Annotated in this window: 51 protein-coding genes and 1 tRNA gene; 27 read left to right on the top strand and 25 right to left on the bottom strand. The window is 67.4% G+C overall.

What is annotated here, in order from left to right:
- Positions 1-64: 64 nt before the first annotated feature.
- Positions 65-421, bottom strand: coding sequence for an arsenate reductase (locus tag VFY73_RS03405; RefSeq protein WP_329716506.1), 357 nt, complete (start codon positions 419-421; stop codon positions 65-67).
- Entirely contained in the window at positions 418-930 is a 513-nt protein-coding gene (locus VFY73_RS03400; RefSeq protein ID WP_329716505.1) for a hypothetical protein, read from the bottom strand. Before VFY73_RS03400 ends, VFY73_RS03405 begins: the two co-directional genes overlap by 4 nt.
- A 127-nt stretch (positions 931-1,057) precedes the next feature.
- Here VFY73_RS03400 and metG point away from each other — a divergent pair, with 127 nt between their 5' ends.
- From metG to VFY73_RS03380, 4 genes are all read left to right on the top strand, one after another.
- Positions 1,058-3,133, top strand: a complete 2,076-nt coding sequence (metG, locus tag VFY73_RS03395) for a methionine--tRNA ligase (protein ID WP_329716504.1) — start codon at positions 1,058-1,060, stop codon at positions 3,131-3,133.
- Positions 3,134-3,280: 147 nt separating this feature from the next.
- Positions 3,281-4,978, top strand: a complete 1,698-nt coding sequence (locus VFY73_RS03390) for a SulP family inorganic anion transporter (protein ID WP_329716503.1) — start codon at positions 3,281-3,283, stop codon at positions 4,976-4,978.
- Between the two features lie 37 nt (positions 4,979-5,015).
- Positions 5,016-5,219 carry a DUF3460 family protein gene (locus tag VFY73_RS03385; RefSeq protein ID WP_329716502.1) on the top strand — a complete coding sequence of 68 codons (204 nt, stop codon included), beginning with the start codon at positions 5,016-5,018 and terminating at the stop codon, positions 5,217-5,219.
- An 11-nt stretch (positions 5,220-5,230) separates the two neighbouring features.
- A complete protein-coding gene (locus tag VFY73_RS03380; RefSeq protein WP_329716526.1) occupies positions 5,231-6,076 on the top strand; it encodes a ScpA family protein in 846 nt (281 codons plus the stop codon).
- Between the two features lie 86 nt (positions 6,077-6,162).
- Here VFY73_RS03380 and VFY73_RS03375 read toward each other — a convergent pair whose 3' ends face one another.
- The 4 genes from VFY73_RS03375 to VFY73_RS03360 all read right to left on the bottom strand — a co-directional run bounded on the left by VFY73_RS03375 (position 6,163) and on the right by VFY73_RS03360 (position 9,240).
- Positions 6,163-7,263, bottom strand: coding sequence for a hypothetical protein (locus VFY73_RS03375; RefSeq protein ID WP_329716501.1), 1,101 nt, complete (start codon positions 7,261-7,263; stop codon positions 6,163-6,165).
- Positions 7,264-7,441: 178 nt separating this feature from the next.
- On the bottom strand, positions 7,442-8,125 hold the full coding sequence (locus tag VFY73_RS03370) for a response regulator transcription factor (protein WP_329716500.1): 684 nt from the start codon (positions 8,123-8,125) through the stop codon (positions 7,442-7,444).
- A 42-nt stretch (positions 8,126-8,167) separates the two neighbouring features.
- On the bottom strand, positions 8,168-8,623 hold the full coding sequence (locus tag VFY73_RS03365) for a MaoC family dehydratase (protein ID WP_329716499.1): 456 nt from the start codon (positions 8,621-8,623) through the stop codon (positions 8,168-8,170).
- The gene (locus VFY73_RS03360; RefSeq protein WP_329716498.1) at positions 8,620-9,240 is read right to left on the bottom strand and encodes a ParA family protein; all 621 of its coding nucleotides are present in this window, start codon (positions 9,238-9,240) and stop codon (positions 8,620-8,622) included. The genes VFY73_RS03365 and VFY73_RS03360 overlap by 4 nt, the downstream gene beginning before the upstream one ends.
- Before the next feature lie 152 nt (positions 9,241-9,392).
- Here VFY73_RS03360 and VFY73_RS03355 point away from each other — a divergent pair, with 152 nt between their 5' ends.
- On the top strand, positions 9,393-10,022 hold the full coding sequence (locus tag VFY73_RS03355; RefSeq protein ID WP_329716497.1) for an NAD(P)H-dependent oxidoreductase: 630 nt from the start codon (positions 9,393-9,395) through the stop codon (positions 10,020-10,022).
- Positions 10,023-10,034: 12 nt separating this feature from the next.
- Complete coding sequence (gene kefC / locus VFY73_RS03350; RefSeq protein WP_329716496.1) at positions 10,035-11,900, top strand: glutathione-regulated potassium-efflux system protein KefC; 1,866 nt, start codon at positions 10,035-10,037, stop codon at positions 11,898-11,900.
- A gap of 53 nt (positions 11,901-11,953) precedes the next feature.
- On the opposite strand, the gene VFY73_RS03345 is transcribed toward kefC, so the two are convergent.
- Both VFY73_RS03345 and VFY73_RS03340 read right to left on the bottom strand, forming a co-directional pair.
- A complete protein-coding gene (locus VFY73_RS03345; protein ID WP_329716495.1) occupies positions 11,954-12,625 on the bottom strand; it encodes a hypothetical protein in 672 nt (223 codons plus the stop codon).
- A 227-nt stretch (positions 12,626-12,852) separates the two neighbouring features.
- A complete protein-coding gene (locus VFY73_RS03340) occupies positions 12,853-13,431 on the bottom strand; it encodes a malonic semialdehyde reductase (RefSeq protein ID WP_329716494.1) in 579 nt (192 codons plus the stop codon).
- A 37-nt stretch (positions 13,432-13,468) separates the two neighbouring features.
- Here VFY73_RS03340 and VFY73_RS03335 point away from each other — a divergent pair, with 37 nt between their 5' ends.
- Both VFY73_RS03335 and VFY73_RS03330 read left to right on the top strand, forming a co-directional pair.
- Positions 13,469-13,903 (top strand): DUF1841 family protein, encoded by a 435-nt coding sequence (locus VFY73_RS03335; RefSeq protein WP_329716493.1) that lies wholly within the window; start codon positions 13,469-13,471, stop codon positions 13,901-13,903.
- A gap of 185 nt (positions 13,904-14,088) precedes the next feature.
- Complete coding sequence (locus VFY73_RS03330) at positions 14,089-14,499, top strand: hypothetical protein (RefSeq protein ID WP_329716492.1); 411 nt, start codon at positions 14,089-14,091, stop codon at positions 14,497-14,499.
- A 100-nt stretch (positions 14,500-14,599) separates the two neighbouring features.
- Here the strand turns inward: VFY73_RS03330 and VFY73_RS03325 are convergent, their stop codons facing one another.
- The 3 genes from VFY73_RS03325 to VFY73_RS03315 all read right to left on the bottom strand — a co-directional run bounded on the left by VFY73_RS03325 (position 14,600) and on the right by VFY73_RS03315 (position 18,411).
- Positions 14,600-16,180, bottom strand: coding sequence for an ABC transporter substrate-binding protein (locus tag VFY73_RS03325; protein ID WP_329716491.1), 1,581 nt, complete (start codon positions 16,178-16,180; stop codon positions 14,600-14,602).
- A 116-nt stretch (positions 16,181-16,296) separates the two neighbouring features.
- Positions 16,297-17,580, bottom strand: coding sequence for an HD-GYP domain-containing protein (locus VFY73_RS03320; RefSeq protein ID WP_329716490.1), 1,284 nt, complete (start codon positions 17,578-17,580; stop codon positions 16,297-16,299).
- A gap of 159 nt (positions 17,581-17,739) precedes the next feature.
- On the bottom strand, positions 17,740-18,411 hold the full coding sequence (locus tag VFY73_RS03315) for a c-type cytochrome (protein ID WP_329716489.1): 672 nt from the start codon (positions 18,409-18,411) through the stop codon (positions 17,740-17,742).
- Positions 18,412-18,493: 82 nt separating this feature from the next.
- Here VFY73_RS03315 and VFY73_RS03310 point away from each other — a divergent pair, with 82 nt between their 5' ends.
- From VFY73_RS03310 to VFY73_RS03295, 4 genes are all read left to right on the top strand, one after another.
- Positions 18,494-19,336 (top strand): MoxR family ATPase, encoded by an 843-nt coding sequence (locus VFY73_RS03310; RefSeq protein WP_329716488.1) that lies wholly within the window; start codon positions 18,494-18,496, stop codon positions 19,334-19,336.
- Positions 19,337-19,548: 212 nt separating this feature from the next.
- Positions 19,549-20,142: a GNAT family protein gene (locus VFY73_RS03305; protein ID WP_329716487.1), complete on the top strand. Its 594-nt coding sequence runs from the start codon at positions 19,549-19,551 to the stop codon at positions 20,140-20,142.
- Between the two features lie 122 nt (positions 20,143-20,264).
- Positions 20,265-21,074 carry a hypothetical protein gene (locus VFY73_RS03300; RefSeq protein ID WP_329716486.1) on the top strand — a complete coding sequence of 270 codons (810 nt, stop codon included), beginning with the start codon at positions 20,265-20,267 and terminating at the stop codon, positions 21,072-21,074.
- A 39-nt stretch (positions 21,075-21,113) separates the two neighbouring features.
- Positions 21,114-22,133 carry a hypothetical protein gene (locus tag VFY73_RS03295; RefSeq protein ID WP_329716485.1) on the top strand — a complete coding sequence of 340 codons (1,020 nt, stop codon included), beginning with the start codon at positions 21,114-21,116 and terminating at the stop codon, positions 22,131-22,133.
- A gap of 24 nt (positions 22,134-22,157) precedes the next feature.
- Here VFY73_RS03295 and VFY73_RS03290 read toward each other — a convergent pair whose 3' ends face one another.
- The 5 genes from VFY73_RS03290 to VFY73_RS03270 are packed head-to-tail and all read right to left on the bottom strand — an operon-like array spanning position 22,158 to position 25,774.
- A complete protein-coding gene (locus VFY73_RS03290) occupies positions 22,158-22,904 on the bottom strand; it encodes an ABC transporter ATP-binding protein (protein ID WP_329716484.1) in 747 nt (248 codons plus the stop codon).
- Entirely contained in the window at positions 22,894-23,697 is an 804-nt protein-coding gene (locus tag VFY73_RS03285) for an ABC transporter permease (RefSeq protein ID WP_329716483.1), read from the bottom strand. Before VFY73_RS03285 ends, VFY73_RS03290 begins: the two co-directional genes overlap by 11 nt.
- Positions 23,698-23,733: 36 nt before the next feature.
- Positions 23,734-24,156 (bottom strand): hypothetical protein, encoded by a 423-nt coding sequence (locus VFY73_RS03280; RefSeq protein WP_329716482.1) that lies wholly within the window; start codon positions 24,154-24,156, stop codon positions 23,734-23,736.
- Between the two features lie 2 nt (positions 24,157-24,158).
- On the bottom strand, positions 24,159-24,752 hold the full coding sequence (locus VFY73_RS03275) for an SCO family protein (RefSeq protein WP_329716481.1): 594 nt from the start codon (positions 24,750-24,752) through the stop codon (positions 24,159-24,161).
- The gene (locus tag VFY73_RS03270) at positions 24,749-25,774 is read right to left on the bottom strand and encodes an ABC transporter substrate-binding protein (RefSeq protein ID WP_329716480.1); all 1,026 of its coding nucleotides are present in this window, start codon (positions 25,772-25,774) and stop codon (positions 24,749-24,751) included. Before VFY73_RS03270 ends, VFY73_RS03275 begins: the two co-directional genes overlap by 4 nt.
- Before the next feature lie 130 nt (positions 25,775-25,904).
- On the opposite strand from VFY73_RS03270, the gene VFY73_RS03265 reads away from it, so the two are divergent.
- On the top strand, positions 25,905-28,001 hold the full coding sequence (locus VFY73_RS03265; protein ID WP_329716479.1) for a S9 family peptidase: 2,097 nt from the start codon (positions 25,905-25,907) through the stop codon (positions 27,999-28,001).
- Between the two features lie 131 nt (positions 28,002-28,132).
- Here VFY73_RS03265 and VFY73_RS03260 read toward each other — a convergent pair whose 3' ends face one another.
- From VFY73_RS03260 to VFY73_RS03245, 4 genes are all read right to left on the bottom strand, one after another.
- On the bottom strand, positions 28,133-30,148 hold the full coding sequence (locus VFY73_RS03260; protein ID WP_414654380.1) for an acyl CoA:acetate/3-ketoacid CoA transferase: 2,016 nt from the start codon (positions 30,146-30,148) through the stop codon (positions 28,133-28,135).
- Between the two features lie 96 nt (positions 30,149-30,244).
- A complete protein-coding gene (locus VFY73_RS03255; RefSeq protein ID WP_329716478.1) occupies positions 30,245-31,027 on the bottom strand; it encodes a 3-hydroxybutyrate dehydrogenase in 783 nt (260 codons plus the stop codon).
- A 404-nt stretch (positions 31,028-31,431) separates the two neighbouring features.
- Positions 31,432-32,886 carry a sigma-54 interaction domain-containing protein gene (locus VFY73_RS03250; protein WP_329716477.1) on the bottom strand — a complete coding sequence of 485 codons (1,455 nt, stop codon included), beginning with the start codon at positions 32,884-32,886 and terminating at the stop codon, positions 31,432-31,434.
- Between the two features lie 503 nt (positions 32,887-33,389).
- On the bottom strand, positions 33,390-34,604 hold the full coding sequence (locus VFY73_RS03245) for a GGDEF domain-containing protein (protein WP_329716476.1): 1,215 nt from the start codon (positions 34,602-34,604) through the stop codon (positions 33,390-33,392).
- 174 nt (positions 34,605-34,778) lie between these two features.
- On the opposite strand from VFY73_RS03245, the gene VFY73_RS03240 reads away from it, so the two are divergent.
- From VFY73_RS03240 to VFY73_RS03200, 9 genes are all read left to right on the top strand, one after another.
- Positions 34,779-35,948 (top strand): hypothetical protein, encoded by a 1,170-nt coding sequence (locus tag VFY73_RS03240; protein WP_329716475.1) that lies wholly within the window; start codon positions 34,779-34,781, stop codon positions 35,946-35,948.
- Positions 35,945-37,921 carry an autotransporter assembly complex protein TamA gene (locus tag VFY73_RS03235; RefSeq protein ID WP_329716474.1) on the top strand — a complete coding sequence of 659 codons (1,977 nt, stop codon included), beginning with the start codon at positions 35,945-35,947 and terminating at the stop codon, positions 37,919-37,921. Before VFY73_RS03240 ends, VFY73_RS03235 begins: the two co-directional genes overlap by 4 nt.
- A gap of 15 nt (positions 37,922-37,936) precedes the next feature.
- Positions 37,937-42,271 (top strand): translocation/assembly module TamB domain-containing protein, encoded by a 4,335-nt coding sequence (locus VFY73_RS03230; protein WP_329716473.1) that lies wholly within the window; start codon positions 37,937-37,939, stop codon positions 42,269-42,271.
- Between the two features lie 96 nt (positions 42,272-42,367).
- On the top strand, positions 42,368-42,571 hold the full coding sequence (locus VFY73_RS03225; RefSeq protein ID WP_329716472.1) for a hypothetical protein: 204 nt from the start codon (positions 42,368-42,370) through the stop codon (positions 42,569-42,571).
- The gene (locus VFY73_RS03220; RefSeq protein ID WP_329716471.1) at positions 42,568-42,843 is read left to right on the top strand and encodes a helix-hairpin-helix domain-containing protein; all 276 of its coding nucleotides are present in this window, start codon (positions 42,568-42,570) and stop codon (positions 42,841-42,843) included. Before VFY73_RS03225 ends, VFY73_RS03220 begins: the two co-directional genes overlap by 4 nt.
- Positions 42,844-42,967: 124 nt before the next feature.
- Positions 42,968-45,217, top strand: coding sequence for a M6 family metalloprotease domain-containing protein (locus VFY73_RS03215; protein WP_329716470.1), 2,250 nt, complete (start codon positions 42,968-42,970; stop codon positions 45,215-45,217).
- Positions 45,218-45,267: 50 nt separating this feature from the next.
- Positions 45,268-45,825: a YgjP-like metallopeptidase domain-containing protein gene (locus VFY73_RS03210; RefSeq protein ID WP_329716469.1), complete on the top strand. Its 558-nt coding sequence runs from the start codon at positions 45,268-45,270 to the stop codon at positions 45,823-45,825.
- A 165-nt stretch (positions 45,826-45,990) separates the two neighbouring features.
- On the top strand, positions 45,991-46,197 hold the full coding sequence (locus VFY73_RS03205; protein ID WP_329716468.1) for a hypothetical protein: 207 nt from the start codon (positions 45,991-45,993) through the stop codon (positions 46,195-46,197).
- A gap of 112 nt (positions 46,198-46,309) precedes the next feature.
- Positions 46,310-47,050, top strand: a complete 741-nt coding sequence (locus VFY73_RS03200; protein WP_329716467.1) for a CAP domain-containing protein — start codon at positions 46,310-46,312, stop codon at positions 47,048-47,050.
- A 320-nt stretch (positions 47,051-47,370) separates the two neighbouring features.
- Here the strand turns inward: VFY73_RS03200 and VFY73_RS03195 are convergent, their stop codons facing one another.
- Positions 47,371-47,976, bottom strand: coding sequence for an NUDIX domain-containing protein (locus VFY73_RS03195; RefSeq protein WP_329716466.1), 606 nt, complete (start codon positions 47,974-47,976; stop codon positions 47,371-47,373).
- A gap of 88 nt (positions 47,977-48,064) precedes the next feature.
- Here VFY73_RS03195 and VFY73_RS03190 point away from each other — a divergent pair, with 88 nt between their 5' ends.
- The gene (locus tag VFY73_RS03190) at positions 48,065-48,823 is read left to right on the top strand and encodes a DeoR/GlpR family DNA-binding transcription regulator (RefSeq protein ID WP_329716465.1); all 759 of its coding nucleotides are present in this window, start codon (positions 48,065-48,067) and stop codon (positions 48,821-48,823) included.
- Here the strand turns inward: VFY73_RS03190 and VFY73_RS03185 are convergent.
- From VFY73_RS03185 to VFY73_RS03175, 3 genes are read right to left on the bottom strand one after another with little or no spacing between them, the layout of a single operon-like run.
- Positions 48,820-49,497 carry a dienelactone hydrolase family protein gene (locus tag VFY73_RS03185; RefSeq protein WP_329716464.1) on the bottom strand — a complete coding sequence of 226 codons (678 nt, stop codon included), beginning with the start codon at positions 49,495-49,497 and terminating at the stop codon, positions 48,820-48,822. The two genes, VFY73_RS03190 and VFY73_RS03185, sit on opposite strands and share 4 nt — an antisense overlap.
- Positions 49,498-49,507: 10 nt before the next feature.
- Positions 49,508-50,863 (bottom strand): erythromycin esterase family protein, encoded by a 1,356-nt coding sequence (locus tag VFY73_RS03180; RefSeq protein WP_329716463.1) that lies wholly within the window; start codon positions 50,861-50,863, stop codon positions 49,508-49,510.
- A gap of 5 nt (positions 50,864-50,868) precedes the next feature.
- Positions 50,869-51,531: a phosphoribosyltransferase gene (locus VFY73_RS03175; RefSeq protein WP_329716462.1), complete on the bottom strand. Its 663-nt coding sequence runs from the start codon at positions 51,529-51,531 to the stop codon at positions 50,869-50,871.
- A 254-nt stretch (positions 51,532-51,785) separates the two neighbouring features.
- Between VFY73_RS03175 and VFY73_RS03170 the strand changes: the two genes are divergently transcribed.
- Positions 51,786-51,860 (top strand) — tRNA-Arg (locus tag VFY73_RS03170).
- 56 nt (positions 51,861-51,916) lie between these two features.
- Here the strand turns inward: VFY73_RS03170 and VFY73_RS03165 are convergent.
- Entirely contained in the window at positions 51,917-53,560 is a 1,644-nt protein-coding gene (locus VFY73_RS03165; RefSeq protein ID WP_329716461.1) for an iron ABC transporter permease, read from the bottom strand.
- Between the two features lie 89 nt (positions 53,561-53,649).
- On the opposite strand from VFY73_RS03165, the gene VFY73_RS03160 reads away from it, so the two are divergent.
- From VFY73_RS03160 to VFY73_RS03150, 3 genes are all read left to right on the top strand, one after another.
- Positions 53,650-54,729, top strand: coding sequence for an ABC transporter ATP-binding protein (locus VFY73_RS03160; protein WP_329716460.1), 1,080 nt, complete (start codon positions 53,650-53,652; stop codon positions 54,727-54,729).
- 193 nt (positions 54,730-54,922) lie between these two features.
- Positions 54,923-56,359, top strand: coding sequence for a S41 family peptidase (locus VFY73_RS03155; protein WP_329716459.1), 1,437 nt, complete (start codon positions 54,923-54,925; stop codon positions 56,357-56,359).
- A gap of 277 nt (positions 56,360-56,636) precedes the next feature.
- A partial coding sequence (locus VFY73_RS03150; RefSeq protein ID WP_329716458.1) for a HesA/MoeB/ThiF family protein occupies positions 56,637-56,888 on the top strand: 252 nt, incomplete at its 3' end.

The following is a 56,888-nucleotide window of genomic DNA, read 5'->3' as shown; positions in this document are numbered from 1 at the left end:
TGCCCTGAAAAGAACGGGCACTCAGGCGCTGCGCGATGTCACAAATTGAGCCCAGCCGGCTCGCTCAACCGGTCAGCCGCGCGGCCCAAGTCTCTGGGGAAAACCCGACCGTGATGGCACCGTCGGGCCATTCGACCACCGGCCGTTTGATCACGCTGGTCTGCTCGTGCATCAGACTCCCAGCGCTGGCGGCGTCGACGACTCGGCCCTGGATGGCGGCATCGAGCTTGCGCCAGGTGGTGCCCTGGCGGTTCAGCAGCTTTTCCCAGCCGACGGCATCGCTCCAGCGCTGCAGGTCGGCCTCACTGGCGCCGGCCTTCTTGAAATCAATGAAGTCATGCGGGACACCCTGGTCGGCCAGCCAGGCGCGGGCGCGCTTGACGGTGTCGCAGTTCGGGATGCCGTGCAGGCGCAATGTCATCGGAATTCGTCTTTCTCGTTCACTTCACAAATCGGGTCGGGCCCGTAGCCCGCATCTCGCACGACGCCGTTCGGCTCCACCGTCACCATGAACCACTGGCAGAACGGTGTTTCATAACGCCAAGTCCACACGGTAGCGCCGCGCCAGATGCCGAACTGTTTGGCGGGCCGGCCGAGTCTGTAGCGCAATTGGTCAGCCGTCATCCCGGGCACGACCTGGTTGAAGATGTCTTCGCGCAACACCTGCTCCCAGTGCTGGACGCGCCCTGCCGCATCGAGGTCGACCATGAAGGTGTGCTTGGCGAACGGGCCACGCGCGTATTCGAGCCGCTCGCCGCCCTCGGGTCGAGGGTAGCGACCGGTGGGTGGGCCCATCTGGTCCTGGACTTGGCTGGCCGTGGCGCCAGTGGGCAGTTGACCCGGCCCGTAGCCCGCGCAGCCGGTCAGGTTGATCGCCCCAACAGCAGCGATCAACGCGCCGATCCTCAGCGGCAAAGGCATCATCTTCATCATGAAACCGGCGCGGGTGGCCGCGCTTTGTTGCAGTGCGAAAACGGCCCGCCCAATCTATCACCGCGCCTAGAATCAAGGTTTCCTTTTCGCGCCGACCCCACCCGCGCCGCTGGTTCACCGCACCATGACCCGCAAGCTCTTCGTCACCACCGCCCTGCCCTACGCCAATGCGCCGTTCCACATCGGGCACATGATGGAGTACATCCAGGCGGACATCTGGGTGCGGTTCCAGCGCATGCGCGGCGCCGAGGTGCACTTCGTCTGTGCCGATGACACGCACGGTGCGCCGATCATGATTGCCGCCGAAAAGGCCGGCAAGACACCGCAGGCCTACGTGGCCGAGGTGGCCGCAGGTCGCGCCAGGTACCTCGACGGTTTCCACATCGCCTTCGACAACTGGCACTCGACCGACGCGCCGGAGAACCACGCGCTGGCGAAAGAGGTCTACCTCGCGCTGCGCAAGAACGAGCTCATCGACGTGAAGACGATCGAGCAGTTCTTCGACCCCGAGAAGGGCATGTTCCTGCCCGACCGCTTCATCAAGGGCGAATGCCCGAAGTGCGGCACGAAAGACCAGTACGGCGACAACTGCGAGAACTGCGGCGCGGTCTACACGCCGATCGAGCTGAAGAACCCGTATTCGGCCCTGTCCGGCGCGACGCCGGTCATCAAGAGCAGCGAGCACTATTTCTTCCGCCTGTCCGACCCGCGCTGCGTCGAATTCCTGCAAGGCTGGATGAACGAGCCGGGCCGGCTGCAGCCCGAAGTGCTGAACAAGATCAAGGAATGGTTCGTCACCGACGACACCGGCAAAACGGCCCTCGGCGACTGGGACATCTCGCGCGACGCGCCGTACTTCGGCATCGAGATCCCCGATGCGCCGGGCAAATATTTCTACGTCTGGCTCGACGCACCGATCGGCTACCTCGCCTCCTTGTCCAACTATTGCAGCAAAAAAGGGTTGAGCCTGGGCACGCTGCTGGCCGACCCGGCGTTGGAGCAGGTGCACTTCATCGGCAAGGACATCACCACCTTCCACACGCTGTTCTGGCCGGCGATGCTGCACTTCTCGGGACGCAAGGTGCCTGACCACGTGTTCGTGCACGGTTTCATCACCGTCAACGGCGGCGAGAAGATGAGCAAGAGCCGCGGCACCGGCATCTCGCCGCTGAAGTACCTCGAACTCGGGTTGCACCCAGAGTGGCTGCGCTACTACATCGCCGCCAAGCTGAACGCCCGCGTCGAGGACATCGACTTCAACCCCGAAGATTTTTCGGCTCGCGTCAACTCCGACCTGGTCGGCAAGTACATCAACATCGCCAGCCGCGCCGCAGGTTTCCTGGCCAAGCGCTTTGGCGGCACGCTGTCGGGCGACCTGGGCGTCGAAGGTTCGAGCCTGCTCGAAACCCTGCGCGCCCACCGCAGCGCGATCGAGCAGCTGTACGAAGAGCGCGAATACGGCAAGGCGCTGCGCGAGATCATGGCGCTGGCCGACAAGGTCAACGAGTACGTCGACGCGCACAAGCCGTGGGAACTGGCCAAGAGCGCCGACAACGCGGCGGCGCTGCATGACGTGTGCAGCACCTGCATCGAGGCCTTCCGGCTGCTGACGATCTACCTGAAGCCGGTGCTGCCGGCGCTGGCGGCCAACGTCGAGGCCTTCCTGCACGTCGAGCCGATGACCTTCACCGACACAGCACGGCCGCTGGGCGCCCACACGATCGGCAGTTACCAGCACCTGCTGCAGCGGGTCGATGAAAAGAAGCTCGAAGCGTTGTTCGAGGCACCGCCGACGGCCGAGGCCTCGGCGGCCCTGCCCGGCGGTGAAGCCATCGCAGAAGAAATCAAGATCGACACCTTCGCTGCGGTCGACCTGCGCATCGCGAAAATCGTCAACGCCGAACACGTCGAAGGCTCGGACAAGCTGCTGCGCCTGACGCTCGATGTCGGCGAGGGCACCGACCCGCAGGGGCGTCCGATCTATCGCAATGTGTTCTCGGGCATCAAGAGTTCTTACCAGCCCGAAGACCTGATCGGCAAGCTGACGGTGATGGTGGCCAACCTGGCACCGCGCAAGATGAAGTTCGGCCTGTCCGAAGGCATGGTCCTGGCCGCCAGCCATGCGGACGAAAAAGCCAACCCGGGCGTCTTCGTGCTCGAGCCCTTTGCCGGCGCGCAACCGGGCATGCGGGTGCGCTGATGCGGCCCGCACGGCAGGCCAGCGCCGAGCGACCACGCTCTCTGGTGCTGGGCTTGTCGCCACGCCGCCGCTTCATGGCGCGCGTTCACCACTGCGGTCCTCCGGGGCGGCGCCTTGCCGCCGCGCCCCTTGCCTCCTGGAGGACCCATGACATTGCCCGTCTCGCTGCACCGGTTCCGCCCCCGCCTCGTTGACGCACTGGCGACGTACGACCGCCGCCAATTCGGCGCCGATCTGGGCGCGGGGCTGACGGTAGGCGTGGTCGCGTTGCCGCTGGCGATGGCGTTTGCGATCGCCTCCGGCGTCAAGCCCGAGCAAGGCCTGTTCACGGCCATCATCGCCGGCTTCCTGATCTCGGCACTCGGCGGCTCCAGCGTACAGATCGGCGGTCCGGCCGGCGCCTTCATCGTCGTCGTCTACGGCATCGTCGAGCGCTACGGCCTTGCCAACCTGCTGATCGCCACATCACTCGCCGGAGTGCTGCTGCTGGTGATGGGTTGGCTGCGCTTGGGGGCGCTGGTGCGCTACATCCCGGTCAGCATCGTGATCGGCTTCACCAATGGCATTGCCGTGCTGATCGGGCTATCGCAGCTGAAGGACTTGCTCGGATTGCAGATCGACAAGCTGCCCGCCGACTTCTTCATCCAGATCGGCGTGCTGGCCCGGCATCTGGACAGCTTCAACCCCTGGGCCTTCGCGCTCGGGCTGGCCAGCCTGGCCCTGGTCGTGCTCTGGCCCAAGAGCTACAAGATGCCCGTCGCACCGGTCGGCGCGCTGCAAAAGTGGAGCCGCCATGCGGCGCAGGTGCCCGGCACCGTGGTGGCACTGGTCGGCGCGACGCTGGTGGCCCAGCTGTTCGCGCTGCCGGTCGATACGATCGGCACCCGCTTCGGCGGCATCCCGCAAACACTGCCGGCCTTTGCGCTGCCGACGCTGGACTGGGCGACCGCGAAGCAGCTGGTGATCCCGACCGTGACGATCGCGCTGCTCGGGGCGATCGAGTCGTTGCTGTGCGCGCGCGTGGCCGACAACCTGACCGAACTGCCCCGCCACGACCCGAACCAGGAGCTGATGGCCCAGGGGCTGGCCAACCTCATCGCACCGTTCTTCGGTGGCATTCCCGCCACCGGCACGGTCGCCCGCACGGTCACCAATGTGCGCGCCGGCGCTGCAAGCCCGGTGGCCGGCATCGTGCATGCGTTCACGCTGCTGGTCATCATGCTGGTCGCGGCGCCGTTGGCGCTGCATGTGCCGCTGGCGGCGCTGGCCGGCATCCTGCTCTTCGTCGCCTGGAACATGGGCGAATGGCGCGAATTCGCGCGCCTGCGGCACTTTCTGTTGCCCTACCGCGTGGTGCTGGTCGGCACCTTCGTGCTGACGGTCGTGTTCGACCTGACGGTGGCCGTCGAGATGGGGTTGCTGGCCGCCTGTGCGTTCTTCATCTACCGCATGAGTTCGCTGTTTCGCGTCACGCCGCACGCCAGCGGCGAGTTGCAACCCGGGGTGCAGGTGTTCGAACTGTTCGGCGCGTTGTTCTTCGGTGCGGTGGGCAAGATCGAGTCGTTGCCCGGCCAGATCCCGCCCGGTACCCGCGCCGTCGTGCTCGAGATGCACCGGCTGATTTCGATGGACACCTCGGGACTGGATGCGTTGTCACAGCTTCACGTGGCGCTCAAGCGGCGCGGCGTCGCGTTGGTGCTGGCCAACGTCAACGAACAACCGATGGGCCTGTTGCGGCGTTCCGGCTTCGAAGCGGTGCTCGGTGCCGAGAACATCGTGCCGACCGTGGCCGATGTCCCTTTGGCCGTCGGCCCGGCAGCCGGCGCCGGTGACCCACCCGGCTAAAATGCTCGCTTCGCCCGCGCCTTCACCCCTGCCTGCCATGCCGCTGTTCTGGAAACCCTACAAGTCCGACGTCTCCCAGTTCATCGACGAGCTGAAGGCCAAGCGCCCGACCCTCGAAGCCGAGCAGCGCGCCGGCCGCGCCTTGCTGTGGGACCGTGCGCAGGACCGTGAAGCCCAGGCCGAATTCAGCGCCGCCCGCATCCCCCAGCAGCCGTACGTCTACCAGACCCAACCGAAGTGAACGGCGCGGCCATCGCGCCGGATGCGGATTTGCCGCCGCCGTCAGCGCCCGAGGTGGATCTGCCCCAGGTGGTGGACGGCATTGCCGTCGCACGCCTGTACGGCGAGCCGCTGTTTGCACTGCCGACCGACCTGTACATCCCGCCCGACGCGCTGGAGGTTTTTCTCGAAGCCTTCCAGGGCCCGCTGGACCTGCTGCTGTACCTGATCCGCAAGCAGAACTTCAACATTCTCGACATCCCGATGGCGGATGTCACGCGCCAGTACCTGCGCTACGTCGACCAGATCCGCAAGCAGAACCTGGAACTGGCGGCAGACTACCTCTTGATGGCCGCGATGCTGATCGAGATCAAGTCGCGCATGCTGCTGCCGCCGAAGAAGACCGACGACGGCGCCGAACCCGAAGACCCGCGCGCCGAGCTGGTGCGCCGGCTGCTCGAGTACGAACAGATGAAGCTGGCCGCCGCACGGCTGGACGCGCTGCCGCAGCTGGGCCGCGATTTCCTGCGCGCCCAGGTCACGGTCGAACAGTCGCTGGCGCCGCGTTTCCCCGATGTGTCGGTGGACGAATTGCGCGACGCCTGGGCCGACATCATCAAGCGCGCCAAGCTGCACCAGCACCACAAGATCTCGCGCGAGCAGCTCTCGGTGCGCGAGTACATGAGCGTCGTGCTCAAGCGCCTGCAGGGCCAGCGCTTCGTCGAGTTCCAGGACCTGTTCGACGTCACCCGCGGCGCCCCGGTGATGGTGGTCACCTTCATCGCGATGCTCGAGCTGGCGCGGGAGCGCCTGCTTGAGTTGACCCAGGCCGAGGCCTTTGCGCCCATTTACGTGCGGTTGGCGTACACGCCAACCTGACGTGTCGTCAGGCGGAGGCGACCTAACCGCATTGCCCTCACCCGCCACACACCTGCAATAGCATGTGGGCGGGCTCGCTCAGAGCTTCACAGCGGCGTCAGGCGGAAGGCCGCGGTCTTGTACCCCGTGTCGGTCTTCTCGCCAAAGGCAGTAATTTCGCCACGGTCGTTGATGCCAGTCGCGCGCTGCAATGACCACGACACCCCCTGCGCGTCGACGCAGCCATTGGGAATCAGGGTGTTCAGGTCCAACGGTTTGCGTCCCACGGCCAGCCAGAGCGTTGGGATGTCGCCGGAGAAATTCTTGTCGAACGAGGAACCGACCATCTTGCCGTCTGCATTGATGGCCCCGACGATGCCGAAGGGATGTCCCGGCAGTGTCCCCAAGTCGTGGATCACGCCTTCCTTCCAGGCCACCGGGCGCGGCGCGAAATCGTGCTTGGCGCTGCTGAAACCAATCACGATGCCATCACGGTTGATCCGCGAAGCGTGAGACCGTACATGGTCGGGCAAAGTACCCAGGTCGGTGATGCCCTTCGCATCCCATTGGACAGCGCGGTAGTCGCCATTCTTTGGACCGCTGCGGCCCACAATCACGCCGCTGTCGTTGATTCCGTTCGCAGAGCTTTCGTCGGTTTCGGCCAAGCCTCCCAAGTCGGTGACGGCGCCGTCCTTCCAGAGCGTGGCGTGCGCCGTGAAATCGCCCAGCTTGACCTGGCTCGAGCCCACCGCATGGCCTGCCTGGTTGATATCAGAGCCGTTGGAAAAGCCATCCGGACCGACCAGCGCGTCCATGTAAATGCGCGTGTTGCCAGACCACACGACCACCTTCCCCGGTCCGCTGTGGCGATAGCGGGTGCCAACCACCTGACCGGCGTCATTGATGGCGCTGCCGTCGATCAAGGCAGGGTCTCTGGGAAGCAGCGGAACAATCCGCCCGTCGCGCTTCCATACCACGGCGCCGTTGGATTTGTCCGCCGCGTAAGTGGCTCGGCCAAGAATTTCGCCGCGGTTGTTGATGTCGCTCGCCACAGTCGATGGCGAAGGGCTGTTGTCCTGCAAGACTTGGCAGGTGTAGGTCGGGGCCCCCTGGGCGCCGAGGTGCAGCGCCAGCAAGCCTGCTAGCGCCAGCGCCTGAGAAATGGGCGTGAGATCACGGGCGAACGGGCGCTCGGAAGGTTGTGACAAGCTTGTCTCCGGTGTCGTTTTCGTGGATGGTCACTGTAGGCCGACAACCCTCAATACACAACACTAACTCGTTATTTTTACGTCACAAATCATTGCTGACACGGCCATGCTATTCGAGGCGCCACACCGGGTCGCGGACGCCTTCACCTTGGCGCCGACGCCGACGGCATCGAGCCTTTCAGCGCCCCCCGCGCCGCTTCTGGGTCATCTGCCCCACCGCCAGCACCGCTTGCGTGCGTGAGCTGACGCCCAATGCGCGCAGCACGGCCTGCACGTGGTCCTTGATGGTCTCGACCGACAGGCCGAGGCGGCGGGCGATGTCTTTGTTGGACTTGCCCTGCAGCAGCAGTGTCAGCACGTCGGCCTGACGCGGCGTGATGCCCAGCTCTTCGAACGACGGCAGGCTTTCGGCCACTGCCGGCGCCGTGTGGAATGCGGCCGGCGCGGGCTCGTCGGCGTCGCGCACAGGGTTGACGGTCATCGTCGGCACATAGATGCCGCCGGCCATCACCAGGCGCAGCGCGTCGGCCAGGTCTTCGGTGGTCATGCGCTTGGGCAGGAAACCCATCGCGCCGAGGTCGATCGCCTGGATCACGTCGCTCGCGCGGTCGGACGAGCTGAGCACCACCACCGACAGGTCGGGGTCGGTCTGCCGCACCTCGGTCAGCAACTCGAAGCCGTTGGCGTCGCCGAGCTGCAAATCGAGCAGCATCAGGTCGTGGTCTTGCTGCACGCGCAGCGTGAAGCGGGCCTCTTTCGCGTTGGACACGGCGTTGACCACCACGCCGGGGCTCAGGTTCTCGATCATGGCCTTGAGTGCGGACAGGATCAGGGGGTGGTCATCGACCAGCAGGACTTTCATCAAGGCTCGTGGCGCTGTGTGTCGCAGCCGCGATCGTAGCCGTCAAACGAATCGGCGGGTCAATGACTCTGCCACGCACACTGGTTTGCTGGCGCCTTCGCGCTCGATCGTCGCCTCGACCAGCAGCTGCGCACCACCATCGATCGGCTCGTAGGCGAGCAGCTTGAACTGCGCGCGCAGCCGGCTGTCCACCGGCACCGGCGCCGGGAAGCGCACTTTGTTCAGGCCGTAGTTCAGACCCATGCGCGTGTCATTCACCACGAAGCCGTGGTCGAAGAACCAGGGCAGCAGTGACAGTGTCAGGAACCCATGGGCCACGGTGACGCCAAACGGGCCGGTGGCGGCGCGCACCGGGTCGACATGGATCCACTGGTGGTCACCGGTCGCCTCGGCAAAACGGTCGATGCGTGCCTGGTCGACGGTGATCCAGTCGCTGACGCCCAAGACCTCGCCCACGCGGCCGGCCAGATCGGCCAGGTGCGCGATCTGCGTCGTCATGCGGCCACCCAGGCCAGCAGCGGCTCCCACTGCGCCAGGTCACGCTCCACCCGGCTGGGCGCCACGTCCCACAACGTCAGTCCATGGGCAGCGAGGTGCACGTAGTTCTGCGTGTCGCGGATGGTCGCCACCATCGGTGCCGGCAGCGTGGCCACGTACTCCTGCAGCCGTTCTTGCGCGATGGTGTGGTCTTTCACCCGCATGCCGACCAGGCCGATGCGGATGCGCGCCGCGCGCGGGTGGCCACGCAGCTCGGCCAGGAAGGCGTGGGTGGCCTGGATGTCGAACAGGCTGGGCTGCAGCGGCACCAGCATCAGGTCGGCCAGGTTCAGCAAGGCCTTCAGCTTCTTGTCATGCAGGCCCGCTGGCGTGTCGACCACGACGTGGGTGGTGCCCTTGGGCGGCCGCACCTGACCGGTGTCTTCGCGGATTTCCCAGTTGGTGATGACCGGCGCCGCCGGTGGCCGCAAGGCCAGCCATTGGCGCGAGGACTGCTGGCGATCGAGGTCGCCCAGCATCACCGCATGGCCCTGGCGCGCCAACGCCCCGGCCAGGTTGGTGGCCAGCGTGCTCTTGCCCACGCCCCCTTTGGGATTTGCGATCGCGATCACCGGCATGCGCTCTCGTCTCCTGTTGTGGCCGGGCCGACCCGGGCTTCGCAACCCGGGCTCCAGATTCGAAGGTATGGTAACGGCCAGCCCGCTGGCCCCTGCCCCGGATGAACCCCGGCGGCCCTGCCGGCTCTCCTCGCCCTCTTCCGGCCTGCCCCATGCCCCCACCTGAACCTGCTGCGTCCGAGATCGTCGTGCTGGCGGCTCACCCGCGGCTGGAGCACTCTCGCATCAACCGCGCCCTGCTCCAGACCGCCCACGCCTTGCCGCCCGGTCGCGCCCAGGTGCGCGACCTGTACCGCCTGTACCCGGACTACCTGATCGACGTCGACGCCGAGCGCGCGCTGCTCGCACAGGCCAAGCTGGTCGTCTGGCAGTTTCCCTTTCATTGGTACGGCATGCCCGCGCTGCTGAAGCTGTGGCTGGACGAGGTGTTCGGCTTCGGTTGGGCCTATGGCCCGGGCGGCAATGCGCTGCGCGGCAAGGACCTGTGGCTGGTGGTCAGCACCGGCGGCGGCGAAGACGCCTACCACCCCAGCGGCCACAACCGCCACTTCATCGACGCCTTCTGGCCGCCGGCCGAACAGACCGCCGCGCTCGCCGGCATGCGTTTTCTGCCGCCGCTGGTGCTGCACGCGGCGCACCGGGTCGACGACGACACCGTGCGGGCCCACGCCGCGATGTACGCCGAGCGCCTGGCTCGCTACCCCCAATGGCCCGAATTGGCCGAGCTGGAGGTCGACACCTCGTGCTTCGTGCCCGCCACCGACCGCCCCGAAGAAGATTGAAGGCCCGCCGCGATGGAAGAAGTACACACGACGAGCTGGCTGCTGACCAGCCTGGTCTACCTGGGCGCTGCGGTGCTGGCGGTGCCGCTGGCCCGGCTGGCCGGGCTGGGCTCGATCATCGGCTACCTGGCCGCCGGCATCGTGATCGGCCCGTGGGGCCTGAAGCTGGTGACCGACGCGCAGGCGATGCTGCATTTCGCCGAGTTCGGCGTCGTGCTGATGCTGTTCCTGGTCGGGCTGGAACTGGAGCCGCGCCGGCTGTGGGCGCTGCGCCGGCCGATCTTCGGCTGGGGCGCTGTGCAGACGCTCGGCTCGGCCGCGCTGATGTGCGGTGCTGCGATGGCGCTCGGAGCCGACTGGCGGCTCGCGCTGGTCGCTTCGCTGGGGCTGGCCTTGTCGTCCACCGCCATCGGCCTGAGCGTGCTGGCCGAGCGCAACCTGATGTCGACCACCTCCGGCCAGAGCGTGCTCAGCGTCGCGCTGTTCCAGGACATCGCGGCGATCCCGATCCTCGCGCTGGTGCCCTTGCTGGCGGTGGGCGGCGGCAACGGCGAGGGTGGCGGCTGGGCCGGCGCGTTGAAGGCGGTCGCGGTGATCGCCGCCATCGTGTTGGGTGGCCGGCTGCTGCTGCGCCCCGCATTGCGCTGGATCGCGCAAAGCAAGACGCCCGAGATCTTCACCGCCGCATCGCTGCTGTTGGTGGTGGCCACCGCCGCGCTGATGCAGGCAGTGGGCCTGTCGATGGCGCTGGGCGCCTTTCTCGCCGGCGTGCTGCTGGCAGAAAGCGAGTACCGCCGGGAGCTGGAAACCGACCTCGAGCCCTTCAAGGGCCTGCTGCTGGGGTTGTTCTTCATCGCGGTCGGCATGAGCATCGACTTCGGCGCCGTCTGGGCGCACCCGGCCTGGGTGGCCGGCTTGGTCGTCGCCTTCCTGCTGCTGAAGGTGCTGGTGCTGGCGGCGATGGCACGGTGGATGCCGATCCCGCCGGTCGAGCGGCCGGTGTTCGTGATCCTGCTGGCGCAGGGCGGTGAGTTCGGCTTCGTCGTCTTCCAGGCCGCCGCGCACGCCGGCGTGATCGAGGCCCAGACCTCGTCGCTGCTGGTGGCGGCGGTGGCCTTGTCGATGCTGCTGACGCCGCTGCTGCTGGTGGGCGCCGACCGCTGGTGCGCGAGCCGAGCTTCCGGCCGGCCCGCCGACCGGGGCCTGGCCCCGATCTCCGAGGCGCAGGACGCGCCGATCATCATCGCCGGCTTCGGCCGCTACGGGCAGATCGTCGGTCGGCTGCTGTTCGCCAACGGGCTGCGTGCGACCGTGCTGGAGCACTCGGCGGAGCAGGTCGAAAGCCTGCGCAAATGGGGCTGGCGCGTCTACTACGGCGACGCGACACGGCTGGACCTGCTGCGCGTGGCCGGCGCCGGCAGCGCCAAGGTGCTGGTGGTGGCAATCGACGACATCGAGCAAAGCCTGGCGGTGGTCGACCTCGCACAGGCCCATTTCCCGAACCTGACGCTGGTGGTGCGGGCACGCAATGCCCAGCACTGGTACGACCTGCACAAGCGCGGCGTCACGCACATCGAGCGCGAGACCTTCGATTCGGCCTTGATGTCGGGGCGCAGCGTGCTCGAATCGCTGGGCTTCGAGCCGCACCAAGCGCGCACGCTGGCGCTGAAGTTTCGTCGCCACAGCATCGAACAGCTGCATGCGTTGGCGCCGCACCGCGGCGACCAAGCCCGGCTGATGGCGATGGCCAAGGCGGGCCGGCAACAGCTGGAAGAGATGTTTGCGCAAGACCGCGCCCACCGCGCCGAACACCCCGCCGGCAAGGGCTGGCATGCAGAGGACGATGTTCAATCCCCCCAAACGACACCGCCGCGCTGAGCACAGCGCGGCGGTGAGTGTCGGAGGCGGAGAGCAGCGTCCGCCCCGCGTCTTTAGTTGACCGGCTCGGGTGCAGGCTGCGGCACCACGGGTGACGGGGTGGGCACCGGCAACGGCGGCTGTGGCGAGGTATCCGGCAGCGGCTGCGGCGTCTGGTCAGACGGGAGCGGGCTGGGGGTCGGGGTCGGCACCGGGCCCGGGGTGGGGGTCGGCTCGGGCTGCGGGGCGCGCAGGCTCGCATCGGCCGCGGGCGGCACGGCCGGCGTGCGAGGAGCGACGGTGGCGGGTGCCGGACGCGGCGACGGGGCGGGCGGTGGTGTCTCTGCACGTGGCTTCGCGACCGGCGTTGTCTCAGGCGCCGCCGCCGGGGCGGGCTCGGGCGGCGCGGCTTCGACGGCCGCGCTTGCCGATGCATCAGGCAGCGGTGCAATCGCAGGTGCCTCCTCGATGAGCGCCTCCGACGCCTGACCTTGCGCCAAGGTGGTGTCGCTGTCGTTTTGCTTGAACTGGTAGTTCATGCCCACGATCAGCGCGGCGACGGCCACACCTATCACGACAGCCGGCACGAAGCGCTTGCCGCTGGACGGCGCTTCCCACTGTTGGGCAGCCGTGGAAGGGGCACCACTGGACGCCGATGGCGGCTGCCACAAAGACGCTTCAACCGAAGCGTCCACATCCGGCTGGGTGGGGGAATAGCTGGTCGGGGGGTAGGTGGTCTTTTCCATGGCCCTCAGCTTGACGCGATGGCCGGCAGCGCACCATGGGACATCAGCCGCACTGCTTGTCGGCCTCGTCCTACAGATTCAGTTACAAATCGTCATCGGCGTAAGTGATTGACGCTCGTGGTCCAAGCCTGCGTCCCGCCCGGCAAGGCAGCGACTTGCGCCGACCGAAGCCGGCGCCGGCGCCGAAGCCGTTGGAAAACCAGGGGCGGTGATCACCCGCGATGGCGTCAAGCCAACGAGCAAGCCTCGTCGAACGCCAGCCGCGGGTCGCGCGGGTGCAGACGGCTCGCATCACCATGACCCAGCGTGCAGATCACGATGCTGCGCTTGGGTGTACTCGGCCAGAAGGCGGCATCGACCGCGCCGCCGTCAAAGCCGCCCATCGGGCCTGCGTCCAGCCCCAGCGCGCGGGCGGCGATGATGAAGTAGCCGACCTGGATGTGCGCATTGTGGATCGCCGCGTCGGTGGTCTTGGCCGGATTGCCGGCGTACCACGATGGCGCATCGGCACTCGGGAACAGGCGCGGCAGCTTCTCGGGGAACGCGAGGTCGGTGCCGAGGATCGCCGTGACAGGTGCAGCGCGGACCTTGGCCTGGTTGCTGCCCGGGTCCATGCAAGGCACCAGCCTGTCCCTCGCCTCGGCCGTTCGCACGAAGACGATGCGCAGCGGCGTGCAGTTACCCGAGGTCGGGCCGAACTTCATCAGCTCGTAGATCGCTTGCAGCGTCGCGTCAGGCACCTCGGCCGGCAGATAGCCCCGTGCGGTGCGGGCTTCGGTGAACAAGGCTTCGGTGGTGACCTGCATGATGCATGGGATAGACAACGACAGCGACAATTGTCGAATGTTCCAACCCTCCCAGCACGACGTGCGGCGATTCTTCTGCGAAGTCGCCGCGAAGCAGAAACAGCGCGCGCCCTTGGCCGCCATCGAAGTGCTGGCCGGTGGCTGGATCGACGAGCATCCCGAATACGCCGCCGACCTCGCCGACGTCGACGCGGCGCTGGCCGCCAGCTACACCGTCGAAGGCGGCAAGACCAACCCGTTCCTGCACCTGGCGATGCACCTGACGATCAGCGAGCAGGTCTCGATCGACCAGCCGCGTGGCATCCGCCAGGCCATCGAGCTGCTCGCCGCCAAGCGCAACTCGCTGCACGATGCGCACCACGAGGTGATGGAGTGCCTGGGCGAGATGATCTGGGAATCGCAACGCAGCGGCCGCCCACCCGACGGCTTCGCGTACCTCGACCGGGTGCGTCAGCGCGCGACCCGGGATTGACGCCGGCATCCGAGCGAGACCGGCCCTGACCCTGGCTCACCCGCTGAGCGAGTACCCCCCCAACTTGGGGATGACTTTTGGGGATGCCGTTTGACGGCAAACTTACCTATGCTCACGACTGCCCAGATCGGGCCGGGGTTCGTGCAGTGCGTGCCCCGTCAATCAAAACGAAACGAGCACAACGCATGAAGCAAGTGAAGATCGCCGCCCTGGCCCTGGCCACCGTGTTCGGCGCGCCGACCGTGATGGCCCAGGAATGCCTGCAAGACCAGTACGGCAACCAGTACAACATCACCGTCGACCCGGTGAACAAGTCCATCACCGGCGTGGCCACCGTCGTGCAACGCAACAACGAGCTGTGGACGCTCAGCGGCAGCTACGCCACCAACAAGACCGGCACCAAGCGCAAAGAGCAGCAGCTGACGATGACGGATTCGACCAACACCAACCAGCTGTACATGCTGCGCGGCGTCTACCCGAATTTCGCCTGGTACTACAACGGCTCGTACGGCGCCCAAGAAGCCACCTGGGTGGCCTGCGGTACCCCTGTGACGGCCAAGGCGGCCAACGCCCAAGGGCGTCAAGGCGTTCGCTGATCGCTGATCGCTAGGCCCGCATCACAGCGGGCCTGAAAACTCGACGGGCCGGCCGCTTGCGCGACCGGCCCGTTCTTCTTGGGTCACCGGGTCTGCCTGCTCACTTGATGCTGACCCATTTGAGCTCCATCCAGTTGTCGGGCCGGTGCACGACACTGACATTCTTGCGCGCCGCCCAAGGAATGAACTGGCGGTGCAGCGGGATGTGATGAACCTGCTCGTTATGGCGCAGCATGGCCTTCTTGATCAACGCCTTGCGCTTCTCGACGTCGGGTTCCTTGCTGGAGGCCGCGACGATCGCATCCAGCTCGTCGTCCTTGAAGTTGCCACGGTTGTATTCGCCGATGCCCTTCTCGCCCCGGTTGCGGTAGATCGACGTGAAGGTGACGTCAGCGTCGGTGATCGAGCCACCCCAGCCGAGCATGTACATCGACACGTCGAGCTTCTCCTGCTTCGGGAAGTAGGTCGCCTTGGGCATCGTGTTGACACGCACCTTGACCTTGATCTTGTCCCACATGCCGGCCAGCGCAACGCAGATCTTCTCGTCGTTGATGTAGCGGTCGTTCGGGCAGTCCAGCGTCACCTCGAAACCATCGGCGTAGCCGGCCTCGGCCATCAGCTTGCGCGCGGCAGCCAGATCGAACGGCAAGCGCTTCTCGACCTCGGGGTCGTTGAAGCTTCCCAGCGGGGACGGCATCACCGCGCCGGTCGGCGTGGCCTGGTTCTTCATCAGCTTGGACTTGATCGACTCGATGTCGACCGCCTGGTACAGCGCCTTGCGCACGCGCACATCCTTGAACGGGTTCTTGCCCTTCACGCTGCTGTACAGCAGTTCGTCACGCCCCTGGTCGAGGCCGATGAAGAGGACGCGGTTCTCGGGCCCGTCGATGACCTTCACGCCATCGGTGTTGCGCAGCCGCTCCAGGTCGTTCGACGGTGGATCGAGGATGAAATCGACTTCACCCGAGATCAGCGCGGCCACACGGGTCGGGTCGCTCTTGATCGGTGTGTAGACGACCTCCTGCACGTTGCCCTCGATACTGCCCCAGTAGTTCGGGTTGCGCTTGAGCACCGTCTTCACATCGGGCGCGCGCGAAACCAGCATCCACGGCCCGGTGCCGTTGGCGTGCAGCACGGCGTAGGTCTCTTCCTTGTTGCTGAAGTCCTGTGGCTTGGTGACCTTGTGCTGCTCGCACCAGGACTTGCTCATGATGTAGACGGTGTTCAGGTGCTCCAAAAAAATCGGGTCGAACTGCGTCAGGTTGAATTCGACCGTGTAGTCGTCGATCTTCTTCGGCTCACCCAGCGCATTGGCGTAGTGGGCGATCTGGGATGTCTTTTCCTTTGCCCGGTTGACCGAGAAGACGACATCGTCGGCCGTGAAGGGTTGGCCTTCGTGGAACTTGACGCCCTTGCGCAGCTTGAAGGTCCACTTCAGCGGGCCGTCCTGCTTCCACTCGGTGGCCAGCGACGGCACGATCTTCAATTGCTTGTCGCGGGCGACGAGAAATTCGTAGAACTGCCCGTTCATCGCATTGGTGAACAACTCGTTCTGCGACACCGGGTCGAGTGTCTGCACATCGCCGCGGCTGGCCCAGCGAAAGGTCTGGGCCTGGGCGGCGCCGACAGTGCCGGCGGCAAAGGCGAGCGCCAGCAGCGCCGCAGCAAGGGTACGTGGCATGGTTCGGTTCTCCTCGAGCCCCTCGGAGGCGGGGGCAACCGGCGCAGTGTAGGCAACGCCCAAGCCGGTGCAAGCACGGGGATTTCCCCGGCCACTCGACACAGCGCCTCTGCCGGTCAGCCGCGCTTGGGCGCCAATTCGCCGGCCCACAGCTCGTCGAGCTGCGGAAAGCCCCACGCCTTCGGGTCTTCGCGCGAGACGATCTTGTCGTTCGAGCGGGCCAGGTCCAGCTCCTGCAACGACACCGGCATGTTCGACTTGGTCGAAAAGAAGACCTTGATGCGCGGTGCCGCCAGGCTCTGAAGGTTCTGCTCGATCACCACGCCCAGCCGGCCGGACTGCAGCTTGACCAGCGAGCCGACCGGGTAGATGCCGACTCCCTTCACGAAGGCCTTGAACACCACCGGGTCGAAGTGTCCCTTCCAGGAGGCCATGGCGGCGATCGACGAAGCCGGGTCCCAGCCGGTCTTGTACGGACGGTCCGAGGTGATGGCGTCGTAGACGTCGCACACCGCCCCCATGCGCGCGAACTGGCTGATGCGCTCGGGCGGCAAGCCGTTCGGGTAGCCGGCACCATCCATGCGCTCATGGTGGTTCAGACACACGTCGAGCGCCGTCTCGGGAGCGCCGCGGCCTTCGACCAACAGTTCGTGCCCCCGCAGCGGGTGGGTCTTCATCAACGTGTACTCGGCGTCGGTCAGCTTACCCGGCTTGTTCAGGATATCGAGCGGCATCGCGGCCTTGCCCAGATCGTGCATCAAGCCAGCCAGGCCGACGTCGCGGCACGCAGCGGGTGACAGCCCGAGCTCGCGCCCCAGCGTGATCATCAGCGCGCACACCGCCACCGAGTGCAGGTAGGTGTAGTCGTCCTGCGTCTTCAACCGGGCCAGGCTGACCAGCGCCGCCGGGTTGCGGAACACCGAATCGGCAATGTCGTTGACCAGCGGCAGGCATTGCTCGGCGTCGGCAGCGCGGCCCAGCCGCGCCTCGGTGAACATCGATTTGACCTGCGCGTGCGCCTGCCGGCACAACGCGGCCGCTTGCTTCAGCTCGTCCTGCAGCGTGCGGCTGGGCACCGGGGGCCAGGTCACCGCGCTGCGGCTGGGGCCGCCTGACGATGTCGGCAGCGGGGGGGCGGCAGGCTGTGGGGGCGATGCCGGGGCCGCCACCGGGGCGGCAGGCGGCTGCGCGGCACTGGCGGCGCCTTCCGGCGCCACATCCAGGCCTTTGCCAATGTCGATCCACACCCCCGCCACACCGCTGGTGCGCAGCTTGGCCACGTCCGCCGGATCGCGGATGACGAAGCTGGTCTTCCAGAATGGGTGGTCGATCCACGGCCCATCCAGTGCATGCAGATGCATGCCCACGCGGACCTGATCGACGGGGATCTTCTTGAGCATGGCCGACGACTTCATGTACGCGCAACAGCCAACAACGCGCGCACCATCCTCTCATTTCGGACTATCGGCAGCGAGGCCGCACACTGAAGGGGTAAAAGAAAAGCCGCTGGAACAGCGGCTTTTCTTGGGCGCCCCGACCTCGGGCAATACCAGGAACGTTCAGCGGAACTTGGCGTGCGACACGGTCTTCAGCTCGCCCGGCAGGCCTGACAGGAACTTCGCAATCTGCTCGACCTCGCTGTCCTTCAGCGGCTTGGCCATCGCGCCCATCGTCGCGTTGGCGCGGCCGACCATGTGCTTGCCTTCGGTCTGGTAGGCGCGCAACGACACCGTCAGGTAGTCGGCGTACTGACCCGCCAGGCGCGGGTTGGCCGGGTCGGTGGTGTTGTTGAAGTTGGTGCCGTGGCAGGTCACGCAGACAGCCAGACGCTCCTTCAGGTGGGCCGGAATCTCGGCCTGGGCCGGCGCCGTGGCGGCGGCATCCTTGCCGTCGGCTTCGTAATAAGCGGCCAGGTCGGCGATGTCCTGGTCGGTCAGCGAGCCTGCGATGGCGCGCATCGACGGGTGCAGGCGATCGCCCTTGCGATAGCCCTCGAGTGCGGCCGCGATGTACTTGCCGCTCTGGCCCGAGATCTTCGGCACCCGGTAGATCTGCGGGAAGCTGGCCTGGTAACCCTCGATGCCGTGGCAGCCGATGCACATGGCATTCTTCTTCTCGCCGGCCTTGGCGTCGCCCTTGACGCCTTGCGCCTGGGCCAGGGTGGCGGTGGCGACGAGGGCCACGCAGAGGGTAATTGCCTTGATGTTCTTCATCGCCTGAGTCGAGGTCATTCGAGCGGATCAAGGATTATAGGGGCGCGCCTATACTGTTCCGGCCACCCCCACCCTCCCCGGCGCACCCGCCATCTTTCCCATGAAATTCGAAGGCACCGACAAGTACGTCGCCACCCCGGACCTGATGCTGGCGGTCAACGCCGCGATGACGCTCAAGCGCCCACTGCTGGTCAAGGGCGAGCCGGGCACCGGCAAGACCATGCTGGCCGAAGAAGCGGCCTCGGCGCTGGGGCTGCCACTGCTGGAATGGCATATCAAGAGCACCACCAAAGCGCACCAGGGCCTGTACGAGTACGACGCGGTCAGTCGCCTGCGCGACAGCCAACTGGGCGACGAGCGCGTCAAGGATATTCACAACTACATCGTCAAGGGCGTGCTGTGGCAGGCCTTCACATCGGACGAGCCGGTGGCATTGCTGATCGACGAGATCGACAAGGCCGACATCGAATTCCCGAACGATCTGTTGCGAGAACTCGACCGGATGGAGTTCCACGTCTACGAGACGCGCAACACCGTGCGGGCCAAGCATCGGCCGCTGGTGTTCATCACCTCGAACAACGAGAAGGAGCTGCCGGACGCATTCTTGCGCCGCTGCTTCTTCCACTACATCAAGTTCCCGGACGCCGAGACGATGGGCAAGATCGTCGATGTGCACTTCCCGAACCTGAAGAAGGACCTGCTGGCCGCCGCGTTGAAGAGTTTTTACGACGTGCGCAACCTGCCGGGGCTGAAGAAGAAGCCGTCGACCTCCGAACTGCTGGACTGGCTGAAGCTGCTGGTGGCCGAGGACATCCCGGTCGAGGCCTTGCGCAGCCAGGACGACAAGGTCTCGCTGCCACCGCTGGTGGGCGCGCTGTTGAAGAACGAGCAGGACGTGACGTTGTTCGAGAAGCTGGTGTTCATGCAGCGAAATAATCGTTGACCCCCACGCCCCCTTCCGGGGGCGCTACCTTGCAGGCCGCGCCGGGCCAGAGGCCCGGCCCCTTGCCAGCCACGAACAGTCCTCAGGACTGTTCATGTCCGGGCAAGGCCCCCCGAGGGGGCTCGCGCAGCGGACCGGCAAAGCCGGATCCGCGCACGCCACTTGGAGGGGGCGGCGCTGCGCGCGCCCCGTCAAGCCACTTTGCGATTGACATGATCAACGTTCAACCGGTCACACTCGAGCGCGCTCCTGTACGTCTCGTTCCACTCGCTCTCGAACATGAAGAAGGGCTAAAGGCCGCTGCGGCCGATGGTGAGTTGTGGAACTTGCGCATCACCTCGGTGCCGGAGCCGGCGCAGACGCGCAGCTACATCGAGCAGGCGCTGTCGCACCGAGAAGCGGGACATCGCTTCCCGTTTGCAGTGCTCGATTCGGCCACCGGCCGGGTGCTGGGCTGCACCAGCTACCACGACATCGTGCCGGCGCTCGACCGGCTGGAGATAGGCTGGACCTGGTATGCGCAGAGCGTGCAGCGCAGCGCAGTCAACACCACTGCCAAGTTGCTGTTGCTGCAGCACGCGTTCGACACGCTCGGCACCAAGCTGGTCGGCTGGCGCACCGACAACTACAACTTCGCGTCGCAGCGTGCGATCGAGCGGCTGGGCGCGAAGAAGGACGGCGTGCTGCGCCACCACGCACTGCGCCGCGACGGCACGGTACGCGACACGGTGATGTACAGCCTGGCCGCCGGTGAATGGCCCGAGGTGCGTGCGCACCTGGAGTGGCAGCTGGCACGACCGCGCTGACAAGCCCCGCGCAGGCAACGGCGTCCGGTCGGCGCCGTAATGGGGCGTAATGGCTCGGCAGGCGATTGTTTCCTAGAGTGGCGCACGGCTTTCGATGGCCGCCACTGTTCAAGGAGACTTTCATGCTGCCGTTCCTGTCGAGCATCATTTCCGCTGCCCTGCCCGTCGCCAAAATCGCCGCCCAGGTCTTGCCACAAATCCTGGGAGGCGACGAGAGGTCGCGGCGCGCCGACGCCGATGCCCCCCCGCCCGTGCCACCGATCAGCAACACGTTGATCGACTTCGTCGGCGACGAGCGCCAGCAAAAGGTCTTTGCCGCCAACAACACCACCCGCACGCTGGCCGTCACGTTCCAGAACAACGTTGAAGTCGGCGGGGTCATTGGCGTGCAGAGCGAGACCTTCGAGCTGCCCCCGCGAAACGCGGCCGACGTGACGGCGGACGTCGAGGTCAACTCCGACAGCGGCACCGTCAGTGCCAACTACGCCGACGGTATCAACACCGCTGCCGGCCCGGGCGCGCGCCTGGCCATCCTCTCGCTGCCTTTCGTCTCGGCGCTGGCCTTCAGCGCCTTCGGCGGCAAGATCGGCTTCGAGCGAAGCACGGTCGAGGAAAGCGGCAAGCGCTTCGACCGCTGGACGATCACCAGCGACAGCAACCTGAAGTCGGTGAACTTCGCCTACAAGACCCAGAACGGGCAGGACATCCACTTCAAGGCCGATCTCGAAAAGAGCCTGGTCAGAGGCGGCGTGCGGGCCAACATCTACCAGGTCGATACCGACGCGGTGGGCCTGACGACGGGGATGCTGTCCAACTTCAACGTCACGATGGAAGCTGACGAGGCCAGCTTCGCGGCACTGCTGTCCAAGCGCCAGCTCACCACCTTCGAGAACCTGCCCGGCTACGTCCGCGCGCGCCTTCGCAACGCCTGAACCCAGGCGCCTGCCCTTCTCGCGCTGGAGGCCATTGCCATGCCCATGTATGACGATCTGTACATCCGCGACCTGCTGGGCGAGACGGGCGAATACCCGACGAAGTCAGCCACGCTGATGTACTGCCCCGACATCATCTGCTGGGGCGTCGAGCCGCTGCCCGACGCCCAGACCTTCCTGGCCAAGAACTACGACCAGACCTGGTACCGCAACCCGGTCCGCAAGCAGAAGAACTATGTCTACGTGCGGGCCAAGAACCTGTACCCAGGCCGTCGGGCGGGCCAGGTTCATCTCTACTACGCCCCCGGCGGCACGCTGGCGGACATCCGGTCATGGCGTGACAACCACGTCGGCACTGCGATCCCGGGCCAGGACTTCGTGAAGCTCGACGCGGAGCGCGGCGAAGTGGTGTCCGGCGACACCGCCTTCGTGTGGACGCCGCCTGAATCGCAGGCCCTGGCGCACTACTGCTTCGTCGCACGGCTGAGCACCGAGGATCATCCCAACCCACTGCCGGAAAGCTTTGCCGATTACAACGCCTACCTTCAGTGGGTGGCCGACAACCCGGCCCTGGGCTGGCGCAACATCGATGTCGTCTCGACACAGTCGCCACCGTCTTACCAGGGTGACTTCCTGATGACCAATCTGGAGACGAGGGAGCGGGAGTTCCTCTTCGTTCTCGATGGCGCAAAGCTTCCGAAAGACACCCTGATGCAGATGTTCTGTGCCGCCTCCGGGCCCAACCCGCCGGTGGACAGCAGCGGCCATGCGACCGGGCGCGATCGCAGCCAGATCACGGCCACGGCCTTTCTGCCAGCCAACTTCTCGGCCAACTTCACCACGACGATCACGCTGCCGTCAGGTCACAGCTGGACTCCAGCGATGAGCGTGCGCATCGAACAGTACGCCATCACGAACGAGCGCGACGGCGCCTTTCTGCGCGCGCTGTCGCGGCCCATCCACGAGATCGCAGCCCATGATGTGTCCAGCCCTGTGCCCCGACATGGCACGGCCGCTCGCCTCGGCTCCTTCACGGTGCAGTTCACGGACCAGGGCTGACAGGCGGCACCAGAAAGAAGGTGCCTACAGCCCCAGCTCTTTCAGGATCGCCTCGCGCAGCGCCTGCGCCTCGGGGCTGCCCAGCCGCCGCGGGTGCGGCAAGGTGACCTCGAAGCTGGCCTGGATCGTCGTCGGGCGCGGCGACAGCACCAGCACGCGGTCGGCCATGTAGACCGCCTCTTCGACGTCGTGCGTGATCAGCAGCACCGTGTGGCGCTCTTCTTCGAGGATGCGCAGCAGCTCGTTGCGCATGCGCAGGTTCATCAGCGCATCAAGCGCCGAGAACGGCTCGTCCAGGTACAGGATCTCGGGTTTGACGATGAAGGCGCGCGCCAGTTCGACACGCTTGAGCATGCCGCCCGACAGCTCGTGCGGGTAGGCTGTCTCGAAGCCCTTCAGCCCGACCATCGCGGCGTAGTGGTCGGCCAGCGCGGCGCGCTCGCTGTGCTCGGCGCCATGGTCCTTGCCGTTGAGGCCGAACATCAGGTTCTGCTGCACCGTCAGCCAGGGAAACACCGACCCATGTTGCGAGATCACGATGCCCTTCGGGCTCGGGCCGGCGAGCGGCATGCCGTCGACCAGAACGCGACCGGAGTCGGGCCGCTCGAAGCCGGCGATCACGTTCATCAGCGTCGACTTGCCACAACCCGACGGACCAACGATCGCGACGAATTCGCCGTCCCCGACCGAGAAGCTGACGCCGCCGATGACGGGCAGATCCCCAAAAAGCTTGTGAACACCGTCAACGACGATCTTCTTGTCATCTGACATAGCGCCACCGCACGGTTTTCAAGCGTTCCAACAGACGGGTCATGCCGTCGAGCAGCAACCCGATCGTGCCGATGATGATCATCGCGGCGATCACCAGGTCGTAGCGGTTGCCGGCGTTGCGCGAGTCCATGATCAGGTAGCCCAGGCCCGAGCGCAGCGCAATCATTTCGGCCGCCACCACCACCAGCCAGGCCACGCCGATGCCGATGCGCATGCCGATGATGATTTCCGGCAGCACCGCCGGGATCACGACCTGGCGGAACAGCACCGTGCGCGAGACGCCGAAGTTCGCAGCCGCGCGCAGGTAGCGCCGGTCGATCGTGTGCACGCCCGAAGTCGTCTGCACGATCAGCGGGAACACCGACGAGATGAAGATCAGGAAGATCGGCGACACCTCGCCGACGCCGAACCACAGGATCGCGACCGGGATCCACGCGATCGGCGAAATCGGCCGCAGCATCTGGAAGATCGGGTTGAAGGTGCGGTAGGCGCCGCCCACCCAGCCCATCCACAACCCGAGCGGGATGCCCACCAGCACCGCCAGGCCGAAGCCAACGCCGACGCGAAACAGCGACGCGGTGATGTGCTCCCACAGCGTGCCGTCCTCAACCAGTTCCAACGCGCCGGTCACCACGGCCCACGGCGTCGGGAAGATCGCGCTCTCGGTCTTCACGACCACCGCCCACCAGACGGCCACGACAAGGGCCAGCACCGCCAATGGCGGCCAGACCTTGCCCAACCGGGCGCCCCAACCGCCCCAACCAGGCCGGCTGCTCGTTGTCGTTGCGCTCAACGCGCCCTCCTTCTTGCACTCTTGGGTTTCATCGCCTCATCCTTGGGCCCAGCGGCGCCAGCGCCACTGCAGCGTCTGCCAGCCCGGCGCCGGTGTCGGCGCCACCACGACGCTCATCTGCCCGCTCGCATGCGCGGTGCAGGCAAAGCTGTAGGTCGAGGCCACTTCGAACGGCAGCCGAAAACTCTGGCCCGGCATGATCAAGACCGGACCGAACTGCTGCGGCACCTCGTCGTGGTTGCGCAGCAGCAGCGTGTCGTTCAATGCCAGCGTCAGCTCGATGCGATCAGGCAGGATCTCGACCTTGTCGCCGGCCATGCGGCGCGCCCAGGTGCCCTTCGGAATCTCGAACAGCTCGTCGCGCGATTCGAGCGCAATCGGCGCGAACGCAGCCCAGCCCAGCCCCGCGAGCAGGCCGAGCGTGAACAGGCCGGCGGCCCACCGGGCGAAGCGGCGCACCCTCACCTCGAGGCCAACAGCAGCTTGAGGTCGTGGACGAAATCCTTCGCCCCGTGGCCATAGGGCATCATCGCGCGCAGCCGGCCAGCGCGGTCGACCAGGTAGACCGAACTCGAATGGTTCATGCCATAACCGCCGCCGGGCGTGGTCACCTTCTGCGCGGCCACGCCATAGCCTTTGCGAACGGCGGCCAGCGCCTCGGGGCTGCCGGTGCCACCGATGAAGGTGGGGTCGAAGGCGCCCAGGTATTGGCGGATGCGGTTGACGTCGTCGCGCTCGGGATCAACCGTCACATAGACCACCTGCACCGCCGCGGCGTCGGCGCCCATGGCCTTGCGGGCCTCGGCCAAGGTGGCGAGCGTCGTCGGGCAGACCTCGGGGCAGTTCGTAAAACCGAACACCAGCAGCACCAGCTTGCCGCGAAACCGACTGAGCTTCAGTTCGGCCCCGTCGGAGCCGCGCAGCGAGAACTCGGGTGCCGCCTGCGGTGGCTCGAACACACCGGCCTTCAGTGCCTGGCCGGTGGCGGCCAGCGTGGATGCCCACGCGACCGCCAGCGCCAGCGCGCAGCCGCGCAGCAACCGGCCCCGGGTCACAGCACGATGGCGGCCGCCTTGGCCGCCTTGGCAAAACTCTCGTCCACGTACTTCTCGTAGGCCACCGGCGCCTTCAGTGTGCCTGCCTCGAGCGAAAGTTGCATCAATTCGTCGAACTCCGTGCGGATCATCCGCAGGTCGCCGTAGGTCACGCGGTCGGTCGGATTTTCCATCACGAAGCGCAGGATGTTCGGGTCCTGGTTGAAGAACTTGCGGCCTGCCGCGATCGCCACCGCCTTGTCGCGGTTGCCCTGCTGCTGGTCGAGCCATTGGCCGGCCCCGAGCACGTGGTTGACCAGGTCCTGCACCAGCGCGCGGTCGTTGCGGATGAGCTCTTCACGCACCGTCAGCACGCAGCAGATGTAGTTGCGCCACTCGTCGCGTGTCATGCGCAGCGGTGTCGCGTAGCCGGCGCGCTGGGCCGCCGCGCCGAACGGTTCGCCCGTGCAGTAGGCATCGACGGCCTTCGCGTACAGCGCGGCCGGCATGTCCGGCGGCGGCATCTCGACGATCTGGATGTCCTTCGGCGTCATGCCCTCGCGGGCCAGCATCTTGCGCAGGAACAGGAAGTCGACCGCAAACCGGCTGGGGATCGCGATGCGCTTGCCGGTCAGATCCTTGAACTTCTTGTACGGCGAATCGGTGCGCACCATGATGACCGCGCCCGAGCGGTGCCCCAGCGAAACGATCTTGACCGGGATCTTCTTGTCGGCGAGGTCCATCACCAGCGGCGCCAGCATGTAGGCCGCCTGGATGCTGCCGGTCATCAGCGATTCCTTGATCTCTGGCCAGCCGTTGTACTTGCTGTACTCGAAGCGGGTGCCGGGCGCGGCACTCGCCGCACGGGCAGAGCAGGCCACCGGCAGCGTCAGGTTGCAGGTCACCGGCAGGCCGCCCACCTGCAGGGCAGAGGCCGCCTGCGCCGGCCAGACGGGCCAGGCAGCCGCGGCCGCGGCTCCGCGCAACAGCTGGCGGCGGCGCAGGCCGTCGCTCGATCTCGGGATAGGCGGTTCATGGGGCATGGCAGCGCTTTCGGCAGCAGGACCCCATTGTCACCCCGTGGCCGAAGCCACACGGCCGCGGCAGCCCGCGCGTCATACTCGCGGGCTGGCGGTTCACCAATCCGTCACAACCTGCTCACCCGGAGCCCGCATGGCCAAGAAGAAGTTCAACATCGATGCATTGTGGAAAGTCGAGCGTCTGGGCGCGCCCAGCCTGAGCCCGGACGGTGCCCAGGCGGTCTGCTCGCTCGCCCGCTACGACATGACCGAGAACAAGAGCCACACCTCGCTGTGGCTGCTGTCCACCCTCGGCGGCCGGCCCCGGGCGCTGACCCACGCCGGCGAAAAAGACAGCCAACCGCGCTTTTCGCCCCATGGCGACCTGATCGGCTTCATCGCCAAGCGTGAGCAGGAAGGCCAGAAGGATGAGGAGCCGCAGTTCTATGTGATCCCGCCGGATGGCGGCGAGGCACGCCGCATCGGCCAGGTGGCCACCGGTGTCGACGCTTTCCGCTGGTTTCCCGACGGCAAGCGCGTCGCACTGGTGTCCTGGGTCTGGCCGAACCTGCGCGGCGCGGCGGCACAGGCCAAGGCGCACAAGGCCTTCAAGGCACGCAAGGAAACCGGCTACGCGACCAGCGAAGCGACCTACCGCTACTGGGACCACTTCATCCCGCAGGACCGCGTGCCGCACCTGCTGGTGCTGGACCTGACGACCGGCAAGACCACCGACCTGTTCGAAGGCACGGCCTACGAACTGAGCCGCGCCGACCCCGATGCCGAAGCCTTCGACATTTCGCCCGACGGCCGGCGCATCGTCTTCGCGCAGGACCCGTCGCCCATCAAGCCGGTCGATGCGCGCATGGCGCTGACCGAGCTGGACCTGCGCACCCGCCGCTTCACCGACATCGCCCGCGACCCCGAATGGGACTTCGGCCACCCCCGCTACAGCCCTGACGGCGATCGCGTCGCGTTCACCGCCTCGCACCAGGAGCGCAAGCACACGATGCCGCGTCAGCTGGCGGTCTGCCCGCGCAACGGCGGCCGTTGGGAGGTGGTCAGCGCCGAGTGGGACCACGAAGTCAACGCACCGCTGCGCTGGGAAGAAGACGGCCAGGCGCTGCTGTTCGTCGCCGAGCAGCGCGGCCGCTCGCACCTGTGGCGCTTCGATCTGGCCGATCGCCGGGCCGAGGTGATCGTCGCAGGCGGCACACTGGCCGCCTTCGACAAGGCCGCCGGGACGTTGGTGACGCTGGCCGACACGGCCGACCACCCCGCGCAGCTGACCGCCCACCTGCCGGGCGAGGAACCGCGCCGGATCGAAACCTTCAACGACACGCTGCTGGGCGGCTTCGCCTTCGGCACGCACGAAGAACGCTGGATCACCGGCGCTTTGGGCGACAAGGTGCAGATGTGGGTGTTCTACCCGCCCGGCTTCGACAAGAAAAAGAAATACCCGGTGCTGCACACGATCCACGGCGGGCCGCACACGGCGCCCGGTGACCACTGGCACTACCGCTGGAACTACAAGCTGTTCGCCTCGCAAGGTTACGTGGTGGTCAATGTGAACTACCACGGCTCGTCGAGCTTCGGCCACGTATTCCTCGACTCGATCACCCACCGCTGGGGCGAGCTGGAGCAGCAGGACATCGAGGCCGCCACCGACTGGGTGCTGAAGCAGCCCTGGGCCGACCGCAAGCGCGTGTTCGCCAGCGGTGGCAGCTACGGGGGTTTCATGGTCGCGTGGATGAACGGCCATGTGAAGCCCGGCCGCTACGCCGCCTACATCTGCCACGCCGGCTGCTATGACTGGACGGCGATGTTCGCCGACGATGCCTACTCGTGGCATGCGAAAGAGCTGGGTGCCTGGTACTGGGACGACCTGGCCAAGGTCAACGCGCAAAGCCCGCACGCCTTTGCCGCGGCGATGAAGACGCCGACCTTGGTGATCCACGGCGCGCTCGACTACCGCGTGCCCGACCAGCAGGGCCTGGCCTACTACAACACGCTGAAGGCGCGTGGCGTCGAAGCGCGGCTGCTGTGGTTCCCCGACGAAAACCACTGGATCCTGAAGCCACGCAATTCGAAGCTCTGGCACGAAGAGTTCTTCGGCTGGCTGGCTGCGCACGACCCGGGGCCGCGCGCAGTGGGAAAGCGTTCGGAGGCCGCGGCCGTGGCCGAGCAGGCCATGGCACGCGCCGCAAACGCAAGCGTCAAGCCGCGCGCCAAGACACCGCGGCGCTCCTGAGCATTGCCGGCATGGGCTGAACGGCGAAGCGAACCCTGGACCTGAAGCTCATCGAGGACCTGGGCCGGCGTGACGGTGATGCGCCTGGCCCGCCACCACGGTGCCTGACCACGACTCCCCGGGGCCGCGGTTCAACAGGCACGGCTGTGAAGCTCGGAGGCGGCCTCGCCGGCGGTTTCGTAGATGTGTGGCGAGAGCTTGCGCCGGCCCAACGCCTCGCCGAGCTTGGCGCGCATGAACGAGCTCGTGGTGAAGCGCGTGACGCCGAGGTAGTAGCGTTCGACGACATCACGCACCATCTCGGCATAGTCGTCCTCGACATCGCGGGCCAACTCGAAGCCTTCGTAGTTGACGATGACGTAGACCTTGTGCGCCAGCGGCTCGCAGATGTCACGCACTGTCTGCCGGATGGCTGCGATGGTCTGCACCGTCCTGACCTCCAACTTCTCGAAGTTCAGGAACAGGATGTTCTGCGCTGCGTCGTAGCTGAAGCGATTGGCCAAGGGCAGGCGCAACAGGTCCTCGCGCAAGCCCATCGGCTCGTCGTGGAACAGGCGTGGGTCCATGGTCCGAAGCTCGTGCACGATCGGCTGGAAGGCCATGCGGTCGAGGATGTCGCGCTGCAGGTCGATGCCCGGCGCGATTTCGGTCAGCAGCATGCCTTCGCGCGTCAGCTCGAAGACGCAGCGCTCGGTGATGTAGAGCACCATTTGCCCGCGCTGCACCGCGTAGGCGCCGGAGAAAGTGCGGTGTTCCACCTCGTCGACGAACTTCGGCATCGTGCCGTCGAGCCCGATGCGCAGCGCGCCGCCGGCGATCGTCAACTGCTGCTCGCCGGCCGAGAAGGTGCCGACAAAGACCACCTTCTTCGCGTTCTGGCTGATGTTGATGAAGCCGCCGGCGCCCGCCAGCCGCGGCCCGAATTTCGAGACATTCAGGTTGCCTTGCCGGTCGGCCTGGGCCAACCCGAGGAACGCGATGTCCAGCCCACCGCCGTCGTAGAAATCGAATTGGTAGGGCTGGTCGATGACGGCCTGCGGATTGACCGCCGCGCCGAAGTTCAGCCCGCCAGCGGGAACGCCGCCGATCACGCCGGGCTCGGCGGTCAGCGTCATCAGATCCAGCACCTTTTCTTCGTTGGCGACACTGGCCACGCCTTCGGGCATGCCGATGCCCAGGTTCACGACGCTGTTGGGCCGCAGCTCCATCGCCGCGCGGCGTGCGATGACCTTGCGCGCGTTCATGGCCATCGGCGTGATCGAGCCGGCCGGCACGCGCATTTCGCCAGCAAAAGCCGCGCTGTAGGCCGTGGCGAAAGTCTGCTGGTGGTTGTCGGCTTCGGCGACGACGATGCAGTCGACCAGGATGCCGGGGATCTTGACCTGCCGCGGATTCAGCGCGTGGCGGTCGGCGATACGCTCGACCTGCACGATCACCAGCCCGCCGGAGTTGCGCGCGGCCATCGCGATCGACAGCACCTCCAGCGTCAGCGCCTCGCGCTCCATCGTGATGTTGCCGTCAGGGTCGGCGGTGGTGCCGCGCACGATCGCGACATTGATCGGAAAGGCCTTGTAGAACAGGTACTCCTGGCCGCCGATCGTCATCAGCTCGACCAGCTCGTCGGTCGTGCGCTCGTTGAGCTTGCCGCCGCCGAAACGCGGATCGACGAAGGTGCCCAGGCCGACGCGGCTCAAATGGCCGGGCTTGCCGGCCGCGATGTCGCGGAACAGGTGCGTGATGACGCCCTGCGGCAGGTTGTAGGCCTCGATCTGGTTGCCCACCGCCAGCTGCTGCAGCTTGGGCACCAGCCCCCAGTGGCCACCGATCACCCGCTTGACCAGCCCGGCGTGGGCCAATCGGTTCAGCCCGCGCTGCTTGCCGTCGCCCTGGCCGGCGGCATAGACCAGCGTCAGGTTGCGCGGCTTGCCGACGTTGGGCAGTTCATCCTCGCGGGCCAGGAACAGATCCTCCAGCGCGATGGCCACCTGCTCGGCGAAGCCGATGCCGACGAAGCCGCCGGTGGCGACGGTGTCGCCATCGCGGATCAGCCGCACGGCTTCGCGCGCCGACACCACTTTGCCGTTGCCGCGCAACTGGACCGCGGGCACCACCGGCGGTCTGGTCGTACCAGGCGTCTGTGCGTTCACAGGATTCCCCTCCCCACGGCGCGCTGCGGGATTCGCGCCTGGATTCGCGGCTTTTTCGCAGAGCCGATCTTGCTTCTCACGGCCGTTCCCGTGCGACTACTGGGCAGTCCAGCCACCGTCGACGCTGAGCGTCGTGCCGCGTATCTGGTCGGCATCGGGCGAGCACAGGAAGGCGGCGATGCCGCCGATCTGCTCCGGCGTTACGAACGCCTTCGAGGGCTGTTTGTCGGCCAGCAGCCGCATGCGCGCCTCGCCTTCGGAGATGCCTTCGCGCGCGGCCCGGTCGTTGATCTGCTTTTGCACCAGCGGCGTCAGCACCCAGCCGGGGCAGATGGCATTGCAAGTGACGCCGCTGTGCGCGGTTTCCAGTGCGACGACCTTGGTCAGGCCGACCACGCCGTGCTTGGCAGCGACATAGGCCGATTTCGTCGCCGACGCGACCAGCCCATGCGCCGACGCGATATTGATGATGCGGCCCCAATTGCGGCTGCGCATGTGCGGCATTGCGGCCTTGATCGCGTAGAAGTTCGACGACAGGTTGACCGCCAGGATCTGCTCCCATTTGTCGTCGGGGAAATCTCTAACCGTTGCGGTGTGCTGGATGCCAGCGTTGTTGACCAGGATGTCGATGCGGCCGAAGGCCTCGACGCATTGCCCCACCATCGCGACGACCTCGGATGCCACCGAAATGTCGGCCGCGCTGTGCACGACCCGCACGCCATGTTCGGCAGCCAGGCCCTGCGTCAGCGCACGGATCTGCGGCGCATCGCCGAAGCCGTTCAACAGGATGTCGGCACCTTGCGCGGCCAGCGCGTTCGCGATGCCGAGACCGATGCCGCTGGTCGAGCCGGTCACCACGGCAGTCTTGCCTTTGAGCATGTATTCCTCCTTGGGAGTTATGAAAGCAGGGGAGCAGGAAAAAGCGGGCAGGTCGCCGTCAGACGATGCCGAACAGGTAGCAAGCTTGATGAAGCCGACCACCTTCTCCACGACCACGCCGGACAACATCGCCGGCACGGCCGCCGGATCGAGAAAACCCGTAGGGACCCCTCCTGTGAACACAGGCGTCATCGCACGGAGCGTGCCGACATGGGCCATGCGGGCCGGACTCGAGGGAAAACCCAGCGCGGCGACGCGGGTTGCGGCGGATTCGGCCCGGTTGCAGCCCGCGGCGGGGGCTGCAAGGTGCCTTCAGCCGGGCGTGCCGAGCGATCGCGGGCGGGTGTCAGTGCTTGGGTGTTGTCTGCCGCGCCAGGCAGTTGTCTGCCGGGGCGTACGGCGCTTCAGTTGCGCCGGACCGGTGGCGCAGCGTCGGCCGTATCGCGGGTGCCCAGCCCGAGGTGCGCGATCTTCTCGTAGAACGTGGCGCGCGAAATACCCAGCAACTGCGCGGCGTTCGACTTGTTGCCGCGGGCGGCCACCAGCGCGCCCTGGATCGCCGTGCGCTCGGCATCGGCCACCGCCTGGGCCAGCGACAGCGCCGCACCGGCACTCGGCCCGCTCGGGCTGTTCAGTGTCGGCAGCACCTGCTGGAAGTCGGTGGCTTCGAGCCGGCGCGAGTCGCTGAGCATCACTGCTTTCTCGATGACGTTGCGCAGCTCGCGGATGTTGCCGGGCCAGTGGTAGGTGCCCAGCACCGACAGCGCCTCTTCCGTCAGCTCGCGCTGCGGCAGGCCGGTGCGCTCGGCGATCTGCGCCAGGATCAGCTCGCACAGCGCGTCCAGGTCCTGCAGCCGCGAGCGCAGCGGCGGCAGGGTGATGGACAGCACGTTCAGCCGGTAGTAGAGATCGGCGCGGAACTTGCCGGCACGCACCTGTTCCTCCAGGTCCAGGCTGGTGGCCGTGATCACACGCACGTCGACCCGCAGCACGCGGTTCGAGCCCAGCGGTTCCACTTCCTGCTCCTGCAGTACGCGCAGCAGCTTGGCCTGCACGCCCAGCGGCATGTCGCCGACCTCGTCGAGGAACAGCGTGCCACCATCGGCAAGCTTGAACTTTCCGTCGCGGCCGCGCCGGTCGGCACCGGTGTAGGCGCCGGGCGCGGCACCGAAGAATTCCGCCTCCATCAGCGCTTCGGGAATGGCCGCGACATTCAGCGCCACGAAGGGCTTCAGGCTGCGCGGCGAGGCCGCGTGGATGGCATGCGCCAGCAGTTCCTTGCCGGTACCGGTCTCGCCCTGCAGCAGCACCGTGGCCTCGAACTGCGCTGCCCGCCGCGCCTGGCGCTTGAGCTCGACGCAGGCCGGGCTCGAGCCGCAGACACTGGCGAAGGTGTAGCGCGCCTTGCGGCCTTCGGCGACGCGGCGCTGCGCACTCTCAAGCTCGCTTTGCAACTGTTCGAACTTGGCGACCAGCGGCTTCAGGTACTGCACACGGTCGTACAGCACGAAGCCGACGGCGCCGATGATGCGGCCTTCTTCATCGCTCACCGGCATGCGCGTGACGACGAACTGCTCGGCGCCGAATTCCAGGATGTCCAGCAGGATCGGCTCGCCCGTCTGCACCACCTGGCGCATCAGGCTGTTCGGGATAATGTCCTCGACCTCGCGGCCCAGCGCCTCATCGGCCGAGGCCAGGCCGAGCTTCTTTGCATACTTCTCATTGAGCCAGACCACGCGGGCCTGCACGTCGATCGCAATGGCGCCTTCGCACAGCGACTCGAGCCGCGTGAACAGGGTCTGCATCGCGACGCCACGAACCTCGTCGGCGCTCTTGAACATGCGGTCACGCAACTTCATGGACTTGTCTCCAATCACCGTTCGAACGCGGTGACTTTGTCTTGCTTCAGGCTCTGGATATTAGGTCGATTCGAGTCACCGTCGCCCCCGGCATCGAGGCAGACGCGCGGTGCCCGGGAAAGCCAACAGCGCGGTGTCGGCGCCCATCTGCGGCAGCCGCACGTGCAACTGCATGGCCACGCCGTTGTCAGCATCGATCTGCCGCGGCGCGATAAGGGGAGTGCCCCGCTGCCTGTCGCGCCGCTCAATGGCAGCGCGCAGCGCGGATACACCCGCGTGAACACAGGCTTGTCTCCGTCGTGGTTTGTTGCGCCTGACCGGTCACGCGTCAGCGCGAATCCGGGGACGCGCGTTTTCAGTCCCTGCCGGCAGGAGCACGGCTCATGCCATGCACGCGCTGCCGGCCAATCAGCGCGGCCACCGCGGTGGGCCGCCGCGGCGCCGCAGTCGCTGTGTCTGAAACGCCGGACGCGCTTTCCGGAATCCCTGACGGTTCGCCCGCCTCAAGGCACGACCAGCGGCTCGCGCGCCGGCGCGCTCGGCACCAGCTCGCTGTCGAGCGGCATCTCGACGCGGTTGCGACCAGCCGCCTTGGCGCGGTAAAGCGCCACGTCGGCCCGCGCCACCGCCACGTCGGCCGGCTCGGTGACGCCCGGCGGGGCCAGTGTGACGCCGATGCTGATCGTCACCGCCACGTCACTGGTTTCATTGGCGCTGGTTTCGACAGCGTGACGCAGCCGTTCGGCGAGCAGGGCTGCACCGTGCAGCGGCGTCATCGGCGCGAGCACGCAAAACTCCTCGCCCCCCATGCGCGCGACGGTATCGACCTCGCGCGCCGACTGACGCAACACCTGCGCCACCCGGCTCAGCACCTGGTCACCCACCGCATGGCCGTGCAGGTCGTTGACACGCTTGAAGTGATCCACGTCGATCAGCAGCAAGGCCCAGGGGGCGGCCCCTCGCCTCACCCGGGCCTGCTCGGACCCCAGTGCCGACAGCAACGCGCGACGGTTCAACAAACCGGTCAGGCTGTCGTGGCGCGACAAATGCTGCAAGCGCCGCACCAGCCGCATCACGACCAGGTAGACCAGCGACAAGTTGAACAGCGCGACCAAGGCCGTCAGCGCGATCAACGCGACCAGATTCAGCGTCGTCGGCGCCGTCAACAACAGCTCGCCTTCGCCCGGGGTGCGCCAGGCCGAGGTCACGGCCCGCCGGGCGAACAGCAGCGCCGTCAGCAGCATCGGCCCGCCCAGCAACACGCCGGCAAAGCCCCCGAATTCGGCACGGATCGGATGTGCGCCGATCCACAGCCCACGCAGCAACACCCCGGTGATCACGGTCGAGGCCAGCACCGAGCGCAGGTGCGGGCCCAGACCCCCGGCCACGTCGATGGCGCCCACCAGCGCCACCACGCCCAGCGGCAGCGCGTCCGGCCACCACGCCGGTGCCTTGCCGACGAACAGCGCCAACCCGCGGCTGACGCTGATGAAGGACGCCACCAGCGCCAGGTTGGCCACGGCAATCGGCCATACATCGCGCGGGCCGGCCTGCAGCAAACCCGCCAGCGCCGCCACGACACCGAACAGGCTGAAGGCGGCCCAGTGCAACGCTGCCGGGCGCGACAGGCCCAGGTGCGTGCCGGCCAGCCACCAGCCGACGGCCGCCAGCCCCAGGAGAATGCCAAGCACGACGAGCAGGGTTTGGATGGCGTCCATCGATGGGCGACTGGTGTGAGGCTATGGTACGTCCGGCAACGACTCGGCAACGCACAATGTGGCACCATCGTGCCGGCACTCCTGAGGCCCCCAGGGCCGCGTCCGGCCCGCCACCCGCGGGGGCAAGAACTCGGGAGCGGCCCTTCGTTTCTTGAGAGCCCCCCGCGCCCTGCCATGCTGACCAACTTCTTCTTCACACTGCGCGCCGCCAAGTTGCCGGTGTCGGTCAAGGAATACCTGACCCTGCTCGAGGCGCTGAAGGAAGGCGTGATCGGCCCGTCTGTCGACGACTTCTACTACCTCGCCCGCACCACGCTGGTCAAGGACGAAGCGCTGTTCGACAAGTTCGACCGCGCGTTCTCGGCGTACTTCAAGGGCGTCGAGCTGCTGACCGACTTCGGCAAGGAGATTCCGCTCGAGTGGCTGAAGAAGGTGCTGGAGAACGAACTCAGCCCCGAGCAGAAGGCCGCGATCGAGAAGATGGGCTGGGACGAGCTGATGCAGACGCTGAAGAAGCGGCTCGAAGAGCAGAAGGAACGCCACGAGGGTGGCAGCAAGTGGATCGGCACCGCCGGCACCAGCCCGTTCGGCCACGGCGGCTACAACCCGCAGGGCATCCGCATCGGCGGGCCCGGCAAGAACAAGAGCGCAGTCAAGGTCTGGGACCAGCGTGCCTACAAGGACTACGACGACTCGCTCGAACTGGGCACGCGCAACATCAAGGTCGCGCTGCGCCGGCTGCGCCGCTTCGCGCGCGAGGGCTCGGAGCTGGAGCTCGACCTCGACGACACCATCCACTGCACAGCCGCGAACGCCGGCATGCTGGACATCAAGCTCGTGCCCGAGCGCCACAACAAGGTCAAGGTGCTGCTGCTGATGGATGTCGGCGGCACGATGGACGAGCACATCCATCGCGTCGAAGAATTGTTCAGTGCCGCCAAGAGCGAGTTCAAGCACCTCGAGTTTTACTACTTCCACAACTGCGTCTACGACTTCATGTGGAAGAACAACCGACGCCGCTTCAGCGAGAAGTCGGCGACCTGGGACGTGATCCGCAAGTACAACAAGGACTGGCGGCTGATCTTCGTCGGTGACGCAACGATGAGCCCCTACGAGATCCTGCAGCCCGGCGGCAGCGTCGAATACAACAACGAGGAGCCCGGCGCCGAATGGGTGCAGCGGCTCACCCACGCCTTCCCGAAGTACGCCTGGATCAACCCTGAGCCGCAAGGTGTCTGGCAGTACCGGCAGAGCATTTCGATCATGCAGCAGCTGATGCACCAGCGCATGTTCCCGCTCACGCTGGCCGGGCTCGAAGGAGCGATGCGCCTGCTCAGCAAATGAGCGCGGCACGCTGGTTGCCCACCCTCGCGCTGGCCACGCTGATCGTCGGGGCAGCGCCAGCATGTGCGCAAGACGACGCGCCGGCCGGTACCACCCCCCCCTCGGCGGCGCCGGTCTCCGCAGCCGGCGTGCCGCAGCTGGAGGTCGTTGCACCCGGCGACCTGCGCCAGCTGTTGGAGCGCCACCTCGACCTCGCCCGCGCGATCGCGGACCAGCACGCAGCCTTGGCCGCCAGGCCCGATGCCGCGCGTGGTGCCGCACCACAGGCCTCGGCGGCCAGCGCGGCGGACTCCGGCATCGAGATCAGCGATGTCGAATGGTCACGCCTGATCGCTGCGGCGCCCGCTCAGGCCCGCGCGCTGGTGCAGCCCGAGGGCTATTTCATCGCCAAGGCCAAGGTCGAACGCCAGGGCCGTATGGTGCGCCTGACGCTGGAACCCGGCCCGATCGCCCGCGTCGAAAGGCTGGTGATCGACTTCCAAGGCGGCCTCGGCGATGCGCTCGAAAAACAAGACCGGCGCGCCCGCTCGCTGCACGACGAGTTGATCGAGAACTGGGCACTACCGGTAGGTGCGGCGTTTCGCAACCAAGATTGGTCGAGCGCCAAGAGTGCGGTGATCGGGCGGCTGCGTGCCGAGGGCTACGCCGCCGCCACCTGGAGCGGCACCAACGCCGAGGTCATCAGCAGCGACGACCCCGACAGCACCGAGGCGCCAAAGGTGCGCATCTTCGCGGTGGCCGACAGCGGGCCGCTGTTCCGTGCCGGCGGTGGCGCCGAATCGATCGCGGTCACAGGCCTGGCCTTTCACGAGGCCGAGCGCGTGCGTGCGCTGTCAGGCTTCGAAGAGGGCGCCCCACTGACCGAAACCCGCCTGCTCGACTACCAGGAGCGGCTGCTGCGCACGGGCCTGTTCGACCAGGTCGCCGTCAGCCTGGATCCGGATGCGGCGCTGGTCGGCCAGTCGCGTGTGCTGGTTCAGATCAAGGAAGCGCCGCTGCAGAACGCCATCATCGGCCTGGGCTACGGCACCAACACCGGCCCGCGAGCGACGCTCGAATACACCCACCGCCGGGTCTTCGGCTGGGCCGCGACCGCGCGCAACAAGTTCGAGCTGGGCCGCGATCGCAAGGCCTGGGACGGCGAGGTCTCGACCCACCCTAACGCCGAGATGCAGCGTTACCTGGTGGGAGGCACCTACGAACTGCTGAAGACCGACGAAGACCGCGTGATCTCGCAACGCATCCGCCTGGGCCGCGCAGAAGACCTGCCGCGGCGCGAGCGCCTGGCCTTCGTGGAGTTCGAGCGCAGCAACGAATGCAGCTATGCCGACGGCGGCTGCATCGACGCGCTGACGCTGAAAGCCGTGTCGGCCAACCTGCACAACACCTGGCGCCGGCTCGACAACGCGGTGCTGCCCACGCGCGGCGCGACGCTGAACGTGCAGGTCGGTGCCGGCTGGGCGACAGGCCTGGCGCCGACGCTGCCGCCGGAAGACCGCCCCGCCTCGGGGCCCTTCACGCGGCTGTACGGCCGTGCCACCGGCTACCTGCCGCTGCCGAACGGCTTCTTCAGCGAGGCGCGGGTCGAATTGGGCGGCGTGCTGACCAAGCACGAGGTCGTCGTGCCCGACTCGCAGCGCTTTCGCGCCGGCGGCGACGACTCGGTGCGCGGCTACGACTACCGCACGTTGGCGCCGGCCACACCCGAAGGCGGTGTCACCGGCGGCAAGCTGCTGTTCACGGCCAGCGCCGAAATCGCCCGCCCGGTGTCGCGCGACCTGCCGTCGGTCTGGTGGGCCACCTTCATCGACGCCGGCCGCGCCGCCGACAGCGTGAAAGACCTGAAACCGGCGCTGGGCTACGGCGTCGGTGCCCGCTGGCGCAGCCCGGTCGGGCCGCTGAAGCTGGACCTGGCCTACGGGCAGGAACTGAAACAGTGGCGTGTGCACTTGAGCGTCGGCATTGCGTTCTGAAGCCACAAGGCAACGATGGCTGACGCACTTACCTCCTCTCCCCCCCCAGCCGCAGCGGCGCCACGCCGGCTTTGGCGCCGCGTGGCCTGGAGCCTGGCAGGCGCGCTGGTCGTGCTGGTCATTGCCGTCGTGTCAGGCGGCGCCTGGGTCAGTCGCAGCGAAGGCGGCAGTGCCTGGTTGCTGGCGCAGATCCCGGGCCTGCGTGTCGAAGGCCTGCGCGGTGCGCTGCTCGGCGACGAGCTGTCGGCCGAGCGCCTGCATTTCGAGCGGGACGGCAACGTGCTCGATCTGCAGCGGGTGCACCTGAAGGGCCTGACGGGGTCGTGGACGAGCCGTCCCGGGCCCGGCCAGCCTTGGCTGCGCATCCAATTGGAAGCCCTGTCGGCCGAACAGGCGACGTGGCGTTCGGGTCCCGCCGCCGCCAGCAGCCCGCCGGGTCCCGCACCGACCGATCTGCAGTTGCCGCTGGCACTGGACATCGGCGCCGCCCGGCTCGGCCGGCTGCAGGTGGACAGCATGCCGCCGGTGTTCGACATCGAGACCAGGTTCGCGCTGGGTGACGCCAACGGCGCACGGCACACGTTGCACACGCTGCGCTTTCGCACCGAGCGCCTGCGCGCCGAGGCGCAAGGCGAGCTGGCAGCCACGAAGCCGCTGGGGCTGAAGCTGAAAGCCAGCGCACGCAGCCTGGAAGCTGCGGCCACCCCTTGGCAAGCCACGTTGCAATTGAATGGGCCGCTGGCCACACTGCAGGCCCAGGCCCACCTGGCCAGCGGCGAAGCAAAGGGCCCGGCGCTGGACGCCGAGGCCACCGTGACGCCGTTCGCCGCCTGGCCGTTGGCGAGCCTGAACCTTCGCACCCAGGCACTGGACCTGGCCGCGCTGCATGCCGATGCGCCCCACACCCAGCTGCGCGGCGAGGCCCACATCCGCAGCAGCGGCATGACGGCGCCGGCCGACGTCGACGCCACGCTCATCAACGAGGCCCCCGGGCGCTGGGACGAAGGCAAGCTGCCGCTGCGCCGGCTGCATCTGGTGGCCCAGGGCGTGCCGCAGGCGCTGGGCGACCTGAAGCTGCAGACACTGGAGCTGGACCTCGGCGGCGCGACGCCCGGCGGCCAGCTGCGCGGCAGCGGTGCGCTACAGCCGGCCGCCGGCGCCGAGCGCCTGCAGTTGAAGCTGCTGCTCGAAGGCCTGCGCCCCGCCGCGCTGGACCAGCGCCTGCCGGCGATGACGCTGGCCGGCCCGCTGACGCTCGAGTTGAACGGACTGCCGGCGCTGGACACCGCAGCCACGCCGTCCGCCCTCGCATCGGCGGTACCGACCGCCTCAGCTGCGTCGGCTCCCGATCCACTGGACCGCTGGCACGCCAAGCTCGATGGCCAGCTCGACGGCCGGCTGGACCCACCCACCCCACCGCGCAAGGGCGCCTCGGCCAAGGCGACGCCGACCACTGCAGTAGCCGTGGCCGCCGGCCCGGCCGTGCAACTGGGCCTGCAGGCTGAATTGAACCGCCGCCAGCTGACGCTGACCCAGGCCGTGGCCCGCGCCGGTGAGGCCCGCGCCACGCTGAAAGGCCTGCTGACGCTGGGCAGCGCCGGCACCGCCTGGGGCTGGAAAGCGCAAGGGGAGCTGACCGAGTTCGACCCGCTGCTGTGGTGGCCCGGCGCGTCGCCGCCGGCCAAGCGAGGCCCCACCAAACTCAACGCCACACTCACCAGCGAAGGGCGTTGGCTGTCCCCGCCGGCGCATGCCACGGCATTCGCCGGCTTGACGGGCCAGCTCGACATTACGCTGCGCCCCAGCCAGTGGGCCGGCGTGTCGGCGCACGGTGAGTTCAACGCCAATCGCAACGCCAGTGGCACTGCCAGCCTGAAGGCTCAGCTCGACGTCGCGGGCAACAAGCTGGCGGCCAGCGGGCAAGACGGCGGCAACGCACCGCGCCGGATCGAGCTGAACATCGAGGCGCCCGCGCTGTCGGCGCTGGCTCCGTGGCTGAACAGCCTGGGCGCCAGCGACGCCGCCGCCTGGCTCCCGCGCGCCGGCACGCTGCAAGGCCACGCCCAAGCACGTTGGGCCGATGCGAACGCGGCCCCTCAATGGCAGGGCCAACTGCGCGCCAGCAGCCTGGTCAACCCGGCCTGGCGCGCCGACAAGGTCGATGCGCAGGCCCAGGGCACGGGCCTGGGCGACGGCCCCTTGAACGCGACGCTGGCCGGCGATGGCCTGGCCTGGCGGCTGGCGCAAGTCCAGACGATGCGGGCCGAGTTGAAGGGCAGCCTGCGCGAGCACCAGGTCAGCCTGCAGGTCTTGAGCCCGGCCCGCCCGCCGGCATGGGCCGAACAGGTGCTGGGCGCCCACACCGGCACCGGCACGCGCTTGCAGCTCGCCGCCAGTGGCCGCTGGCAACCGGCGGTCGAAGGCGGCCAACCGTGGGACGCCGGCCGCTGGCAAGGCCGCCTGGCCGATTTGCAGGGCCGCGCGGCCGACGGCTCGGGCCAGCCCTGGCTGGCCGCCAAGGACCTGGCGCTGGCGCTCGCCTGGAACGACGCGGGCCTGAGCGAAGCCAGCGCCGAGCCCGGCCGCATCGCGCTGCCCGGCACCGCGCTGCACTGGAGCGAAGCTCGCTTTCGCGCCGGCGTCGGCGGTGGTCCGGGCCAGGTCGCGCTGAACGCGAAGCTCGACGCCTTCGAAGTCGCCCCGCTGCTGGCCCGCGCGCAGCCCGAACTGGGCTGGCGCGGTGACCTGATGCTGGGCGGCGACATCCAGGTGCAAGCCGGCGAACGCTTCGACGCCGACATCGTCTTCGAGCGCCTGCGAGGCGACCTGAGCGTGGCCGACGACGTGCGCGATGACGCCACCGTGCACCGGCCGCTGGGCCTGTCCGACCTGCGACTCGGCCTGGCCGCCCACGACGGCACCTGGCACTTCACCGTTGGCGCGGCCGGCGCGCAACTGGGCGAAATGGCCGGCGTGGCCAGCGTTCGCACCACCCCGCAAGCCCGCTGGCCCGGGCCGGAAGCGCCGCTGAACGGCGTGTTCCAGCTCCACGTGGCCAAGCTGGCCGCCTGGGGCGCCTGGGTGCCTCCGGGCTGGCGCCTGGGCGGCGATCTGCAAAGCGCGGCCACGCTGGGCGGACGCTTCGGTTCGCCCGAATTCAGCGGTCGTCTGACCGGCCGTCAGCTCGAGGTGCGCAATGGCCTGCAAGGCGTGCAGTTCACCCATGGCACGGTCGACATCGACTTCCACGGCGACCACGCCAAGATCGAGCAGTTCGAGTGGCGTGGCGGCGACGGCACGCTGCGCGTCAGCGGCGAAGCCACACTGGGGCGCCGGCCCGAGGCCGACCTGACGCTGAAGGCCGACTACCTGCGCCTGCTCGGCCGCCTCGACCGCCGCATCGTCGCCACCGGTGAGGCCACGCTCGCGCTGCGGCCCAGCTCAGCCAAGCTCGACGGCAAGCTGAAAGTCGACGAAGGGTTGATCGACTTCAGCCGCGGCGGTGCGCCGGGCCTGGACGATGACGTGCGCGTGGTCGGCCGGGCCGCCAGTGCCCCGGCGCCGGGTGAACCGGGCGCGCCGAGCCCCGATGGCCAGCCGACCGCCATCACGCCCGCCCCCGCCGCCGCCGAGCACGACTTCGAGACCCGGCTCGATCTGGCGCTGGACCTGGGGCCTTCGCTACGCATCAAGGGCCGCGGGCTGGACACCTACCTGCGCGGCACCCTGCAACTGACCAACCCGGGCAAGCAGTTCGCGGTGCGCGGCGACGTGCGAACCGAACGCGGCACCTACCGTGCCTACAACCAGAAGCTCGAGATCGAACGCGGGCTGCTCGTCTTCACCGGCCCGCTTGACGACCCGCGGCTGGACATCCTGGCGATCCGGCCGAACCTCGATGTCGAGGTCGGCGTGGCTGTCACCGGCACCGCCCTGAACCCGCGCGTGCGGCTGGCCAGCGACCCGGAAATGAGCGACACCGACAAACTCAGCTGGCTGGTGCTCGGCCGTGCGCCGGATGGCCTGGGCCGCGCGGACTCTGCCCTGCTGCAGCGTGCCGCGATGGCGCTGCTGGCTGGTGAAGGCGAAGGCCCGACCGACGCATTCCTGGCCAACATCGGCCTGTCGGACTTCGGTGTGCGGCAACAAGGCGAAGGCACCGAGCAGACCACCGTCGTCTCGCTCGGCAAGCAGCTGACTCGGCGCTGGTACGTCGGCTACGAACGCAGCGTCAACGCCACCACCGGCACCTGGCAGTTGATCTACCGCATCGCCCAACGCTTCACGCTGCGGGCGCAGTCGGGCGAAGACAGCGCGCTCGACCTGATCTGGTCCTGGCGATGGAACTGAAGCCCGCGCCAGTCTCCTGACCACGCCACTGACGTCACGCTGTCAGCAGCTGGCACGGATAGTTCAGCGCTGAACACCAAGCCCAGGAGACCTGCCGTGAATGCCGCCGCCATTGCACTGCCGAAGCCACCCACTCCGATGCCGACCACCGCCGCCGACCTGCCCCGACCGCCCGCCCGCCGCAACGACGAGGCCTGGTGGGTCGAGCTGTTCGGTTGGCAGGCCGCTTGCGACGCGGAACCGACCGACGAGCATCTGATGCGCCAGGCCAGCCTGCTGGCGCTGCTGTCGGTCGCGTGAGCGCACGCCAGCGCGGCTTCGCGGCCGACGAGCGTGCGCGGTTGCTGGCGCTCAAGGGCGTCGGTGCGACAGTCATCGCGCGGCTGGAGCAGATCGGTTTCTCGTCGTTCGCGCAGCTGGCCGACGAAGACGCCGCGGTCGTCACCAAGCAGGTGTCGCAGCTGATCGGCTCGACCTGCTGGCACAACAGCCCTCAGGCCCGCGCCGCGATCCAGGCCGTGATCGACCTGGCCCGTGCGCAGGGCACCGGCGGTGCAGATCCCGCACCTTAGGGGATTGGCGACTTCGCCCTACCCTCCATTGGGGATGTGCATGTCCCACGCTTCGGCTCCCAATGTCCGGGTGGCCGACGAAGGTGCAGGTCCGCGCTTTGGCCGTCGCCACAAGGAGACGCACATGAGCGCAATCTTTGGCGAGACCCTGACCTTCGGGCAACGCAACGGCCCGGACATCCAGCTCAAGGTGACCGGTGACGAGTTCTACGCGGTCCACGAGACGCTGCACGGCTACACCGCCGTCAGCGACAGCGACCGCGGCCAGTTCTGCTACGCGATGCTGAACGACGGCGTCTTCGTGTCCACCGGTGTCCCGGTGACAGGCCCGGCGCCGGCCGGCGTGACACGCCATCTGCGCGAAACCCTGGCTGTACGCCACCGCCGATTCGAAGCCCGCCGTGTGCGCAGCCAGCCGCGCGGCACGTCGGTGGCACACTCAGCCGCGCTCAGCTTCGGCCCCAGCAACGGCCTGCTCGAGGGCCGGCGGCTCAGCAGCGGCCCCGTGCGCGGGCTGACGATCCTGGTCGAGTTCCGGGACGTGCAGACCACCGTCACCCAAGCCGACCTCGAAGAGATGCTCAATGGCGCCAACTACACCCGCAACGGCAACTTCTGCTCCGCGCGCGAGTACTTCCGCATCGTCTCGTCCGGCAAGCTCGACTACAGCAACGATGTCGTTGGCCCGTTTCGACTCGCGCACGACCGCAGCCACTACCTGACGACACTGCTGGTCAAGGAGGCACTGGACCTGGCCGTCGCCTCGGGCGTGGACCTGACGCGCTACGACTCGCGCCGCGAGGGCATCCTCGACGCGCTGAACATCATGTACGCCGGGCAGACCCAGTACGACGGCGAGCTGTGGCCGCACAACTCGACCATCGACCTGCGCTACGGCAGCATCTCGACCAACCTGTACCTGCTGACCAGTGCCGGCCGCAACGCGTCGGAGTTGAGCATCGGCACCTTCTGCCACGAGAACGGCCACCTGCTGTGCCGCTTCCCCGACATGTACGACTACGGTGCCGTCAACCGCGAGGGCGATGGCGTCAAGAGCGCAGGCATCGGCGCCTACTGCCTGATGGGCTCGGGCAATCACCTGAACTCGGGCCGAACGCCGTCGCCGGTGTGTTCGTACCTGCGCGACCTGGCCGGCTGGTGCGACAGCGAAATAGAGCTGGGCGACGGCAGCGCGCAACTCGAAATCGAGCACGGCGCCTACGACACGGTCTACAAGTACAAGACCGGCGCACCGAACGAGTACTTCATCGTCGAGAACCGCTGCAAGCTCGGGCTCGACCAGCACCTGCCCGCCAGCGGGCTGGCCGTCTACCACTGCGACACCAACGGCTCGAACGAATTCCAGGACGGCGTCGGCAGCCGCCACTACCAATGCCGGCTGCTGCAAGCCGACGGCCACGACGACCTGGAGCACAACGTCAACCAGGGCGACGGCAGCGACCTGTTCGGCAACGTGGCCGGCACGGCGCTGTCGCACGACACGCGGCCGTCGACGCGGCTGTGGAGCGGCGCCGACTCGGGCCTGGTGATCGGCGAGATCGGCGTGCCCGACAACAAGATGCGTTTTCGCACCGGCGAGGGCGCACCGACCGGCGCGGTGCACGTCGAGAACACCACGCCGGTGACGATCCCGGACAACAACCCGGACGGCGTGCGCAGCAAGATCAGCGTCGCCGCCGGCGGCCTGCTCAAGCGCCTGCAGGCCAGCGTCAACATCTCGCACACCTACATCGGCGACCTGGTGGTCGAGCTGGTCGGCCCCGGCGGCGCCGTGGCCACGCTGCACAAGCGCTCGGGTGGCAACAGCGACAACCTGGTCGCCAGCTACGACTCGTCCAGCTCGGCCGCACTGGCCGCCTTTGTCGGCAAGCCGGTGCAAGGCGACTGGGTACTGAACGTGCGCGACCTCGAAGGCCAGGACGTCGGCCGCATCGAACGCTGGGGCATGGACCTGCAGGTCGACGGCGCAGCCGCGGCCGTAGTGCGCGGTGAAGCGGCGCCCGACCTGCGCATCCCCGATGCGTCGGCGGCCGGCGTCACCAGCGTGATCGCGCTGGCCCAGGCCGGCAGCGTGCGCAGCATCAAGGTCGCGCTCGACATCACCCACACCTACATCGGCGACCTGCGCATCGAGCTGCTCTCGCCCACCGGCCGCGGCGCGGTGCTGCATGGCCAGTTGGGCGGCGGGCAGGACAACCTGAAGGCCACATTCGACTCGGCCACGCCGTTGTCGCCCTTGAGCGGCCTGGCCGGCCAGCCGATCCAGGGCAACTGGACGCTGCGGGTGGCGGACCTGGCGCCGGTCGACCAGGGCACGCTGAACCAGTGGAGCGTCGAGATCGTGCCGGCATAAGGGGGGCTCGTCGACAGCGGCCCGCCCGGCGGGGCTGGGACAATCGCGGCATGACCGCGGCCCCAGCCCCACCCCCACTGTCACCGCGGCCGCTGAAGTACCTGGCGGGTTATCCGCACGCGCTGCTGGCCCAGGTCCAGGGGCTGATCGACGAAGGCCGCCTGGGCGACACGCTGCGCCAGCGCTACCCGCAGGCGCACACGGTGCGCACCGACAGCGCGCTGTACGAACACGTCAACGCGCTGAAAAGCCGCTACATGCGCAACGCGCCGCCCTTGTCCAAGGTGGCTTACGACAACAAGCTGAAGATCATCCAGCAGGCACTGGGCACGCACACGATGGTCTCGCGGGTGCAGGGCAACCAGCTGAAGGCCAAGCGCGAGATCCGCATCGCGAGCCTGTTCAAGCAGGCGCCGGCGGCCTTTCTGCAGATGATCGTCGTGCACGAGCTGGCTCATTTGCGTGAGCGCGAGCATGGCAAGGCCTTCTATGCGCTGTGCACGCACATGGAGCCGGCCTACCACCAGCTGGAGTTCGACACCCGGCTGTGGCTGACCGCGCTGGAGCTCGAACCGGCCGATTCGGCCCCTGGCAAGCCGGAAACCTAGGGTCAACCCGGACGTTTTGCTAAGGGTTGACCCGCAATTCATCCGCTTGGGGCGCAGTTCATCCGCTCGCGCCGTCGGCCGGTCGCAGCTCGATGGCGGCAGCGAAGGGGACTTTCTACAGTCCACCCATCGCAACAACGCCGCAAGGCCAAGCAGGAGCCCCACATGACCGCCGCCACCCCCCGTTTCGCCGCCCAAGAGACCGCCGTTCGCCGTCTGGCCGCCGGTTTCGCCCTGGTGCTGACGCTGGGCACGGTCGCCGCGCTGGGCCAACTGGCCGACCGTCAATACGACGACGCGCTGATGGCCCAGGCCGACAACGCGCCGACCCAGGTCGTCGTCGTGCAGTCGACCCGCCTGCCGCGCGTCTGAGGCCTCGGCCGGGCCACTGGCGCCGGCCACGTGAACCACGACTGCGGCATATCCTTCGTCAGCGCGGGCGCCGGCTTCGACGTTGAGGCCTGTCTGTCCTGCGTTGTCGACCATGCGCACCACTGCCCTTGTTCTCCTCGGCTCGGCACTCTGCCTGGGCGCCGCCGCTCCGCCCGCCCGCGCCGCCGAGAGGCAACCCCAGCTGACGCAGGCCGAGCGGCTGGTACTCGAACGCAGCAATGCCTTCAGGCAGTCCCAGGGCGTGGCGCCGGTGGCCCCCGAGCGCGCGCTGACGGCCGCCGCGCAGGCCTTTGCGGCCTACATGGCGCGCACCGACAATTACGGCCACGAGGCCGACGGACGCGAGCCATCGGAACGCGCACAGGCCCAGGGCTACAGCTACTGCATGGTGGCCGAGAACATCGCAATGCAGTACAGCTCGCTCGGCTTCGACACCGACGAGCTGGCGCGCGGCCTGATGCAAGGCTGGATCGACTCGCCCGGCCACCGCCACAACCTGCTGGCGCCGCCAGCCACGGACATCGGCGTGGCGATCGCGCGCAGCCCCAGCAGCGGGCGCTACTACGCGGTGCAGATGTTCGGCCGGCCGTCGCGACTGTTGCTGAAGTTCTCGCTCAGCAACCGCAGCCGCATGGCGCTGAGCTACCAGCTCGACGACAAACGCTTTGCGCTGCCGCCCGGGATGACACGCACGCACGAGCAGTGCAGCACGCCTGCCCTGTCGGTCAACGTGCCGGACCAGGCCGAGGCGATGACGCTGAAGCCGGCCAACGGCGCGCGCTACCGCTTCGAACCGTCAGGGCGCGGCGTCAAGGTGGTAGAAGGCAGCTGAGGCCAGAGGCGCTCGGCAATCAGTAGCCGTCCCAGGCCACCGCCACCGCGGCGAAGCCCGCCATGACGATCAACCCATGGTGGCAGCGCCGCCACCGGCTGGCACCTTGCGCCACGCCGCGCCAAGGCATGACAACGGACACCAGCGTAACGCCCATTGCCAGCCACGCCAGACCCTGGACCACCCGCAAGGCGAGGCCGAACGTCGCCCCCCCTGCCGCCGACGGATCCACACGTCAGCAAGCCCATCGCACCCTGCCCCGCTCACCACACCGATGTGATGAGCTGCATCGGCAGCGGCATGAAGCGTGGCGTGACGTCTCAGGGCAGGCGAAGCTGCTCCAGCCCAACCAATGCTGCATGCTGCAACAGCATGATGGTCTTGCCGTCCTGGATGCTGCCGTCGGCGACATGGCGCAACGCTTCGTCCAGCGGTAGCTCGATCACTTCGATGTCTTCGCCTTCGGCATGGTCGCCACCACCGGCGCCACGGCGGTCCAGCTCGTTGTATTCGGCGACGAAGAAATGCAGCTTTTCGGTCACCGAGCCGGGGCTCATGTAGGCCTCGAACAGCTTGCGTGGCGCCTGCACATGAAAGCCGGTTTCTTCGGCGACTTCGCGGCGGATCGCATCGTGCGGGTCGTCGCCGTCGAGCAGGCCGGCACAGGCCTCGACCAGCATGCCGTCGGCGCAGCCGTTGACATAGGCCGGGAAGCGGAACTGGCGCGTCAGCACCACCGTGCCGCGCTCGGCGTTGAACAGCAGCAGCACCGCGCCGTTGCCACGGTCGTAGGTCTCGCGGCTTTGGCGCTGCCAGCTGCCGTCGCGCCTGCGGTAGTCGAAGGTCGTCTTCTTCAGGACAAACCAGTCGTTGGACAGCAGGCGTTCCTCGACGACGCGAACCGAGGGATGATCTATATCGTGCATGTTTGAATTAATTCGTGCAATTTCGTGCAATCATAGTGCTCCTCGCACCGGCCGCGCAAGTGCGAAGCTGCACCACCTGCGGCACACCATGCTGACCACCCAACGCAAGCAACTGATCCTCGACCGCCTGGCCCGCGAAGGGCAGGTCGTCGCCAAGACCCTGGCTGCCGAATTGCAGATCTCGGAAGACACGATCCGGCGCGACTTGCGTGAGCTCGCGCAGGCCGGGCGCCTGCAGCGCGTGCATGGCGGCGCATTGCCCGCTTCCGCCGCGGCAGGCGACATGAAGGTGCGCGAGCAGCTGTCCACGGGCGAGAAGCTCGAGTTAGGCCGCTACGGCGCGTCGCTGATCCGGCCGGGGCAGGTGGTGATCCTCGACGGCGGCACCACGGCGCTGCAGGTCGCACGGCATCTGGATCCCGGCCTGCGGGCGACGATCGTGACCCACAGTCCGACGGTGGCGGTGGCGGCTGCCGCGCACCCGCAGGTCGAGATCCTGATGCTCGGTGGGCGGTTGTTCCGGCATTCGATGGTCAACGTCGGTGCGGCGGTGATCGCGGCGGCGGCGCTGCTGCGAGCCGACCTGTACTTCATGGGCGTCACCGGCGTGCATCCCAGCGCAGGCCTGAGCACAGGCGACGCAGAGGAAGCCGCGGTCAAGCGGGCGTTGCACGAACGGGCGGCGGAAACCATCGTGCTCGCCTCCGCCGAGAAGCTGATGGCGGCCTCGGCCTTCGTGGTGGCAGCGTTGACCGATACGACGGCAATCGTGGTGCCGCGCAAGACGCCCGAGCGCACACTGCGTGCGTTGCGCGCCGGTGGCGCGAAGGTGCGCCTCGCGACCTAACGCATGGGTGGCAGGCAGCGCTTGAACCAATCGCGTGCGAGCAAAGCCACCGCATCCAGCGCGCCCGGCTCTTCGAACAGGTGCGTCGCACCCGGCACGATGGCCATCTGCTTTTCGCAGGTCAGCAGCAGCAGCGCCCGCCGGTTCAGCTCGGCCACCGCCATGTCGTCGCCGCCAACGATCAACAGCGTCGGCGCCCGGACCTGCTCCAGCGCCTGTTCGGCCAGGTCTGGCCGGCCACCGCGCGACACCACGGCACGCACGTCGGACGAAGCCTGGCTCGCCGTCAGCAAGGCCGCGGCGGCGCCGGTGCTGGCGCCGAACAGCCCGAGCGGCAATGGGCCGGTGGCCTGCAGCAGTGCCAGGTACTGGGCCACGCCGTTCAGCCTGTCGGCCAGCAAGGCGATGTCGAAACGGTGACGCCCGCTGCGCGCGTCGGCAGCCTCTTCTGCCGGCGTCAGCAGATCGGCCAGCACGGTCGCGAGCCCGGCCTCGTTGAGCACCTTCGCGACCTGGCGATTGCGTGGGCTGAATCGGCTGCTGCCACTGCCGTGGGCAAACACCACCAGGCCAGTGGCATGTGCGGGCAAGCTCAGGTCGGCCGCCAGCAGCACACCACCGCTGACGGTGATGCGCAGGGCCTGTTGGGTGGGCGCAGGAAAAAGCGCGTTCATCGCGATCGCCTCAGAGTCCGGCGGGATAGGTTTCGGGCGCTTCGGGTGTCCACTCGGCGTTGCGCTCCAGCGGCTCGACTGCACGCGTCGTGTCGATGTGGATCAGCGCGTCGAACTGCTTCGGCAACTCGGCCCGGTAGTAGTGGCTCTGGCGTTCGGTGTCCGGCCGGTAGATGACACCGATCGCCCGCTGCAGCCGCGGCGCGCTCAGCACCTGGGTGTGGGGACTGGCGCCGCGCAGGGACAACCAGAACGACTCGAGGCCCACCGTGTGCATCAGCCGCTCGTAACTCTCCGGCAACGACGGCTGGACGAGCTTGCGTTCGGCCGCGCCGTCCCAGTCACTGGCGGCGGTCACGCTGCCGGTGTGGGACGAGAAGCCGATCAGCACCGCGTCTTGCCCGTGGCGCTCGCGCACCAACTGGCCGACGTTCAACTCGCCACGCAACCCCATTTCGGTCGCCCGCGCGTCGCCCAGGTGGGAGTTGTGGGCCCAGACCACAATCTTCGGCTCGGCGCCGGCGCCGCAGCGGCCCAGGTGCCGCTCCAACTCGGTCAACGTTTCCGCCATGTGGCGGTCGCGCAGATTCCAGCTCGACACGTCACTGAGGTACATCGTGCGGTAATAGGCCTCGGCGCTTTTCACGAGCCGCGCATTCTGTTCGGCATCGAAGCCCTGCTCGGCGTCGCTGCGGCTCTGCTGCGCGGCCACGCCGGCGCGCCGGCGCAGATCGACCAGCATCGCGATCACCTCGCGTTCACAGCTTTTCGCAGTACCCAGCCCGGTCATCAGACCGTAGACCTGGCTGTCGCTGCCGAACTGGTCGAAGCAGGCGTAGCGCTCGCGTGCCACCGCGGCCACGGCCGGGTCGGTCGCGCTCAGGTACTGCAACACCGCGCTCATCGAGCCGTGCAGGCTGTACAGATCCATGCCGTAGAAGCCGGCCTTCTCGACATCGGCGCGGGTGTCGTTGAACTCGCGCAGCCAGTCGACGAACTCGGTCACCGCTGTGTTGCGCCACATCCAGGTCGGGAAACGTCGGAAGCCGGCGAGCGCGTCCTCCGCTGAGCTGTCGTCGCTGGCGCCACGCACATACCGGTTGACGCGGTAGGCATCGGGCCAGTCGCCCTCGACCGCCACCGCATGAAAGCCCATCTCGGCGATCAGCCGTTGGGTGAGGCGGGCCCGCTCACGGTAGAACTCATGGGTGCCATGCGAAGCCTCGCCGATCAACACATGGCGCGCATCGCCGATCAGCGCCAGCAGGCCATCGTAGTCACGCTCGGTGCCGTAGAGAGGCCGGGCAGCTTGGCGCAGCACGTCGCCGACGTCCGGATCGAGACCGGGGCCGAGGTGTCGTCCCATGACCTTCAGTCCTTGGGTGCGTTTCGCCGGGCCAGCGCCAACAGTTCGCGCACCTCTTCGTCGCTGGTCTGCGCAAAATCCTCATACCAGCGGCCCACGGCGCGAAACGGCTCGGGCGTGGTGGCGCAGACCACTTCATCCGCCTCGTGCCGCATCTGCTCGCACACATCCGGTGCGGCGGTGGGCACGGCCACGACGATGCGCGCCGGTTGCTGCGCCTTCAGCGCCTTCAAAGCCGCGAGCATCGTCGCCCCGGTGGCCAGACCATCGTCGACGAGGATCACGGTCTGTCCCTTGACCGCCGGCGGCGGCAGGTCCTGCCGATACAGCGCCTCACGCCTTGCCAACTCGACCTGCTCTGCTGCGGTGACCGCCTCGACCGCGGCGTCGTCAATACCCAGCATGTTGATCACATTGGGATTGAGGACGCGGACCCCACCGCTGGCAATGGCGCCCATCGCATATTCCTCGTGCCCCGGCACACCCAGCTTGCGCACGATGAACACATCCAGCGGCGCATACAGCGCCTGCGCCACCTCGAACGCCACAGGCACCCCACCGCGCGGCAAAGCCAACACCAGTACATCCGACCGCCTGGCATAGCCGCCCAGGGACGGGGCCAACACTTGGCCGGCATGTCGGCGGTCGCGAAAGACATCGGTGGGCATGTGGTTCTCCCCTGAGCTGTGTATCCCTGCTCAGGGCAATCCACGTTCCCTTGTGTAGCGCTCTGAAACGACCAGACGGGGGCGTCCTGACGGCAGTTCTTTTCACGGCTCCTGGCCTTCACCACGGCCAACGACTTGCCGGTCCCTCGCTGTTGTGGGCCAGCATCAATGGCGCGCCGGGTGCGGCCCCGGCGATCTGGCGGCTGACACTGTGCCCCGGTTCCGCCTGAAAGCCGTGTGAAAATCCGCCGCTCGCCGCCGTAGTTCAATGGATAGAACGGGGACCTCCTAAGTCTCAGATGCAGGTTCGATTCCTGCCGGGGGCGCCACATGCAGGGCGCCGCGCAGGGCGGCATCGCCCCTCGCGTGTTGGCCCGCGCGGCGCTCAACGCGTGCGCAGCGCGCGCGACAGCAGCATCACCGGGATCAGGCCCACGGCCACGATGGCCAGCGAAGGCATTGCGGCCTCGGCCAGGCGCTCGTCGCGTGCGAACTGGTAGGCCACCACGGCGAGCGTGTCGCTGCCGAAGGGCCGCAGCACCAACGTCGCGGGCAGTTCCTTCATCGTGTCGACGAAGACCAGCAAGGCCGCCGCGATGGTGGTGCGCCCCAGCAACGGCAGGTGCAGCTCGACGAAGGTGCGGCGCCGGCCCGCCCCGAGCAAGCGCGCCGACTCGTCGATCGACGCCGGCACCCGTGAATAGCCAGCCTGTACCGACTGCAGGGCCACGGCCGTAAAGCGCACCATGTACGCGTACAGCAGGCCGAAGGTCGTGCCGGTGACCAACGCCGCGGCGCCCCACTGCGGCTGCCAGGCCTGCACCATGCCGGTCCACAGCAAGATGCCGACCGCCACCACCGCCCCAGGCACCGCATAGCCCAGCGACACCACATGCGCTGCGCCGCGCAGCCAGCGCGCGCGACGGCCTTGTGATCGCCGCAGCGTGAAGGCCAGCAGCAGCGCGAAGAGCACCGCGGCCAGCGCCGCCGCCGCGGCCAGGCGGAAGCTGGCGCCCGCCCAACCAACAAATCGAACGAGGTAGCTGGCTGCGAGTACCGGTGAAGCAGCCGCCCCGTCGTCGCCGCCGCCCGTTTCGCGCCACAGCAGGCGCACCAGCCAGGCCACCGGCAGCACGAAGCCCACCAATACCGGCAGCCCGCAGACCAGCCAGGCCAGCGCCTGCTGCGCCCCGCGCAAGGCCAGCGGCCTCGAAGCGACGCTGCCGCCCTGCGCGGACGGGCGGTTGGCGGCAAAGCGGATCCGTGCCTGGGCACGCTGCTCGGCCCACAGCAGCAACGCCACCACGGCCAACAGCACGCTGGCCAACTGCGCGGCTGCCACATGGTCGTCCAGCACCAGCCAGGCCTTGTAGATGCCGGTGGTGAAGGTGGTCAGGCCGAAGTACGCGCCAACACCATAGTCGGCCAATGTCTCCATCAGCGCCAACGCAACGCCGGCCGCCAGCGCCGGTCGGGCCATCGGCAAGGCCACCTCCAGCACACGGCGGCGCAGCGGTGCACCCAGCAACCGCGCGGCCTCCATCATCGGCGCCGCCTGCTCAGCCAACGCCGTGCGGGCCAGCAAGTAGACATAAGGGTAGAGGCAGGCCACGAACAACAGCACCGCGCCGCCGAGGCTGCGCACATCCGGCCACAGCGCCCCCTTCGCTCCGGTGAGCGCGCGCAGGCCTATCTGCAGCGGACCGCTGTATTGAAGCGCGTCGGTGTAGGCGTAGGCGAGCACGTAGGCCGGCATCGCCAGCGGCAGCAACAGCGCCCACTCAAAGAAGCGACGGCCATGGAAGTCGAACAAGGTCACCGCTGCGGCGGTGGCACCGCCAACGACAGCCACGCCCAGCGCCACGGCCAGCACCAGCGCCAGCGATTGCCTCGCATAGCTCGGCAGCACCGTCTCGAATTGCTGCTGCAGCACCGCCAGCGATTGGGCGTCGATGACCACCCATGCCCCCAGCACCCCCAGCACCGGCAGCGCCAGCACCAGGGCCAGCCCGATCAGCAACCCCCTCATGCCACGCTCCCGTGGCAAGAACCGGCCGGACTTGATAGGGAGCAAATACGAACGATGCTCATTTTCATTGCGCCAGTATCATAAGGGCCATGTTTTTGCAATTGGATCGGGTCAGCGTGGCCTATGGCCGCAACGGCCATGGCAAGGCGGCGGTCGAGGCGGCATCACTGTCGCTGAGCCGGGGCCAGATCGGCGTGCTGATCGGGCCGTCAGGCTGCGGCAAGACCTCGCTGCTGCGATCGGTGGCCGGGCTGGAGCGCCTGGCGGGCGGCGCCGTGCGGCTGGACGGCCAACTGCTCAGCGACCATGACAGCGGCGTGCACATCGCCCCGGAGAACCGTGGCATCGGCATGGTCTTCCAGGACTACGCGCTGTTCCCGCACCTGTCGGTGGCCGACAACATCGGCTTCGGCCTCGCGCACCTGCCGCGCACCGAGCGCGACGTGCGGGTGGCCGAGATGCTCGACCTGGTCGGTCTGGGCCATGCTGCCAAGCGTGCCCCGCACCAGTTGTCCGGCGGCCAGCAGCAGCGCATCGCGTTGGCGCGTGCGCTGGCCCGCCGTCCACGCCTGCTGTTGCTGGACGAGCCGTTTTCGAGCCTGGATGTCGACCTGCGCGAGCGCTTGGCGCAGGACGTGCGCGCGATCTTGAAGCAGATCAACGCGACCGCGCTGTTCGTCACCCACGACCAACTGGAGGCGTTCGCGATCGGCGACCTGATCGGCGTGATGCAGCGCGGCCGCCTCGAGCAATGGGACGACGCGTACGCGCTGTACCACCGACCGGCCACGCGCTTCGTCGCCGGCTTCATCGGCCACGGCGTCTTCACGCCCGGCCAGATCATCGCGCTGCCCGAGGGCCCGCGGGTGCGCACGCCGCTGGGCGATCTGGACGATGCCGATGAATGCCTCCTGCCCGATGCCTACCCCGGTGGCGAGTGTGATGTGCTGCTACGCGCCGACGACATCGTCCACGATGATGACGCGCCGGTGAAGGCACGTATCGAACGCAAGGCCTTTCGCGGCTCGGAGTTTCTTTACACGCTGCGTCTGGCCAGTGGCGAGCAGGTGCTGGCGCATGTGCCCTCGCATCATGACCACCAGCTGGGCGAGTGGATCGGCATCCGGCCGCAGGTCGACCACGTGGTCACCTTCCCCCGAGAAACCTGAGTCTTTCGCCCCTTTTCCGACGCTCCGACGGCGGGGTTTTCCCACCCCCAGAAACGTGACGAACTGTGAGCACCCGCTCACGACTTTTGCCACGCCGTTCAAGCAACTTTTCAGTTTGGAAGGGAACTCAGCGAAAGGTTGCAGACCTATACTTGGCTGGCATGCGTTCGCGAGCGTTTCAAGGCGAGACAAGATGGGTGCAAAACTGAAAGTAGCGGGTCTGCTGACCCTCGGTGCCGTGGCGGGTGCATTGACGACGATGCAACTCACAGCCATCGCGCGAAATACCTATTCGCCGATCCCGCTGGAAGAGATGCAGCAGTTGGCACGCGCGTTCGATATCCTGAAAAGCGACTATGTCGAGCCGGTCGACGAGAAAAAGCTGATCAACGATGCGTTGTCCGGCATGGTGTCAGGGCTCGACCCGCACTCTCAATTCTTCGACAAGAAGAGCTTCAAGGAATTCCGCGAATCCACGACCGGCAAATTCGTCGGCGTCGGGATCGAAATCGGCATGGAAGACGGCGTCGTCAAGGTCGTCTCCCCGATCGAAGGCTCACCCGCCTTTCGCGCCGGTATCAAGTCGGGCGACCTGATCACCAAGATCGACGACACACCCGTCAAGGGCCTGGGCATGGAACAGGCCGTCAAGCGCATGCGCGGCGACCCGAACACCAAGGTCATGCTGACGGTGTTCCGCAAGACCGAGAACCGCAGCTTCCCGATCACCATCACCCGCGAAGAAATCCGCGTGCAAAGCGTGCGCGCCAAGATGGTCGAGCCGGGCTACGCGTGGCTGCGCGTGACCCAGTTCCAGGAACGCACGATCGAAGACTTCAGCCGCAAGCTGGAAGAACTCTACAAACAGGACCCGAACATCAAAGGCCTGGTGCTGGATCTGCGCAACGACCCGGGTGGCCTGCTCGAAGGTGCCGTCGCGCTGTCGGCAGCGTTCTTGCCGAGCGACGTCGTCGTCGTCAGCACCAATGGCCAGATCGCCGACTCGAAGTTCACCTACCACGCCTCGCCGGACAACTACATGCGCCGCGGCGGTGTGGATCCGCTGAAGAAGCTGCCCGCCGGTGTCAAGACCGTTCCGATGGTGGTGCTGGTGAACGAAGGTTCGGCCTCGGCGAGCGAGATCGTCGCCGGTGCGCTGCAAGACCACCACCGCGCGGTCGTGATGGGCGCCCAAACTTTCGGCAAGGGCTCGGTGCAGACCATCCGCCCGCTGTCGGCCGAAACGGCGTTGAAGATCACCACCGCCCGCTACTACACACCGAGCGGCCGCTCGATCCAGGCCAAGGGCATCGTGCCCGACGTCTGGCTCGACGAAACCGCCGAGGGCAATGTTTTCGCCGCGCTGCGCATGCGCGAGGCCGACCTGGAAAAGCACCTGGTCAACGGCGAAGAGAAGAACGAAGCCCGCGAGAAGGCGCGCGAAGAAGCGCGCAAGAAGCTGGAAGAACAAGCCGAGAAGATCAAGGACGGCACGATCAAGCCCTTGCCCGAGTTCGGCAGCGGCGAAGACTTCCAGCTGTCGCAAGCGCTGAACCGGCTGAAGAACCGCCCGGTGATGGTCAGCAAGACCATGACCGAGCGTCCGCTGGACACCGACGCCGAGCACTGACCTCAGCTGCGCGTGTTGCCACGACACGCGCCATTTCACCAACGCCGCCGGCCTGCATGGGCTCGCGGCGTTTGTTCTTTGCGCGCCCGCGGGACGACCTTTCGTATCCTCGTGCAGTGTTCGACGCTATGCGGAACACAAACGCGCCTTTGGCCGCCTGGCGTCGTTGCAAATCCTCGCGATGCCACCGGGCATCGCTGTGGTTTGCGCCTACCCAGGCGACCACATCCATCGGTTTTCTCAGGTTCCACCTCGCATCAAACCCTGCACCAGTGCCATGACCGACGACGACCTGCTGCGCTATTCGCGCCACATCCTGCTCGACGAGATCGGCATCGAGGGCCAGGCCAGGCTTTCGACGAGCCATGCGTTGGTGATCGGCGCAGGCGGCCTCGGTTCGCCGGTGGCGCTTTACCTGGGCACCGCGGGCGTCGGCCGCATCACGCTGGTCGACCATGACAGCGTCGACCTGACCAACTTGCAGCGCCAGATCGCTCACAGCATGGTGCGCGTCGGCTCGCCGAAGGCC

The organism is Ideonella sp. (assembly GCF_036277275.1).
Classification (GTDB): Bacteria; Pseudomonadota; Gammaproteobacteria; order Burkholderiales; family Burkholderiaceae_C; genus Ideonella.
Note: the sequence above shows the minus strand (reverse complement) of the source record. Positions and strands in the feature narration are given on the sequence as shown.

Coding starts and splice junctions, on each gene's coding strand:
- VFY73_RS03405 (WP_329716506.1), bottom strand. CDS start 421: ATGACATTGCGCCTGCACGGCATCCCGAACTGCGACACCGTCAAGCGC.
- VFY73_RS03400 (WP_329716505.1), bottom strand. CDS start 930: ATGAAGATGATGCCTTTGCCGCTGAGGATCGGCGCGTTGATCGCTGCT.
- metG (WP_329716504.1), top strand. CDS start 1,058: ATGACCCGCAAGCTCTTCGTCACCACCGCCCTGCCCTACGCCAATGCG.
- VFY73_RS03390 (WP_329716503.1), top strand. CDS start 3,281: ATGACATTGCCCGTCTCGCTGCACCGGTTCCGCCCCCGCCTCGTTGAC.
- VFY73_RS03385 (WP_329716502.1), top strand. CDS start 5,016: ATGCCGCTGTTCTGGAAACCCTACAAGTCCGACGTCTCCCAGTTCATC.
- VFY73_RS03370 (WP_329716500.1), bottom strand. CDS start 8,125: ATGAAAGTCCTGCTGGTCGATGACCACCCCCTGATCCTGTCCGCACTC.
- VFY73_RS03365 (WP_329716499.1), bottom strand. CDS start 8,623: ATGACGACGCAGATCGCGCACCTGGCCGATCTGGCCGGCCGCGTGGGC.
- VFY73_RS03360 (WP_329716498.1), bottom strand. CDS start 9,240: ATGCCGGTGATCGCGATCGCAAATCCCAAAGGGGGCGTGGGCAAGAGC.
- VFY73_RS03355 (WP_329716497.1), top strand. CDS start 9,393: ATGCCCCCACCTGAACCTGCTGCGTCCGAGATCGTCGTGCTGGCGGCT.
- kefC (WP_329716496.1), top strand. CDS start 10,035: ATGGAAGAAGTACACACGACGAGCTGGCTGCTGACCAGCCTGGTCTAC.
- VFY73_RS03345 (WP_329716495.1), bottom strand. CDS start 12,625: ATGGAAAAGACCACCTACCCCCCGACCAGCTATTCCCCCACCCAGCCG.
- VFY73_RS03340 (WP_329716494.1), bottom strand. CDS start 13,431: ATGCAGGTCACCACCGAAGCCTTGTTCACCGAAGCCCGCACCGCACGG.
- VFY73_RS03335 (WP_329716493.1), top strand. CDS start 13,469: ATGTTCCAACCCTCCCAGCACGACGTGCGGCGATTCTTCTGCGAAGTC.
- VFY73_RS03330 (WP_329716492.1), top strand. CDS start 14,089: ATGAAGCAAGTGAAGATCGCCGCCCTGGCCCTGGCCACCGTGTTCGGC.
- VFY73_RS03325 (WP_329716491.1), bottom strand. CDS start 16,180: ATGCCACGTACCCTTGCTGCGGCGCTGCTGGCGCTCGCCTTTGCCGCC.
- VFY73_RS03320 (WP_329716490.1), bottom strand. CDS start 17,580: ATGCTCAAGAAGATCCCCGTCGATCAGGTCCGCGTGGGCATGCATCTG.
- VFY73_RS03315 (WP_329716489.1), bottom strand. CDS start 18,411: ATGACCTCGACTCAGGCGATGAAGAACATCAAGGCAATTACCCTCTGC.
- VFY73_RS03310 (WP_329716488.1), top strand. CDS start 18,494: ATGAAATTCGAAGGCACCGACAAGTACGTCGCCACCCCGGACCTGATG.
- VFY73_RS03305 (WP_329716487.1), top strand. CDS start 19,549: ATGATCAACGTTCAACCGGTCACACTCGAGCGCGCTCCTGTACGTCTC.
- VFY73_RS03300 (WP_329716486.1), top strand. CDS start 20,265: ATGCTGCCGTTCCTGTCGAGCATCATTTCCGCTGCCCTGCCCGTCGCC.
- VFY73_RS03295 (WP_329716485.1), top strand. CDS start 21,114: ATGCCCATGTATGACGATCTGTACATCCGCGACCTGCTGGGCGAGACG.
- VFY73_RS03290 (WP_329716484.1), bottom strand. CDS start 22,904: ATGTCAGATGACAAGAAGATCGTCGTTGACGGTGTTCACAAGCTTTTT.
- VFY73_RS03270 (WP_329716480.1), bottom strand. CDS start 25,774: ATGCCCCATGAACCGCCTATCCCGAGATCGAGCGACGGCCTGCGCCGC.
- VFY73_RS03265 (WP_329716479.1), top strand. CDS start 25,905: ATGGCCAAGAAGAAGTTCAACATCGATGCATTGTGGAAAGTCGAGCGT.
- VFY73_RS03255 (WP_329716478.1), bottom strand. CDS start 31,027: ATGCTCAAAGGCAAGACTGCCGTGGTGACCGGCTCGACCAGCGGCATC.
- VFY73_RS03250 (WP_329716477.1), bottom strand. CDS start 32,886: ATGAAGTTGCGTGACCGCATGTTCAAGAGCGCCGACGAGGTTCGTGGC.
- VFY73_RS03245 (WP_329716476.1), bottom strand. CDS start 34,604: ATGGACGCCATCCAAACCCTGCTCGTCGTGCTTGGCATTCTCCTGGGG.
- VFY73_RS03240 (WP_329716475.1), top strand. CDS start 34,779: ATGCTGACCAACTTCTTCTTCACACTGCGCGCCGCCAAGTTGCCGGTG.
- VFY73_RS03235 (WP_329716474.1), top strand. CDS start 35,945: ATGAGCGCGGCACGCTGGTTGCCCACCCTCGCGCTGGCCACGCTGATC.
- VFY73_RS03230 (WP_329716473.1), top strand. CDS start 37,937: ATGGCTGACGCACTTACCTCCTCTCCCCCCCCAGCCGCAGCGGCGCCA.
- VFY73_RS03215 (WP_329716470.1), top strand. CDS start 42,968: ATGAGCGCAATCTTTGGCGAGACCCTGACCTTCGGGCAACGCAACGGC.
- VFY73_RS03210 (WP_329716469.1), top strand. CDS start 45,268: ATGACCGCGGCCCCAGCCCCACCCCCACTGTCACCGCGGCCGCTGAAG.
- VFY73_RS03205 (WP_329716468.1), top strand. CDS start 45,991: ATGACCGCCGCCACCCCCCGTTTCGCCGCCCAAGAGACCGCCGTTCGC.
- VFY73_RS03200 (WP_329716467.1), top strand. CDS start 46,310: ATGCGCACCACTGCCCTTGTTCTCCTCGGCTCGGCACTCTGCCTGGGC.
- VFY73_RS03195 (WP_329716466.1), bottom strand. CDS start 47,976: ATGCACGATATAGATCATCCCTCGGTTCGCGTCGTCGAGGAACGCCTG.
- VFY73_RS03190 (WP_329716465.1), top strand. CDS start 48,065: ATGCTGACCACCCAACGCAAGCAACTGATCCTCGACCGCCTGGCCCGC.
- VFY73_RS03185 (WP_329716464.1), bottom strand. CDS start 49,497: ATGAACGCGCTTTTTCCTGCGCCCACCCAACAGGCCCTGCGCATCACC.
- VFY73_RS03180 (WP_329716463.1), bottom strand. CDS start 50,863: ATGGGACGACACCTCGGCCCCGGTCTCGATCCGGACGTCGGCGACGTG.
- VFY73_RS03175 (WP_329716462.1), bottom strand. CDS start 51,531: ATGCCCACCGATGTCTTTCGCGACCGCCGACATGCCGGCCAAGTGTTG.
- VFY73_RS03165 (WP_329716461.1), bottom strand. CDS start 53,560: ATGAGGGGGTTGCTGATCGGGCTGGCCCTGGTGCTGGCGCTGCCGGTG.
- VFY73_RS03160 (WP_329716460.1), top strand. CDS start 53,650: ATGTTTTTGCAATTGGATCGGGTCAGCGTGGCCTATGGCCGCAACGGC.
- VFY73_RS03155 (WP_329716459.1), top strand. CDS start 54,923: ATGGGTGCAAAACTGAAAGTAGCGGGTCTGCTGACCCTCGGTGCCGTG.